This is a genomic window from Bacteroides sp. 2_2_4 (assembly GCF_000157055.1).
GTDB lineage: Bacteria > Bacteroidota > Bacteroidia > Bacteroidales > Bacteroidaceae > Bacteroides > Bacteroides ovatus.
On sequence record NZ_EQ973355.1, the window covers coordinates 204,607 to 258,799 of the forward strand.

The following is a 54,193-nucleotide window of genomic DNA, read 5'->3' on the forward strand; positions in this document are numbered from 1 at the left end:
GAATAATCTTCATTGGCAACTGGATGTTACCTTTCGAGAAGACTACAGTAAAAAGGTGAAAAATGCAGCCAGAAACTTTTCGGTGGCAACAAAAATGGCACTTACCATACTAAAGAATGAGAAAACAACAAAAGGAAGCATGAATCTGAAAAGACTAAAAGCGGGATGGGATGAAAAATATTTGTCACAACTTTTACAGGAAAATAATTTTTAATGCGTCTGCCCTGCAGCTGTCAGACGATTAATCTATCGCATACAAAGGTATAACTTTATGCGATACGACCTTTAAATCTTAGGAGGAAAAAGACAATTCCTCCCAAGAATTTAATCACCCAACAGTAATTTAGTCACAGCGGCAGTATTCAATGCCCATTCACGAGTATATATCTCGTCCGCTTCCGGAATATCAACTAACTTCAATCCCTGTGCCTGTGCTTTGACAGCTAACAGTTCACCAACAGTTGTTTTCGCTTCCAGCTTATCCAGATACTTTTCAATGGTCTGTGTATCCAAAGAAAGAATCGTCTGTCCACCAAAAGGTATTTCCAGCCAAACGATTTCCCGTTCTTTCACTTTCAGAACTCCGAAAACAAGCCCTTTCTGCAAACTTTGGGAAATACGTACCTGATGTTGTACGCAAGAAGGATCGTAAGCTACTCCTGTTCTTTCCGATATCTTCATTGGATAGGCAGAGTTCATCCAACCTACCACCAGATTAGGAGAGATAGTCCCGTTGCTATATGCATTGCAAGTGAAAGCGACATATTCCGCACCTACACGGTTCAGTTCATTCAAATCCAGCTCGATATATTCAGCAGTACCTTTCTTATTAGGAATACTTCGGATATCCCCGCTATGTTTAGCGCCAATAGCTTGCAAGTTGAAGAAGGAACAAACTTCTGTTGTGGAAGGCAAAGTGATATGACAACTCAAGTCCATGTCAAGATGCTGTGCCGGAAGCCCTTTTCCCCACTGCATAAACAATCGCACTTTATCCCCCTCTACCGGGAAACGCGTTCCCTGCAAAGCACAGGAAGTATCCTGAATTGTTTCGCTACGATCGCCGATAGCCAACGGAATATGGAACAACATAGGGTCAATATACATACTTTTGTTTTCACTTTCGACAGTTGCACTGGCGAAACGGGCAGCTACGACTTCCTTACACAAATCCTGTACATCCTTCACCATCGCTTTTAGCTGATCCTCCATATACAGACCCACCAAATAATGTGGTTCTATCAAAAGAGCATTCCCCCCTAAAGGTTTCACCATTCTCTTATGTCCCGGTTCAAAGTAGCTCTCCGCATACATACCCAAAGTAACTACCAAACGTGCCGGCAACAAATGAACCACTTCTTTAAATGCAGCCAACGTCTCTTCCGCTCCGAACCAAAGCATATTCGCAAATAAAGAACGTGCAAACATACCCGGTCGCTGCTTTAACAAAGCAAATGTCTGTTCCGCATCCGCCTTCAAACGGTTGCGCTCCACTTCTCCCTGCCAAACGGTATATGCCTCGCGGTAGAATATATCCATCAATTCCTTCAAATTTCCGAATTCCGGCTTACGGGCATATTCCGCCAGACGCAACGCACGTATCATACGTACCCACATCTCTCTTTTCGGATGCATGATTTCGCAAGCCTTCTCCGGAGCCATTGTCAGGTTGTTCAACCAAAGAGCTACCATTTTACATTCACGACGCGTATATTTCAACTTCAACTCCTCACGCTTCGCTTGAGCTGCCGAACGACTTTTATCCAAAACTCCACATATATGTGTGTTGTTTCTACCTGTTTTACGGATAATAGTCTTAGGCTCTATGATTTGCAGGAATCCGGTTTTCTTATACCACAGATAACGCAATATATCATTCGGAGTAGAGAAATAGATTTGCGCTTCCTGCGCTCTATCCTGTTCCACCAATGTATCTATCACCAACATCAATGTCTCCTTCATTTTGATTTCGACTGCCGGTAACGGAAGTTCGCCAAGCATTATTTTCAAGCTATCCGCTTGTGTGGCATCAAGAGCTGTACGCGATTCAAGCAAGTCACAGAAAAAAGCATTCAGCTCCTTGTCCTGCCAAAGTTCCAGCACTTTCAATTTACTTCCCTGTCCGAAGTATTCCGTAGTAGCCGTTTGGAACGGAGTTCCGCAGAACGGGCAACCGTTGTATCGTTCCATAGGAAATGTATTATCAGGGATCACGTGTCCGCAAGGTAGTTTAAGGCCTTTCTGGCTATTAAACAGGTTAGCGATCCATGTAACCAGATGATCCAAGCGCGTTTCTCCGGTAGGTACATCCCACCCTTTCACCAATGGAGACCAGTTTAGCGTCACGCCCAATGCTTCTTTCATCACCTGAAGAATCATCATCTGTTGAGCCGGATATAACTGATTAATGGCATGCAGCAGTTCTTCGGACAAGCTATATCCTACTTTACGGAGTTGGGCTACCAATGCAATGGTAGTCGAAGTCAACTCTTCCTGCTTTTTCTCTTCTTCTATCAAAGGCAAATAGATTGCATTCTGCCTGATAGACACTTTCAACAAATCTTTATTCATAACTTTGTTTTTTTAAGTAAGGTAATCGGAAGACTGTGAATCAATGGAGCATTCCTGCGGTTTTGAAGTAAGTCTTCCTTGACCTTAGTTGATAAAAAGAGGTAGAACAGGCCGGATTCGAACCAGCGTTATCCACCGTTAAGAAGTAAGCCCCGGTTGACCTCATTTCAGATAATCCCGAAGCTGCTGTCCTACCTCTATATTTATTTTTGTGGAGCAGGCCGGAGTCGAACCGACGACCGTCACAGGATAGAAGTAAATCTTAATTGACCTTTTTCATCAGGATAATCTCAAGATTATGTATGATGCTCTACCCACTGAGCTACTGCCCCTTTACGAAACAGGAAAACAGATAATCGTATGAGTGATTTCCATACCTTAAATGAGTTGTTGAAGTAACCCGTACTTGACCTGTTTTCTTGTTTCTTCGACAAAGATAGATGCAGTGGTACGCAGCCTTTTTGCGCAACTAGAACTTTTTTGCTCTTTTGAAGAAAAAAATAAATTCCAATACCTACACCGTTTAAATAGAAATCAGCGATTTGCCTTACGATTCTTTACTTCTTCTACAAGTTTTGTAAACGACTTCTCCTTTTTACGTTTCTCATGTTCGGAAGCAGAAAAGTGCCACGCTTCCCGGCGAAGTTTCAGATAGCTTGTATAAACTTTATAATCTAACACGCCGCTATTGACTGCTTTTAAAACAGCACAACCCGGTTCGTTAATATGCTTGCAATCTTTGAAACGGCACGATTCTGCATAGTCAGAGATTTCAAGTACTTCGGCCAGTGAATCTGGATTGTCGATAACCAAGCCAAATTCACGCACACCCGGAGTATCGATTAAAACACCCGAATCATTCATCAATACCATTTCCCGACGGGTTGATGTATGCCGGCCTTTTCCTGTGGACAGGCTTATATCGGAGGTAAGCAACACAGATTTTTCACAGAGTGCATTTACCAGAGAACTTTTCCCGACACCCGAAGAACCGACAAACACAACAGTTTCTCCCTCTGATATGGATTCCCGCAACCGGAGAATCGTTTGGGGTTGATGAATGCTCGTAAAAAATACGGGTATCTGATTGGAGATATGATTTATTTGTTCTTCAACACTCTGCCTGTCAAAATCTAAATCGGATTTATTAAGTACCAATACAGGCTTGATGTTTTCTTCTAATACCTGAACCATAAAACGTTCTACTCTGCGGACATTGAAATTATCGTCAAGACTCTGCACAATAAATGCTTTATCGACGTAAGAAGCAATGGCCTGCTTATCGGCAACTGTACCACTTTTCTTGCGATACAATGTCCGCTCACGAGGTAGCATATAGACAATAATCCCTTTATTCTCATCAAATGGTTGAAAAAGCACCCAATCACCCGTACAGGGTAATTCAGCATCAGATTTCCCATACATCATGTTTCCCGTGAGTTCACACTGAAACAATCCGTTTTCGGAAACGACCTCGTAGCAGGTACGATGTACTATGGATATACGTCCATGAGGAAGAGTGCTGTAGAGTGATTCTTGTTTTAGTTGGCTTAGTTTATCATTCCAGCCATACCAGTTTAAATTAAAGTCGAATTTGTGAATTGTTTGATTTTCGTTATTCATGATCTTAATGTATACAGCGTACACGTTACAAAGCACCACGATGCTTTTAGCACCCTTGTACGCAAGTTAAAAATTGAAATTATAAAGACATAAAGAGTACTCCCGGAAGGAATCATCCGAGAGCAAACGAAAGGACAATCTGTATCAGAAACACAGATTGTTTACTAAACCAAATCCGATTTATTATTTCTTGTCATGCGACAAAGATAGACTATTTTTATTTAATGGCAAAACGAGCCGTCATTTCATACCGTAGCTTGATAACCTGGTACTGCTCGGTAGCTGCCGCACCCATGCTTACATTGCTCTGCGCTTCGAAAGGAAGATAACGGCTTATGTTATTATCGGCAGGTTCGATGATACGAATCACTTCACCCAACTGCTGCCCCATCGCTTCCACCAGATAAGATGCTTTCTCACGGGCAGCCTTCAGTGCTTCAATCTTACCTTGTTTCCGATACATTGGCAAATCCTTATGTTTGAGTTCTCCGATGCGCATGGACTCAATTCCCCACGTATTGACTGAACGAATAATAGAGTTAATCTGCTCAAAATCCGTAAGCCGGATATCCAATTGCTTACCTATCAGAAACTCCTTTCCTCTCTGACGCCAATAATCTCCTATTTCCTGTGTGCGGATAGCATCATCCGTTATTCCTATTTTGCGCAAACTTTTACGCAAATCTTTCTCTATCATTGCCAATGGCACTTTCGTATGAAAATCTTCTTCTTTTTTTGATTTACCGGTGTATTCTTCTTGCCAATACTCCTTAATCTGAACCAGAAAATGAATCTCATCCGGAACGACTTCTATTTCAGAAGAACCGGTCACTTCAACGTATCGTCCATCACTTTCCTGTGCATTCACAACGATACTCCAAGTAAACAAAACAAAAGCTAATAAACATACCTTTTTCATATCTTCAATCTTAATAGTACAACCTCTTTTACAGAATGCGAATTATCATTTCACAAAGCTATTAAAAAAAACTGTAAAACCGATTTTATCCCAAGAAATCAATCAGGCTTTTTCGATCCATCAAAATAGTATCGCCATTCTTTACCTTACACTTGGAAGATGTTTTGCCGGAAAGTAAAGAAATATACCCTTTTTCAAACAGCAGCTTCAAGCGGGTACTGGAAAGAGGCAGACATCTTTTTATCAATGAGGATAATTTAAGGCTCAAGTCGAAATCACACTTGACTTGGATACTTATGATCTCACTACTCATATTCAGGATGTCTTCTAAAGAGACGGTATTTATCACCTCATATTCAACACTGTCATAATCTAATTGAAGATTATTCCTACTTGCCACTCCGGCAGAAAAGGCATATTGCCAGGCAACTTCCCTGTCATTCATAGAAAAGCTGTGAAAGAGCTTTTTATCAATCAAGTCGGGTTTAGTTCGTGACAACAGAGTCATATTACAAGTGTTATCACATTTCACACATCTATAAATCAGCCAGACATCAATGTTTTTCTTCTGTGCATTCATCCTGAACTTATCACTGCAATAAAAGCGGTCACTATCACAGTGACTGCATTTCTTAATTAATAAGGGGCAATTCTTCACCCTTATCTCCCATGTAAATGTTGTTTCCATAACTATACAAAAGCGATTATCTTTCTTTGTGAATCAATTATATTTCTCCGCAAAGTTGGATAATAGCCATTTGTATAATTCACAAGATGTCACAAGACGCCCTGAAATTTATCTGTCAAGCTCATCCATCATCTTTATAATCTGTTCTTTCAACTTATCCAGAAATTGGGTTCTGCTTTTCTTTCTATTCCTGATTTCCAAGAATATACGATAAAAATCACCTATCTCGATATTAAACAGTGTTTCGCAACAAAAAGCAATGTCTTTCAAACTCGTATTTCCATTATTAAAGCATTTACCTGCATACAAGGCATAGATAAACTCAACCAAAGCAACTTTACTGTCCGTCCATTGCAACAGTTTACTGTCTACAATGAAAGTGAATTTAAGATGAAGTTTCTCTGTCAGTTGCTCTATTTCTTCCGACACATATTCTATCAAACGATTATTCGCCAAAATTTCTGCAACACTCGAATCATGCAAGGTGGTAAAAGAAATATCTCTATCCAGTAGATGACAATGTATATCAGAAAGAATATCATAATTCTCCCGAATGAAATAGTGGCTATCAAGCTCTGTCCGACCGACACGATAATATTCATAAAAGTCATTATTCAAAAATGATTTTTGCAGGTTCTCCAATTCAATCTTCAGATATCTGCATTGGGATGACAGAGATTTGTCGATACGATTCTTTTCAATCTGATACAAACGGACATAAAACATCAACAGACCGGAAATCTGCGGTTTCGATACTTTAAAGAAAAGAATCTCTTCTTCAGCACTTCGAAACTGATATCCGGCAACAGCTGTTTTCAGCGAGGTCAGTGAAACCTGTACGACACCAATGATCTGCCTGATTCTATCCAAAGGATCAACCGTCTGAAGCTCAATCCTTTTTATTTCTTCTTCTATGTTCAGCTTACTATTTCTTACGAAATTTTCCATTCATTCTCAACGCACCCACCACTCCCATCTGATTAGCATAAACCGGACTAAAAGCCTGAATACCTTAATTGCATCAGTTTTGAAAAACGATGCAGTGAATAATAAAAATGATAAAATGAAAAACCTGTTCAAGTATAGAACTACTCAAACGAAAGAAATTAGCCTGTGGTTTATGAGGCTAATATTAAGCTATAACAAATTTAAGAATTGTGCCCAAAATCATTGCTTTTAGAATTCAGATGCAAATATAATTGTTTTTTTAGGATGACATGAAGTTTATATGAATTTTTGAAATAAACTCACCAGAAGTATAGAAAAATAGTATCTTTGCCTCCGACTTTTCACAGATACTGTGAGAAAGCAATTCTTTTAATTATATAAATAAAAAAGACTATGATCAGATTAAATGTTTTTGTTCGTGTAAACGAATCCAACCGCGAAGAAGCAATAAAAGCGGCAAAAGAACTGACTGCCTGTTCTTTAAAACAAGAAGGATGCATTGCTTATGATACTTTCGAAAGCAGCACGCGTCCTGACGTTTTCATGATTTGCGAAACTTGGCAGAATGCCGAAGTATTGGCAGCACACGAAAAATCTCCTCATTTCGCTCAATATGTAGGTATCATTCAGAAATTGGCTGAAATGAAATTGGAAAAATTTGAATTCTAAATGAATTACGAGGCTGTTCGAGAACAGCCTCATTAAATCCGCTATTCCTCTATCTTTCCGAGTAGAATTAGTCGAGTTTCTTATGGATAAATATTCCTTCAATCCAATAAGTTGCATGATTCGATTCAAATTTCAACAAGACATAACCGGGATCAGTGGGGCCACCGGGAAAATGATTGATAAACCAGTCCTGCCAAAGTTCCTGCTTCATCTTTTCGTCAGTTACAACTTCCACTTTCCCCGTTAACGCCACGCTGTCTCCTTTATCCTGAAAGCATAATCCTGCTTTCGGATTCGATAAGAAATCAATTGTTTTTAGTGAATCTGCTCCGGTAGACATCCAGATAGTGGAAATTCCTTCTGTCAGGATTTTGCTCATCGGTACAGGGCGGGGATAACCTTCTTTATTCACAGAAGCAAGGGTAACTACTTCACATCTCTGCAACAATTCTGTTGCTTTCTCTTTCATTGTTTTTGTGGTCATAAGCTGATTGGTTTTTATTAATCTTGCAAAGGTAACGGCATATCTTCCCATTCTATTGTAAAAAAGCGACTTTTACCTAATCTATCTTTGTGGTTCGATATAAGTAAGTGTGGTTTCTTCCGGAACGGTTAGGGAAAGAAAAGACGCAGGAGTATTGCCGGACATCGACTTAATCTCTTTTGAAAAATGCGCTAAATCATAGTATCCTGCATCAACTGCCGTAGTCAACAGATTGGCTGATGTTGTGGTTCTCAACAATTCCACAGCATTCTTAAATTTAACAATACGGCTGTATTCTTTAGGAGTAAATCCGGTATAATGCTTGAACTTTCTCTCAAAATGACGCTGACACAAACAGACATCATCCATCAAGCTGCGAACTGAACGTTTTCCTTTGGAATGATTAATCATGTTCACTGCCATAGCGACATGAGAATCGGCAGGCTGATAATGACGCGCCAAATATGCCAGCAAATATTCTTCCACTACTCGTATTCGATCTGTGACATGCTTCTGCTCACCTAATTTTTCAATAAAAGTGTCATCAAAAACAGCCTTCATCTCATTAGTACTGACTCTGCTATTCACAAACTCGTGTAGAGGCAGGTTTGTAAAGCAAGACAAACCACAAGGTAAAAAACGAACGCCAAACATGTGAATCGATTCTGTATAAGTGACGAGTTCCGAATATTTTGTCATAGGTCCTACAAAATAGGAACGATAGGGTTGCATAATCAGACTCCCTTCTTCAACAGCATTAGCCACCTCTCCCAGCGTAAATATAAAATCGGTACAACCATCCGGCAGAATATGGATGCGCATACCATAATCCGGATTGCCCTTAAACTCCCAATAGCTATCAATGTAGGGAACAAGTAAATGAGAAGGCTGATATTCTGTATACATGGATCTATTTTGTACGCAAATATAGCGAAAATAAATTCTAATCAATGATGCGTCCGTTTGCCTTTGCCTTTTGAAGCCATTCAGGGACAATCTCTTCGAGAAATTTATCTTTGCCTACCTTTTCGGCAGCCATATCCAAACCGATATATTGCTGCGCCTTTTCTTTCGTTGTGATATCCGGAAGCGGAACATCACCAGTATATCCGTACGTTCAATTTGAAGGGGTCACTTTCAGCTGGACAAAAGGAATCAATTTAGATTGGATTCAGGGGATCAATTTGATTTGGACAGGAGGGGGCAAATGGTCCCGGATTTTCCATTTTGTCCATGCCTTTGGTTTATGTCGAACAAAAATAGTGTAAATTCTTTAAAAGAAGAGTTTTTTATTGGAAATGTTTCCCCAAAGTCCATTTTAATTCAATTTTTAGTAAAAGGTTTCTATTTGCCAATCCTGTTACTATATTTTCTCCAACCTCATTTTTTATGCTATATTTGTATCCGAAAAAATAATAGAAACGATGATAAACTTTGCAGCTATCGACTTTGAAACAGCCAACGGCAAACGTACCAGCGTATGCAGTGTTGGGGTTGTCATCGTAAGGGAAGGAAAAATAACGAATAAAATCTATCGTCTGATCCGTCCCCGCCCCAATTATTATACGCAATGGACCACAGCTGTTCATGGCTTAACTTACGACGACACGATGGAAGTCGACGAATTTCCGGAAGTATGGGCGGAAATCAAACCATTGATAGACGGTCTGCCACTTGTAGCGCACAACAGTCCTTTTGATGAAGGTTGTCTCCGGGCGGTTCACGAATTATATGACATGACTTATCCTGATTATAAGTTTTATTGTACTTGCCGTACTTCGAGGAAAGTCTTTGGAAAAGATTTGCCCAATCATCAGTTGCATACGGTAGCAGAACGATGCGGATATCATTTAGAGAATCACCACCACGCACTGGCAGATGCAGAGGCTTGCGCACAAATAGCTTTACTTATTATTCCCGAACCGAAAAAAGCAAGAAAAACAAAGAAAGCTGATAAAGATATACATGTTGGAGATTTATTCGCTTCACTTATTCCTCAACCAGTGAAAAAGAGCAAATGAAAAACACTACAACTATTATTTCAATCAATAATAGCCGTAGTGTTTGATAATAAAGTGCTAACTATGTACTTCGATTAGAGGATAGATTTTGCAATACCCATTTCCAAGCCGCGAAGTTCAGCCAAGCCGCGAAGACGGCCCAGGCAAGAATATCCCGGATTCGTTTTCTTTTTCAAGTCATCAATCATTTGATGTCCGTGGTCGGGACGCATAGCGATAGAGCATTTACGACGCTGTTGTAGAAGAATAAGGCTCTTCATTACGTTGTACATGTCTACATTTCCTTCCAAGTGATTAGCTTCGTAGAAGTTTCCTTCCTCGTCACGTTGTGTACTGCGCAAGTGTACGAAGTTCACACGGTCGCCAAAACGTTCCATCATACCTGCAAGATCATTGTCGGCACGCACACCAAAAGAGCCTGTACACAAGCAGAGGCCATTAGATTCGTTAGGTACGGCTTCAATCAATTTCTTGAAATCCTCTTCCGTACTCAAAATACGAGGCAAACCTAAGATGGTATAAGGAGGATCATCCGGATGAATCACCAGTTTCACTCCTACTTCATCGGCAACAGGAGCAATTTCTTTTAAGAAAAAAATCAGGTTGGAACGAAGCTTCTCTGCATCAATATCGTCATAACGATCTAATGCTTGCTGAAATTGTTCTACCGTGAAACTTTCTTCCGAACCCGGAAGTCCGGCAATCATATTACGAACCAACAATTTCTTGTCGTCTTCGCTCATCTGCTCAAAACGAGCTTTCGCTTTAGCTATTTCTTCCGGAGTATAGTCTTTTTCAGCATTCGGACGTTTCAAGATGAAAAGATCGAAAGCTACAAAAGCTGCTTTTTCAAAGCGGAGTGCTTTAGAGCCGTCCGGCATTGTATAGGCAAGATCTGTGCGGGTCCAGTCCAATACAGGCATGAAGTTATAAGTAACTACCATCACGCCACACTTCGCCAGATTACGGATACTTTCCTTATAGTTTTCGATGTATTTCATAAAGTCGCCCGTCTGTGTTTTGATATGCTCGTGTACAGGTACACTTTCTACCACAGACCATGTCAGACCCACTTCTTCAATCATTTGCTTACGCTTCATGATCTCTTCTACTGTCCACACTTCACCATTTGGAATGTGATGAAGAGCATTTACTATACCAGTAGCGCCTGCCTGCTTAATATCCCACAAGCTAACCGGGTCATTAGGACCATACCAGCGCCAAGTTTGTTCACATAAATACATATTATTCTTTCCTGATTACAAGTTACTAATTATGATTAAAAACAGAATGATATCATCCCAATATTAGATAGAGAATGCATCAAATCCACCGTCGATAACAGCTACTGTACCTGTTACGAAGTTAGAAGCATCGCTAATCAAATAATGGATTGTTCCATAAAGGTCTTCCGGTTCACCGAAACGGTTGAATGGAGTATGAGCAAGAATGGTCTTTGAACGGTCAGTCAGAGAACCATCCGGATTAGTCAATAACGCACGGTTCTGATCGGTCAGGAAAAATCCCGGAGCGATGGCATTTACACGCAGACCGTTACCGAATTTCAAAGCCAGTTCACCAGCCATATATTTAGTAAAGTTAGCAATAGCTGCTTTAGCTGCACCATAACCCACGACACGAGTCAATGGACGAAGAGCTGATTCAGAGCAAAAGTTTACAATAGAACCTTTCTTCTGTTCCACCATAATTTCAGCAAATACCATCGTAGGCAATACTGTACCGAAAAGGTTCAAATCCACTACTTTCTTGAATGCGTCAATCTGTAAATCGAAAAAAGTTTTATCAGGAGCAATAGTTGCACCTGCCATGTTACCTCCGGCAGCGTTCAACAATACATCAATACGGCCATAAGCCTTCATGATTTCCACTTTGTTGCCTTCCAACACTTCTTTATCCATCACATCCGTGTAAAGGAACATGGCTTCATTTCCTTCGGCTTTGATACTGTCTACCAATGCTTTTCCTGCTTCTTCACTTCTGTCGAGCACAACTACTTTTGCACCTTCCTTTGCGAGATACGCAGCAATACCTTTACCTAAAATACCAGCTCCACCGGTGATAACAACTACTTTGCCTTTTACGTTAAATAATTCATTCATGGTTCTTACAAATTTATATGTTTATAATTTATTGTTCAGATAATATTTCAGATTCTCTTTGAGAAGAATATCGATAGGCATCAAATTAACCTTTTCACTGCCCTGTTTGAACAACAGATGATTACACAATGATTTAATACCATCATATCCCTGACGCTCCGGACGCTGCGCAATCAATGCGGTTATCACACCTTCGGAAAGCAACTGTGTATTTCTCCCGATAAGGTCATAACCAACCAGTTTGACAGACTGCATTCCTCTCGCTTTCAGGTAATTCCCTAAAATATAGCAAGTTGAATTAAAAATAACAGCCCCATTTATATTCGGATTAGCTTCAAATATTTCATCCAGCTTCATGAAGTTATACACTGAATCATTTATTTTCAGCTCTACTTCATGCAGATTTCCGTTGAACCCTGTTTCCGTGAGATAATGGCAGAAACCTTCGCGCCTGTTCTTTCCCTGATTAGAGTCATTCTTCCCACTATGAATAATTCGCGCCATCAATATATCGGAAGACGAAGAAAGCCGGTCCATCAACAATCTGGCAGCAATCACTCCGGCATCATAAGACTCCGTTCCGAAATAAGCCAGTTGATGTTGCCCTCCAATGTTGGAGTCAACATACACATAAGGTATTTCATTCCTGTCAAGTTCCTGCGAAAGCCGGATAACAGAATCCGTAAACAAAGTCGCAATCAATACACCATCTACTTTCTCATTCAGCAGATTACGGATGATATCATCAAAAGTCTTGTTATTATATTGATCGAAAAAGAGTTTGGTAATGGTGATGTTATACGATTCCATTTCCGACGCTGCTTTATCTATACCTTCCGAAATAGCTTCCCAATACTCTCCCTGAACAAAAGAAGGAGTAATCGCTAGAAGATGATATTGCTTTTTGGAGGCCGCCAATGAACGTGCCATCAGATTGGGCTGGTAATGTACCATCTCCAGAATCGCCTGTACCTTTTTCCTATTTTCTTCAGATACCCTACCACGATTATGGATTACACGATCTACCGTGCCAACAGAGACACCTGCCATCTTAGCAATGTCTACAATCCGAATATTTGAAAACTCTTTATCCATTTATTGATAAGTATCTTGTTTTTCATCGACAAAAGTAAAATGAATTATTGAATTAAGCAATAGTGTGTGCGCACACACATAACATACAATAAAGAACATATTATTAATAATCAGCTAGTTAACCAGAACAACCAGGAAGTATACATGTTGTTAAACATAAGAAAAAGTAAAGATAGTATAGAGAAAAAAGCATTTATCAGATGAGAAATCAGAGGGAAAATAGCTTTTGATTCTTGAAGGAAGTGAAAATAATGGAGAAGACACACCAATATGTGTTCGTGCACACATCATTCAAATAGTGACTGATAAGGCTAGAAATAAAAGATTAAACGTATATAAAATAAAACAGGTAACCGATTCTATTTAAATCGATTACCCGTTTTGGAGTTCTTATTTCCCCCACTTATCTTTTGCTTTTCCAGCCACTTTATCGGCTTCATCTGCTACTTTATCAGCAATTTCCGCACCGGCTTCTACTGCTTTAAGTCCAAGATCCACTGCTTTTCTTTCAGCATGAGCAGCAGCTATTTCAGCATCACGACCTATGCGATGGATAGCATTATAAATTTCACTTTCTAATTGTTTTGCTTTTGCTGTACGTGAAAGACGATAAGCTACTGCGCCAAGGATTGACCCAATTCCGAGTCCAATCCAGAAATTTCCATGTCTACATTCCATAATCAAGTTCTGTTTTTAGGATTAAAAATAAATTATATAAATATCTATTTAGATTTCGAGAATAAAGAAGCAATCCACAATACAAGGATAGCTCCTACGGTGGAAGTTATCAAACTTCCGATCAGTCCTGAAGCTGCCAGTCCGAAAAGGGCAAACACCCAACCGCCCAGTACACCTCCAAGAATACCAAGTAATAAATTTATAACAAGACCAAAACCTCCGCCGCGCATTATTTTACCTGCGAGGAATCCAGCCACAATACCAATAACGATATACCATATAAAGCCCATATAATCCTCCTTTTTTATTTAACAACAGTAGGTATGAAGAATAGTTCAGTCACTCAAAACTGAATTAACGACAATTTACAATCCTTAGTCTTAGAGCTTTATTCCTATCATATTGAATTAATCACAGCAAATATATATTGAGAAACGGGAAGTTTCCGTACCTTTGCAGCCGATTTTTCAGGAACACTTCAATAGTAAATAGGTATTATGGTACAGAATCAGGAACAACCCGTAGGAAAAATTACATTTTCCATTTTGATTGCATTGAGTCTTTCGCATTGCCTCAACGATCTTTTACAGTCGGTGCTATCAGCATCTTATCCTTTATTTAAAGATGATTTAGGACTTAGTTTCGCGCAAATCGGACTTATCACACTAGTTTATCAACTTTCCGCTTCAGTTTTTCAACCGATTACCGGAATTTTCTTTGATAAGCATCCCGTCGCATGGTCATTGCCTATCGGAATGAGCTTTACACTGATTGGTTTGATAAACTTAGCATTCTCTGATAATCTATACTGGATATTAGCCTCCGTATTCTTAATCGGAATTGGCTCTTCCGTACTGCATCCGGAAGCCTCCCGTATCACGTTCCTTGCCTCCGGCGGAAAACGTGGACTGGCACAATCACTCTTTCAGGTAGGTGGCAACTTCGGAGGTTCATTAGGTCCTTTACTGGTTGCTCTATTGGTGGCTCCTTATGGCAGACAACATCTCATCGTATTTGCATTTGTGGCTTTAGCTGCTATCGGAGTGATGTACCCAATTTGCAAATGGTATAAATCATATCTAAACCGGATGAAAGCACAGACTGTCAGTGTTAGAAAACCTGTTCATCTTCCTTTGCCTATGGATAAGACAGCCCTTTCAATCGCGATATTGCTGATTCTGATTTTCTCCAAATATATCTATATGGCAAGTCTCACGAGTTATTATACTTTCTATTTGATTCATAAATTCAATGTAAGTGTACAAGATTCGCAGCTATATTTATTTATCTTTCTGGTAGCTACTGCTATCGGAACATTAATCGGCGGACCTGTCGGTGACCGTATCGGTCGGAAGTATGTGATTTGGGCTTCTATTTTAGGAGCTGCCCCGTTCAGTTTACTAATGCCACATGCTAATTTGATGTGGACTATTATCCTTAGCTTCTGTGTGGGATTGATGCTTTCTTCCGCTTTTCCCGCCATATTGCTTTATGCACAGGAATTGCTTCCTACCAAGCTCGGATTAATATCAGGGTTATTCTTTGGATTTGCATTCGGGGTGGCTGGTGTAGCATCTGCTGTACTCGGTAATTTAGCGGATAAAACGAGTATTGAATATGTATATAATATCTGTGCTTATATGCCGCTACTAGGATTGGTCACATTCTTTTTACCTAATTTGAAGAAGAAAAAAATAGAATAAGATTAGATTAAATAAAATAGGGTGTGTCACATTTTGCGCTCCCTCTTTTCCAAAGAAAACGACCGGTATGCGTCGTCACGACGTATACCGGTCTACAAGTTAAGGTCAAAGTCAAAAAATTAAGAGAGCTATTTATATGTTAGGGTTAGCGTTAATTTCTTTCTGTGGAATAGCATATAAATAATAGGTGCTATTTACTGTAAACGGTTTACCGTTCGGGAAGTTAAGGAACCAATGTCCCAGAGGATTTCGTTTTTCAAAGCTACCACCCTCCTGCCAGCAATCGACTTCAGTCTTCTGCATCTCATCCGATAAAGCAGCACGTTCTACTGCCTTTTGTGTACGAAGTATATCGGTAATACCAAATCCTTCTCCCCAAAGTTCACGGCGACGTTCCATCAGAATCTCATTGATTACATCTTCCTGTGATTTTCCTGTCACCTCATAATCCCCTACTCCACGGGCATTACGCAATGTATTCAATGGAGCTACAGCCTGTGCCAACGCTACGCCATCACGAACTTTCGCCTCCGCTTCTATCAAATACATTTCAGCAGCACGCATCAAGACCAGATCAGCCGTATCATCTGCACGCATGTGAAATTTCTTATATCCCAAATATCCTTCACGCATCCACTGAAACAAAGGTAAACGAATATCACCTTCGGTAAATGTATCTTTCAGATGGGGATCAGCCATAAAGCTGCTATATGCTCCTACGTATGTTGCATCCAAATAATAGAAATTATAGCTGGCATCCGATTGGGAAGGAATTTGAGGAAATCCCCATATCCATTCTTTATTGGAAATATTATTAAAACCTTCGTACTCGGCTGTAGTTGTCATCAACGTATATCCTGCACGTGCTGCTTCAGCAGCTTTCGCAGCTTCTTCCCACTGTCCTGTCAGCAAGTAAGCACGAGCCAAAAGACCGTTGACTACTGCTACATTTGGTTTGAACTTTTGATTATCACCGCTGCGGACATAGTTTTTCAAATAGTCCTTCGCCAAAGTGAGGTCGTCGAAAATAAGCTGATAAACCTGTGCCACTGTTGATTTTCCTTTCGGTACAGTGGAACTATTGCTAGGTTCGGTATATATAGGAACACACGGAGCATCTTTATCTTTCAAGTAGGTGAATTGATAATGCTGTACCAGGTGCAAATAACAAAAGGCGCGTAATGCCAATGCTTGTCCCTGTGCCTGACGGAGTTCTTCCGAATCCCCCTTGATAGAAATGGCAGTGTTACAATTATCTATCGTTTTATATATCAGATACCAGGCAAACTCTGTTCTACCATTTGAGGATTGCGCTATATCTTTAAACTGATACGAAGAATTGAAACCGTATTTCGGACGGGAAACAACATCACTTGCCATCATGTCGTCCAGACACTGAAGCGCCCGATAACCGATATTGGCATAGGTACTTGAATAATCAAACAGATTATACCAGGCACCATTCACAAGTGCCTCCGCATTTTCGGGTACAGGTACTTTTTCTGAACTTACCGCATCCGTTGGGTCCGTATCCAGAAAACTGCTGCTACAACTCGTTGCCAGGAAAAGTCCGGCAACTGCCGCAAGAATGGATTGAATTTTTATTTTTCTCATAATTTAGTCTGAATTTAGAAAGAAACGTTAATACCTCCGGAGATCGTTCGCATAGCCGGATAACGATAATAAGTAATACCGGTAATTCCCTGTTCTGGGTCTAGTCCCTGATTCCGGTGAATGGTAAACAGATTATCTCCTTGTACATATACCTGCACACTGCTCAATGATAACTTACTAATCCATTGTTTGGGTAAGTTATAGGAAAGAGTCAGATTTTTCAATCGCATATACGAGTTATTCTGCAAGAAACGGGTAGAAGCCGAATTCCAGTCATTAGAGGTAGTACTCAAGGCCGGGACATCTGTATAGCGATTGTCGGGAGTCCATCTTTTTAGAATCTCTGTCGACCAGTCACGTCCTTCCAGACTTCCGTTGTGCAGAATCATTGTTATATCACGATTGTAGATATATCCACCGATACTGTAAGCAAAGATGGCAGAAAGATCAAATCCTTTCCAGGAAAGAGAGGTATTAAATCCACCATACACCTTCGGGAGAGACGATTTATTGATGTAATAATAGTCAGCCGAATCGTAATCGTTTGTTGTCACACGTTTTCCGGTCGGATTCTTATTTGCATCCACCTCATCCTTATACCACAGCGGATCTCCATTTTCCGGATCTACTCCCGCCCACTCTATCATATAGAAATCATACACCGAACGACCTACCTGCAACTTGTTCACACCACTTCGCGGCATATCTTTCAATGGGAGGTCTGTCACCTTATTTTTATAGTGTGTCAAGTTCATACCCAGTTTCCATACCCAACCATTCTGATTGATAATCGTTCCGTTAAGCACCATTTCTATACCTGTATTCTTCAAGGCTCCTACATTCTCGTCAATAGAACCGTATCCCAGGGAAGGAGCTAGCGGACGTGAATAAAGCAGGTCTTTCGAACGACGTGTAAAGAAATCAAACGAACCGGAAAAACGGTTATTGAACAGGGAGAAGTCGATACCTACATTAAAGTTGAGGTTTGTTTCCCATTTCAGATTCGGAGTTGCCATACGGTCGGACACTAACGCATTTTCTCCCAAATTGGAAACAATGGTATAAAGTCCTTTACTTGCATAATAAGTACCCAGGTTGTCATTTCCCTGCGCACCATAGCTCATTTTCAGAGTCAAGGCAGACAACCAGTCGGAAGTACTTGCCATAAACTCTTCCCGGTCGATACGCCAAGAAGTACCCAACGACCAGAAATTTCCCCAGCGGGTCTCCGGCGCAAAACGTGAAGAACCGTCGCGACGATAGGATGCCGAGAAGAAATATTTATTTTGATAGTCGTATAATGCTTGAGTCAGATAACCCACCAACGCATAGTCGATGCGATACCCCGAACCTCCGGTCAACTGTGAACCGACTACCAGCTCCGGCATATCAGGCTGCGCCATTTTGGAACGTGATGCCGTCAGTTCATCGTAGCGGTAAGAATAGGCCTCCACACCGGCAAGAACATTAAAATGATGTTCACCAATTGTCTTGTCATACGTAACAATATTATTCCATGTCCAAGAGAAAGTACGGGTATTCATTCGGCTGACGCCGCCGCCGTTTTCTTTAGCCGGGCCTAACTTCGGATTCGTATAATCCAATGTATTATAATTAATCAAGTCAAAGTTAAAACTTGTCTTGAATTTCAATCCTTCAATAATCGTAGCTTCCAGAAAAGTACGACCGGAGACTTCATCTTTCATTCGTTCCGATTTATCCAAAGGCAAAGTAGCCGGAAGGTTCCAGTTTGCCATCGAACCGGAAGGACGATAGGAACCGAAGTCATAAATACGGTCTCCACTCTCATCCAATTTGTAGCTACCATCCGTATTCATTTCATAAATGGGATAGAATCCCGGCATGGTACGTCCTGCGGTAATCACATTACTGGTTTTGGAGTCGGATGAAACTGGATAGTTCTGCATGGAATGTGCGAAACTCAAATTGACGCCTCCTTTCAACCAGGAAGTCATCTCGCTGGTGATATTGGAACGGAGATTGAAACGCTGGTAACCGGATTCGAGTGCAATACCTTTATCATTCAGGTATCCGGCAGAAAAGAAATACTGATTCGCTTTTCCACCTCCGGAAACACTTAGATTTAACTCTGTGCGAAGTGCCTGTTGCTCCATGGCGTCACTCCAGTCAGAATTCCATAACGGACGGGCACCTGCCACCAGCTTTCCATCTGTACCGACCGGTTGCGCATATTGAGGACCATAGGGGTTCGGGCCACCTCCCATTAATTTCGTTACCAAGTCTTTGGATGCTTGCGTGGCGGCAGTTGCCGGAGTATAATCCGCACTCTTGGCATACTGATTGCGAAGTGCTTCCCAATATAATTCAAAATATTGGTCGGTACTGACACGATCATAATCACGCACGGCACGGTTGGAACCTCCTAAGGAAGCTTTCACCTTTACCGTTGCTTTGGTATTTTGATCTCCCTGCTTGGTGGTGATAATAATCACTCCATTCGCACCACGGGAACCGTACAAAGCAGCAGAGGCCGCATCTTTCAATACTGTCATCGAAGATATGTCATCCGGATTGATAGAGTTCACACTACCATCAAACGGTACACCGTCCACTACATAAAGCGGAGCGCTGGAAGCGTTGATAGACCCGATACCACGAATACGGATTTCCGCATCCGTACCCGGCTGCCCACTTGCCGCACTTGCCTGTACTCCGGATACCGTACCCTCTAATACACGTGATATGCTGGAAGTCTGTAACTTTTCAATCTCACCTGCTTTCATCGTCGAAGCTGCTCCGGTAAAACTATACTTTTTAGCGGTAGCATAAGCTACTACCATTACTTCTTCCAGTTCCTTACTTTCCGATTCCAACGTGACATTAATCACACTCCGGTTATTCACCGGTTGTTCTACTGTTCTCATTCCTACAAAACGGAACACTAAAGTACCGGTAGCAGGAACCTCAATCGAATACTTTCCATCAATATCGGTAATGGTGCCGGAAGATGCTCCTTTCAATTGTACGGAGACACCAGGCAAAGGTTCTCCTTCAGAAGTCACCGTGCCTGTCACGCGTTTCTCCTGCTGTGCTTCCGCATATACTATATTTCCTACAAAAAGCAGAAGAGACACGACTAATAAACGTAAATAGATTCTCATAATTTTGTGGCTTAAGATTTATTTGCTTGTTGTAACTAACAGTACATTGAACTTTTTTGTTTAGGAAACGAAACATTTTTTAGAAGATTGCTAGTATAAATCAACGAAAGATAGTACATTCGTGAAACTAAAAATATCTATACCAACAAAGAACCACATGGGGAAACGGGTTATTCTATATCTTTTTCTGTTATTTTCACTGTCCTTACAGGCGCAGACTGAAGAGAAAGTCTCTTTAGGCAACGATAGTACAGAAGTAGATTCCACAACAACCACCAAGCCAAGTGCTTTTAAAAGAGCGATCAAGAAGTTTATGAACTTCAGTGATTTCGATACGCTCTATATCAGTCCCAACCGTTATAACTATGCGCTGATGGTTACTCATTTCAGCAACTTTGAGTATTATTCTATCACCAGTGAATTGCCGCAGCCACAGAAACTTAGTTTTTCTCCCAACCCGCACAACAAGATAGGATTGTATTTCGGCTGGCGATGGATTTTCCTGGGATGGTCTGTAGATGTGAACGATATTTTCAAAAAAGGTACCCGAAAGAACAGAGGAACAGAATTCGATCTTAGCCTATACAGTTCCAAACTGGGTGTGGATATCTTCTATCGCCGCACTGGTAATGATTACAAAATACATAAAATCAGAGGATTTTCAGACGATATCCCCTCTAACTATTCCGAAGATTTCAGCGGAATAAAGGTAGATATCAAAGGACTGAATCTATATTATATCTTCAATAACCGTAAATTCTCCTATCCTGCCGCATTCAGTCAGTCCACTAATCAACGACGCAATGCAGGTACATTTATTGCAGGTTTTTCCATTTCAAAGCATCATCTCGACTTCGACTATACAGCACTTCCGGGATTTATCCAGGAGGCGATGAATCCTGCCATGAAAGTCAAGAATATTAAATACACCAATGCCAATATCAGTTTCGGCTACGCCTACAACTGGGTCTTTACCCGCAACTGTCTGGCATGCCTGTCTCTCACCCCTGCCATTGCCTACAAAGCTTCCGATGTGGACGCAGAAACAAATGAAGCAAAAGCATGGTACGGTAAATTCAATCTGGATTTTCTGGTTCGGGCAGGGATTGTCTACAACACAGGCAAGTATTACGTAGGTACTTCTTTTGTTGGAAAAAACTACAATTATCATCGCAACAATTTCTCTGTCGACAATGGATTCGGTACTCTCCAAATATATGCCGGATTCAACTTCAACACCCGCAAAGAATACAGGAAAAAGAAATAATTCCACAGAAACTAGAAATCATCAACTTGCTTGCTTATCCAAAGAATCTTTGTACATTTGCCACGTTCTAACGAACAAAAGTAAAAAAATCAATGAAGCAACAACGCCACATACAGACCACACGCACTCTTCTTTCCCGCTTTCGCTACTGGGGAAGAAAGAACTATGCTGCCTTTGCAAGTATGGGACGCGAATTCCAAATCGGTCATCTGCATACCAATGTAGTAGACGTTGCTCTTCGTAAGCAGAATGCTGCACAAACTATCCCTTATCATACATTTATGACACTTCAGGAAATCAAAGACCAAGTGTTGGCGGGTATCGACATATCACCCGACCAAGCAGCTTGGCTAGCCAACATGGCTGACAGCGAGGCGCTTTATGCCGCCGCGCATGAGATTACCGTCGCACGTGCTTCGCACGAATTCGACATGTGTTCCATCATCAACGCCAAGTCCGGCCGATGCCCGGAAAACTGCAAATGGTGTGCACAATCCTCCCACTACCAGACCAAAGCCGAGATTTACGATCTCCTCCCCGCTGAAGAATGTCTCCGACAGGCCCAATACAACGAAGCCCAGGACGTCAACCGATTCTCCCTCGTTACCAGCGGACGAAAACCATCTCCCAAACAGATTACCCAACTTTGCGATACAGTCCGTTATATGCGTCGACATTCGTCGATTCAACTTTGTGCTTCTCTTGGACTGCTCAATGAAGAGGAATTGCGTTCCCTGCATGAAGCAGGAATCACCCGTTATCACTGTAATCTGGAAACTGCCCCGTCTTATTTTTCCAAACTCTGCTCTACGCATACGCAAGAACAGAAACTGGCTACTCTCGATGCAGCCCGTCGTGTAGGCATGGATATCTGTTGCGGAGGTATCATCGGCATGGGAGAAACGATGGAACAACGGATTGAATTTGCTTTCACATTGGCAGAACTGAATGTTCAATCCATACCTATCAACCTGCTTAGTCCGATTCCGGGAACTCCACTGGAAAACGAGCAGCCTCTAAGCGAAGAAGAAATACTTAAAACCATCGCACTCTTTCGTTTTATCAATCCGACCGCTTTTCTGCGTTTTGCCGGAGGACGTTCACAACTTTCTTCCGAAGCGATGCACAAGGCATTATATATCGGAATTAACTCGGCTATCGTAGGCGACCTATTGACAACACTCGGCTCCAAAGTATCGGAAGACAAAAAGATGATTCAGGAAGAAGGCTATCATTTCGCCGATTCCCAATTTGATCGCGAGCACATCTGGCATCCGTATACTTCGACTACCGATCCGCTTCCTGTCTACAAAGTAAAACGGGCAGACGGCGCTACCATTACCCTCGAAGACGGACGAACGCTCATTGACGGAATGTCTTCCTGGTGGTGTACAGTGCATGGATATAATCATCCGGTATTAAATCAGGCGGCAAAAGAACAATTAGATAAAATGTCTCATGTCATGTTCGGAGGACTGACGCATGATCCGGCCATTGAACTGGGGAAACTGTTATTGCCTTTGGTTCCTTCCTCCATGCAGAAAATATTCTATGCAGACTCCGGTTCGGTAGCCGTAGAAGTGGCACTGAAAATGGCTGTACAATATTGGTATGCAGCAGGAAAACCGGAAAAGAACAATTTCGTGACTATCCGTTCCGGCTATCACGGTGATACGTGGAATGCCATGTCTGTATGTGATCCGGTGACGGGTATGCACAGTCTTTTCGGTTCGGCATTGCCTGTACGTTATTTTGTCCCGTCCCCCACTTCCCGGTTCGACGGAGAATGGAATCCGAAAGATATACTACCTCTACAAGAGATGATTGAAAAACATTCAAAAGAGTTAGCGGCGCTTATTCTGGAACCGGTGGTACAGGGAGCAGGCGGGATGTGGTTTTATCATCCGCAGTACCTGCGCGAAGCAGAAAAGCTTTGCCGGAAGCACGATATTCTTCTTATTTTCGATGAGATAGCAACGGGATTCGGACGAACCGGTAAACTTTTTGCTTGGGAACATGCCGGAGTAGAACCGGATATAATGTGTATCGGTAAAGCACTGACCGGAGGATATATGACACTTTCTGCTGTATTGACCAGCAACCGGATAGCAGATACAATCTCTAACCACACACCGGGAGCTTTTATGCACGGACCTACATTTATGGGGAATCCACTTGCGTGTGCAGTGGCTTGCGCTTCCGTTCGCCTGCTGCTCGAATCCGGTTGGCAAGAGAATGTGAAGCGAATCGAAACTCAACTGAAAGAAGAACTGGCTCCTGCACGGGAATTTCCGGAAGTGGCTGATGTACGAATACTCGGAGCCATCGGAGTCATTGAGATGAAACGTCCGGTAAATATGGCCTATATGCAACGAAGATTTGTGGAAGAAAGAATCTGGGTACGTCCCTTTGGCAAGCTGGTATATCTGATGCCGCCTTTCATCATCACTTCGGAACAATTAAGCAAACTGACTTCCGGCTTACTTAAAGTTATTCAAAAAAGATGACAGATAAGAAGAATATTACCAGATTTTCACCCAAGAATCTGTTCCTCGGTGAGCAAAAGGGTGTTCCTCGGTGAGGAACGGGCCTTTCCTCACCGAGGAAGGATGCCTTGGTCGGTGAGAAACTTTCGGGATACTTCTTTAGACAATAAACATCTTATAGACAACTGATTACGCTTTCAACCATCCATATATCGAATACTTATTACTTAAAACAATAATTCATGACATTAGAACATATAAACCAGGAACTCCAGACCTTGAAAGAGAAAAAGAACTACCGTTCTCTCCCACCGCTAATTCACGAAGGACGAGATGTTCTGCTGAACGGACAACGAATGTTGAACCTATCTTCTAATGATTATCTCGGGCTGTCCAATGACATTTCATTGAGGAAGGAATTCTTAAAAACACTCACCCCTGAAACATTCCTGCCTACTTCCTCCTCTTCCCGGTTACTGACCGGCAATTTTAGTGACTATCAGAAGTTGGAGCAACAGCTAGCCACGATGTTCGGAACGGAAAGTGCACTTATATTCAATAGTGGTTATCATGCCAATACAGGAATACTTCCTGCCATTTGCAATACTCACACACTGATTCTTGCCGACAAGCTAGTGCATGCAAGCCTGATAGACGGAATTAAATTATCATCAGCTAAATGTATTCGGTATCGTCACAATGATATTTCCCAGTTGCAACGACTGATTGCTGAAAATCATAACGCTTATGAGCAGCTTATTATTGTTACCGAAAGTATCTTCAGCATGGATGGCGATGAAGCTGATCTTCCCGCTCTCATTCAACTCAAAAAGAGTTATTCCAATGTTCTTCTTTATGTAGATGAGGCTCATGCTTTTGGTGTACGAGGAAAAAAAGGATTAGGATGTGCCGAAGAACAGGACTGTATCAACGATATAGACTTTTTAGTAGGAACATTCGGAAAAGCCATTGCTTCGGCAGGTGCCTATATTGTCTGTCGGCAACTCATTCGGGAATATCTTATTAATAAAATGCGCACGTTTATATTCACCACCGCACTTCCTCCTATCAATATCCAGTGGACTTCGTGGATGTTAGAACGCCTTTCAGCTTTACAACATAAGAGGGCTCACCTGCTACAAATCAGTGAAAAGCTAAAGGTAGCCCTTACAGCCAAAGGATATAATTGCCCATCGGTGAGCCATATTGTACCTATGATTATAGGAGCCAGTGAAGATACCATATTGAAAGCAGAAGAACTCCAGCGCAAAGGATTCTATGCATTGCCCGTCCGTCCGCCTACCGTACCCGACGGAACTTCACGTATCCGTTTTTCACTGACAGCGGACATCACTGAACATGAAATTGACCAACTCATCAAATTGATAAACGAATGAAGCAGCATTTTATCATAAAGAATAATCAGAAGCATCTATTGCTTTTCTTCGCCGGTTGGGGGATGGACGAAACTCCTTTCCTGACCATTCATCCTACAGATAAGGACTGGATGATTTGCTATGATTACCGTTCATTAGCATTTGATACCGACTTATTAGAAACCTATTCCCAGATTACACTTATCGCCTGGTCGATGGGAGTCTGGGCAGCTTCGCAAATCATGAAGCAGTACCCACATCTGCCTGTCTCCCAAAGTATCGCCATCAACGGCACCCTCTACCCCATACACGAAACCAAAGGTATCGCTCACTCTATTTTCGATGGCACACTTCAAGGGCTGAATGAACAAACCTTGCAAAAATTTCAAAGAAGAATGTGTGGTTCAATAGCTGACTATAAAACTTTTCAAACCATATCCCCCCAGCGTCCGATGGAAGAACTCAAAGAAGAACTTGCCGCTATACAACAACAATATTTATCATTGCCGCCCTCTGATTTTAAATGGCAAAAAGCTATCATAGGAAAAGGCGACCGCATTTTCCTCCCGGATAACCAATATTTGGCATGGGAAAACCAAGTGGACTCTCTTGAACAAGTGGAAGCGGCACATTACCAACAAGAGCTTTTTAACACGATACTCATGCAGCCGGAGAACTGATGCATCCATCATTTTAAAATAAAGTGATTATCAAGTATATCAGCCTATTAAATAAATATTGATTATGAATAAACGACTAATCGCAGAACGTTTTTCAAAAGCTATCACTACCTATCCAAAGGAAGCAAACGTGCAACGGCAAATAGCAGGTAAAATGATTCGTTTGCTTACAGAACACATACCTTCTCCCTGTTCGAAAGTAATTGAATTTGGCTGCGGAACCGGTATTTACTCCCGTATGCTGCTCCAAGCCCTCCGTCCGGAAGAGTTATTACTTAATGACCTTTGCCCCGATATGAAATATTGCTGTGAGGACTTATTAATGAAGAAGCAGGTTTCTTTTCTTCCGGGAGATGCCGAAACAGTCTCTTTCCCCACCGAAAGTACATTGATAACTTCCTGCTCCGCCTTGCAATGGTTCGAATCACCAGAAAACTTTTTCGAAAGGTGTAATACCCTACTCAATAATCAGGGTTATTTTGCTTTTAGCACTTTTGGAAAAGAAAACATGAAAGAAATACGCGAACTTACCGGCAACGGACTTCCTTATCGTTCACGGGAAGAGCTCGAAGTAGCTTTGTCACCCCATTTTGACATACTGTATTCAGAAGAAGAGCTTATCCCGCTTTCGTTCGAAGACCCGATAAAAGTACTATATCACTTGAAGCAAACCGGAGTCAATGGCTTATCAACGCAATCCTCTCCTACCGGAAAACAAGAGAACGATTTGTGTTCATCAGACAACAATTCAAAGAATAATTCAAGAACTAATTCTAAGAACAATCTCCCCCAACAACAGTGGACTCGTCGTGACTTGCAACTCTTCTGTGAACGTTACACGCAGGAATTTACTCAGGGCACTTCTGTGTCCTTAACATATCACCCTATTTATATCATCGCAAAAAAGAAAAAAGTATGAAACAGAATGTATATTTCGTAAGCGGTATCGACACTGATGCCGGAAAAAGCTATGCCACCGGCTTTCTAGCTCGTGAATGGAACAAGAACGGGCATCGCACCATCACCCAGAAATTTATTCAAACGGGAAATGTAGGTCATTCCGAAGATATTGACCTACATCGGCAAATCATGGGAATCCCTTTCACCAAAGAAGACCAAGAGGGACTAACCATGCCGGAGATTTTCTCTTATCCCGCCTCTCCGCATCTTGCTTCCCAGCTGGATAACCGCCCCATCGACTTTGATAAAATAAAACGTGCGACCGAAGAATTGAGTGAACGGTATGACTCTGTTTTACTTGAAGGAGCAGGCGGCCTTATGGTTCCCCTGACAACTGAACTTTTAACCATTGACTACATCGTCCAAGAAAAATATCCGCTTATCTTTGTTACTTCGGGCAAACTGGGGAGTATCAATCATACCCTGCTTAGTCTCGAAGCAATACAAAAACGCGGCATTGTACTAGATACCGTATTATATAATTTATATCCTACCGTAGAAGACAAGACGATTCAGAATGATACAATGGAATTTATCCGGACCTGGCTGAAAAAGTATTTTCCGGAAACGAAGTTTATACTGGTTCCGGAAATAAAAAAGAATCTATAGAAAAGTAATCACCGACTACTTTCACTCAACAACAATCGTACTCTTTTGTGGATTATGGCTATCATAAGTAACTTTCACCGGATACATATAGCCATAATCCTTTTTTTAAACAGTAGTCGAATATTTATCTAAAGCCTTTCTCAATGTTCTTTCCGAAATCGGTTTGGTCACAAAGTCATTACAACCCATCTCCAATGCCAATTCTTTATCCGCCTCAAAAGCATAAGCCGTCAAAGCAATGATTGGAATTTCTTTAGAATAAGAGCGGATAATATGGGTTGCTTCCAGTCCATCCATACGCGGCATTTTTACATCCATCAGGATTAAGTCCGGTTGGTACTGCTTATACATTTCGATAGCTTCCACTCCGTCTTTAGCCCAAAGCAATGTATATTCCCTGCCAATCAGATTCTTCAGCAAGATAAAATTGCTCTCCACATCTTCTGCTACCAGAATCTTCTTAATCTGTTGTACACGATTGACTGTATTTCCTTTAGATACCACTTTCGACTCTTTAAAGAATTTACCATGCTCTCCGGTTTCTTCATAAGGGATCGTGAAATAGAATGTGGAGCCTTTACCCAGTTCGGAAGTCACCCCTATTTCTCCACCGATTTTTTCGATAATCATCCGACAGATAGACAGACCTAATCCTGTCCCTTGGGCAAAAGAGTTCAGTTTGACAAAACGCTCGAAGATATGATCTACCTTTTCCGGTTCTATCCCTATTCCTGTATCCTTTACATACACACGAATATCTTTATCCATTCGTCCAAAACCAAAACGGATCTCTCCTTCATAGGTAAACTTACTTGCATTAGTCAGGAAATTCGTTATCACCTGCATGATACGGTTCTGATCTCCCTCCATGAGCAAATCCTCCTCCTCATTATCAAAGACAAGAGTTACCCCTTCTTTCACACGTTCTTTATGAACAGTATAAATTGTTCGGCAGACCTCTCCCAGATTCATTGGACGTTTGATATATTCCAGTGTCCCGGCTTCTATCTTCGATAAATCCAGAATATCATTAATCAATTGCAACAAAATATCCGAATTCTGATTGATTATATCCGAATAGAGTTTTTTCTCTTCAGCAGTTTCGGCAGAAGGCAATAACTGGGAGAATCCTACAATAGCATTCAGCGGAGTCCGGATCTCATGGCTCATGTTAGCAAGGAAAGCGCTTTTCAATCTGTCGGATTGCTCCGCTTTAATCCTTGCCCTAATCAGTTCCTGCTCAATATTCTGAAGATTAGTAATATCCCATGAAATGCCAATCAGCAACGGTTTACGTCCCTCCATCGGTACAAGTGCTTTCAAAGTCTGCACGATACGCGCTTCTCCATTAGCGGACAAATAAGTTTCCTGCATATCAATGCGCTTATGAGTCTGAAGTAATTCTAAATCATCTTTACGGAATTTCTCCGCATCTCCATGCACCGGAAATATTTCATAATCCGTATGCCCGATAGCTTTAGACGCCGGAATACCTGAATGATCGGCAAATGCCTTATTCCAATACAAATATCTAAAATCATCTTCCGGGTCCTTCACACACAAATAGACCGGAATATTATTTAAAATACCATCCAACAATAAATTCAGTTCGCGGAGTTCATCCCGTTTCTTGATAACATCAGTAATATCCTGCGTAAAGAACCAAATGAGTTCCTGATTATTTTCACGAATCAGAAAAGCAGATACCTGATGTACTCTCTCCTTCGTATGCCCGTAAGGTATATAAGCCGCCCGATAAGCAAAGCTACCATCGTTATCACGAATTTCCTGCAATCTTTTTTCCCACGCCCCCCTGTCGGTCATAGAGACACGCAAATCATATACTTTTTGTGTACCCAACTCTTGCGTTACACCGTATTCTTCTATAAATTGCTTATTCGCATAAACCAGCGTTCCATCTCCCGCCACAGCAAGAATGCTGTCACTCACCTTATCGAGCACACTTTTAAAAACTTCCAACTGCCTTTGGGTAGCTACTCGTTCCGTTATATCACGACACATAATCAGCACGTATTCCTCATCCAACGGAAAAATACGGTTCTCGTAATAATGGCGTTCACCATTAAAATCCAGTTCGTGATGTGCAGTTGAAACAGTTCCGGTGGTGATAGCATGACGCATATTGGAGTGAATATTCTGATATGCTTCCGGTGGAACCATATCCTGCATACGCATCCCTCTAAAATCCTTGTTTGATATTCCTACATGGTTGGTTTCCTCATTGGAAACAACTTCAATACCTACCTCACTCTGATTGAAGACAGTCAGCATATCGGGAAGAGAGTCTAGTATTCTAACAGCATATTTTTCTTTAAAACTAACAGGACGATCGTTATATTTCTCATCCCTAAGGGTAGAAAGTTCTTTTCTAAGCTGCTCGTTTTCTTTTTTAAGTGCTTCTAACTGTTCTAATAATGCTTCTTTGCTTTGTTCGATACTCATAATGTAACGGTGTAAATACGTACTTATCTGCCAAAAGTAAATATTTTTTTGAATAAAAGCACGTATTTACCCCGTTTTTTTCAAAGAATTACTCAATTACCATAATCCGGTCGTTCAATCCCACCTTCATGCCATCTTCCACGAATACTTCTTTCACAACTCCATCCGTCACCGAACGTATCTCATTCTCCATTTTCATCGCCACCAATACACAAAGCGGATCACCCCGCTTCACGAGATCTCCTTTCTTTACATACGTCTTCAGGATAACTCCCGGCATCGGTGCCTGTACCACCTGACGCCCTACGGATTCAGCAGCAGTGCGGGCATTATGTATCTTCTCCATTTCTCCCTGCAATTCAATCTGATAAAGCTCCCCTTTATTCATAATCGTATATGAATTATTGGAAGAAGGAGAAATCTGCACTCCATGCGAGTGGTGATCAATGATGATCGAATGGATAGAGTCGCCACCCATGTTATAATCGACCTCATATATCTTACCATTGACTGCAATCTTCTTGATTGGTCCGTCCTCCAGAATCTCCACCTTATATTCACTGTCCGGCATATCCTGGAGCTTGGCGTAATATGTAGCTAATGTTGTACCCATAATCTGTTCCGTTATTTATTAGTCTCAAATCAATAATTATTAGCAGTCATCTGCAATTTACCATAATACTTCCAGAGTGATTCTCCTACTACCGGGAGTGTTGTTGCACGGGAAGCCGCTTCTTTCTCACGCTCGTAATGTCGCACTGCGGCAGCAATGACAGCCACTGTCGGATCTGTATTCTGACGACGTTTCAGGTCTTCCTTATCGAAGCGTGTATCAATAAACGTCGTGTCATATTCACCTTTCAGGAAAGCTGCGTTCTTCAATACACGTTGATGGAAAGGAATCGTTGTCTTAATTCCCAGAATCTTATACTCGCGCAAAGCACGTGCCATATTGGAAATGGCCGATGCACGGGTACGCCCCCAACAACATAGCTTGGCAATCATCGGGTCATAATGCAAAGAGACTTCAAATCCGGCATAAGCGGCACTGTCAAGACGCAGGTTACGTCCCTCGGGAGCTTCACGGACAGTAATCACACCGGGAGAGGGCATGAAGTTATTCTCCGGATCTTCGGCGTAAATACGACATTCGATCGCTGCTCCGCTAAACTCAATATCATCCTGTTTGTAAGGTAATGGATTTCCGGCAGCAACAGTTATCATATCCCGTACCAAGTCAACGCCTGTGCACTCCTCCGTCACAGGATGCTCTACCTGCAAACGGGTATTCATCTCGAGAAAATAGAAGTTCTGGTCCTTATCCATCATAAACTCCAATGTCCCGGCACTGTAATAACCTATTTTTTTACAGGCTTCCACGGCTACCTTCAACATCTTCTTTCTCGTCTCCTCTTTCACAAAAGGAGAAGGACTTTCTTCTATCACCTTTTGGTTACGACGCTGAATGGAACATTCACGTTCATACAGATGAACGACATTTCCATACTTATCTCCCATGATCTGAACTTCGATATGATGCGGATTCTCAATATATTTTTCAATATAAACCGCATCATTGCCAAAGGATGTCCCTGCTTCGGATTGCGACAAACGGAGAGCAGTTTCCACCTCTTCTTCCGTACGTACCAGACGCATACCTTTTCCTCCACCTCCCGCAAGTGCTTTCAGCATAATGGGATAGCCAACTTCATTAGCTACCTTCTTCACTTCATCAATGCCCTGTACGGGTGTTTCGGTTCCGGGCACAATAGGCAATCCTGCTTCCCGCATAATCTTACGGGCCTCCGTCTTGATTCCCATTTTGGAAATAATATCCGCACTCGGTCCGATAAAAATCACTCCCTCTTCTTCGCAACGGCGGGCAAAATCCGCATTCTCCGACAGGAAACCATATCCCGGATGAATAGCGGCTCCGGTCTTTTTGGCAATGGACAATATCAATTCCGGCTTTAGGTAGGAGGTATCTTCGGGCGATTCGGAGATGCAATAGGCTTCTTCCGCATAACGCACGTGCAAAGCTCCGCGGTCTACATGGGTATAAACAGCCACTGTCGAGATATTCATCACCCGACAAGTCCGAAAGATGCGCATCGCTATCTCACCCCGGTTGGCTACTAATATTTTTTTTATCATAATCTTTTTCTTTTTAGAAGTCAAAACTTAAAAGAGCAATTTAATAATTTTAGGCACGGATTTAATCCATAAACAGGCTTACAGCGGTAGATTAGAATGTTTCTTAGGAGGATTCGACTGCCGTTTGTTGGCAAGCATCTCGAAACTTCGAATCAACCGCAAACGGGTTACTGCCGGATCGATTACTTCATCCACATATCCCAGTTCCGCCGCCCGGTAAGGATTGGCAAACTTTCCGCGATAATCATCCTGAAGTTCTTTCCGTTTCTCTTCGGGTTTCTCGGCTTTATCTATTTCCTTACGGAAAAGGATATTCACAGCTCCATCCGGTCCCATCACCGCGATTTCGGCGGTAGGGAAAGCAAGATTTACATCTCCACGGATATGCTTGGAACTCATCACATCGTAAGCACCACCGTATGCTTTGCGGGTAATAACCGTCACTTTCGGCACCGTAGCCTCACAATAAGCATAAAGTAATTTTGCCCCGTTACGGATAATTCCGCCATATTCCTGATCGATTCCCGGAAGGAATCCCGGAACATCTACCAGTGTCAGTAAAGGGATATTGAAAGCATCACAGAAGCGGACAAAACGGGCGGCTTTGATAGACGCATTGATATCCAGTGTACCAGCAAGCACCAATGGCTGATTAGCCACCACTCCCACCGTTTTTCCATTCAGGCGGATATATCCCGTCACAATATTCGCAGCATATTCTGCCTGAAGCTCGAAGAAACTATTATCATCAGCCACCGCTTCTATCATCTCTTTTATATTATACGGCTGATTCGGATTGGACGGAATCAAATCTGCCAGTTCCGGAGTCAGGCGAGTCGGCGAATCGCTGGTCGCTACAAACGGAGGCTCTTCCATATTATTCCCCGGCAGATAGGAGATCAATTCACGAATATAATTGATGCACTCAATATCGTTTTCCGCAGAAAGATGGGCTACACCGGACTTTGTCATGTGCACGCCTACTCCACCGAGTTCTTCTTTTGTCACTTCTTCCTGTGTCACGCTTCTCACCACATCCGGTCCTGTAATAAACATATAACCGGAGTTTTTCACCATCAAAATAAAATCGGTCAATGCAGGAGAATAAACAGCACCACCGGCACAAGGTCCCATGATTGCGCTAATCTGCGGAATCACTCCGGATGCCATAGAATTGCGCAGGAATATCTCGGCATATCCGGCCAAAGAACGTACTCCTTCCTGAATTCGTGCACCTCCCGAGTCATTCAATCCGATGATGGGTGCTCCCATCTGCATGGCCATGTCCATCACTTTACAAATTTTCTTAGCATGCGTTTCCGAAAGAGCTCCTCCAAATACGGTGAAATCCTGTGCGAATACATAAACCAGGCGCTTGCCAATCATACCATATCCCGTCACCACCCCGTCTCCGGCGAATTTCTGCTTTTCCATACCGAAATCGGTACACCGATGGGTTACCAACTTATCCAGTTCGATAAACGAACCTTTCTCCAATAATAAATCGATGCGTTCACGGGCGGTCAGCTTGCCCACAGAATGTTGTTTTTCAATGCGAGCGTCTCCGCCGCCTTTTTCTGCTTTCCTGTTCAGTACTTCCAGGTTGCTAATAAGCTCTTTCATAGGCTGTAATTATTAAAGTTGTATGTGTGTGTAAAAATAAACAGTAATAAATGAAATCATTGTCATATTGATTACACAAAGGTACTTTTATATAATGAACGCATCATGCGTGGAAATTGTTAGCATTTATGCCTTAAAACATCTTTATCCATTTATTTAGGGAGCTTTTTTTGCAGGTTGCGACAACAAACTTCCCCGCTTTTCTGTTTATCGCTTATCATTTTTAATAAAACCTATACCCTAACAAAATGAGAACAATTAAAATCTTATTAGCAGCCGGTTTCCTGCTCGTGTTCGGTACAAGTATTCATGCACAGGTACAACGGAATGAAACCTATCTACCCAAATTTGCCATCAAGACCAATGCTCTCTATTGGGCCACTTCTACGCCCAATTTAGGAATCGAAGTGGGATTGGCAAAGAAACTGACTCTCGACATATCCGGTAACTACAATCCGTGGAAGTTTGGTGACGACCGTCAAATCAAACATTGGCTCGTTCAGCCGGAATTACGCTATTGGCTCTGCGAACGTTTCAACGGAAGTTTCTTCGGTTTGCACGGACATTACGGAGAAATGAATGTCAGCAATCTGAATATATTCGGAATGGGACATGACCGTTACGACGGCAATCTGTACGGAGCCGGTATTTCCTACGGATATCAATGGATCATAAGCAAACGATGGAGTATGGAAGCTACCATCGGAGTGGGATACGCCCGTCTGGAATATGATAAGTATGCTCGTGGTGACGGAGGTGAAAAGTTGGGACATAACACCCGCAATTATTTCGGTCCGACCAAAATCGGTCTTAGTTTCATTTATGTCATCAAATAATCGAACTCTCTAAAACTTACAATGATGAAAAGAAAACTTATTTATCTATTTATAGCTTTTGCAGCCGCCATCCTACCGGCTCATGCACAAAAATTCCTGAACGATGCGCTCACTCTCTCGAACGTATCTTTATGGCAACAAGGTAACTCTCTTTATGTCGGCATGACCTTCGACATGAAGAATCTGACAATAGGTTCCGCCCGAAGTTTAAGCCTTATTCCCCTGCTGACGGACGGACAGCATAATATACCCTTGCAAGAAATCATCGTCAATGGTAAAAGACGCGAAAAAGCATATATCCGCGGTCTGGCAATCACTAAGCAAGAACCTACCGCCATTATCGTTCCTTATAATAAAAGGGAAACTTTTAATTATACGCAGGTGATTCCTTACAAACCCTGGATGGCTAATGCCAGTTTACAACTTGTAGAGAATCTATGCGGATGCGGCAATTATCAGGAAATGAATGCACAGGAACTGATTACCAATGATGTATCTACCGAAGCCAAACGTTTAAGTGCCATGTCTCCTATCATTGCCTATATTCAGCCAACCGTAGAAGTGGTCAAAAACCGTAGCGAACAATATGAAGCTCATCTGGATTTTCCGGTCAACAAATCGGTGATCCTTACCGACTTCATGAACAATCATGCTGAATTGGTGAATATCCATGCCACGTTTGACAAAATACAGAATGACCGGAACCTGACTGTAAAAGGTATCAGTATCGAAGGTTTCGCCTCGCCGGAAGGACCTCTTGCCTTCAATGAACAGCTTTCCAAAAAACGTGCGGAAGCTTTGAAGGATTACCTGGTTAAGAACGAAAAAGTGTCTTCCAAACTATATAAAGTGACTTTTGGTGGTGAGAACTGGGATGGATTGGTAAAAGCACTCCAATCTTCTTCGATGAAGGAGAAGGAAACATTCCTGAACATCATCAAAAATACGACTGACGATGCCAAACGTAAACAGGAAATCATGCGCGTAGGTGGAGGAGCTCCTTACCGTACCATGTTGAAAGAGATTTATCCGGGACTGCGTAAAGTGAATTGCAAAATTGACTACACCGTTGTCAATTTCGATGTTGAACAAGGCCGCATCATTATCCGGGAAAATCCGAAATATCTTAGTCTGAACGAAATGTATCAGGTAGCTAACAGTTATCCGAAAGGTAGCAAGGATTTTGTTAATATATTTGATATCGCTGTACGCATGTATCCTACTGACGCCGTAGCCAACCTGAACGCAGGAGCTGTCGCATTATCACAAAAAGATTTGAATGCAGCAGTGAAGTTTATGGAGAAAGCCGACCACAATACCGCCGAATTCATAAACAATACCGGAGTCTACAATTTCCTTAACGGAGACATTAACCGTGCCATGGCCGCATTCGAGCAGGCAGCAAAGCTAGGTAACGAAGCTGCCCTTGCCAACTTAAAACAATTACAACAAATTTTAAGTGTGAAGATGAAATAAACAGAAATATCTATTTATTCAACCGACCAAAGTGGGGCGTTCGTTTGTTATATCAATAATAAACGACGTTCCACTTTTTAAATCTGATAATTATGACCTTGATCCTTGCTGTTATTCCGGTGTTACTGTTGATTATACTGATGGCATTTTTTAAAATGTCAGGTGATAAAAGTAGTATCATTTCTCTGATTGTGACGATGCTGATTGCTCTTTTCGGCTTCGCTTTCTCGGTAGACAATCTGTTTTACTCCTTTTTATATGGAGCATTAAAAGCTGTCTCTCCTATCTTAATCATTATTTTGATGGCTATTTTCAGTTATAATGTATTGCTGAAAACTGAAAAGATGGAGATTATTAAACAGCAATTCGCTTCTATTTCTACCGACAAAAGTATTCAGGTGTTATTACTGACTTGGGGATTCGGAGGTCTATTGGAAGCTATGGCCGGCTTCGGAACAGCAGTAGCTATTCCGGCGGCAATTCTTATCAGTCTGGGATTCAAGCCTATCTTTTCGGCAACGGTGAGTCTGATTGCCAATAGTGTAGCCACTGCTTTCGGAGCAATCGGAACTCCGGTATTAGTATTGGCCAAAGAAACGAATTTGGACGTATTGCATCTTAGTACGAATGTCGTATTGCAATTATCCGTTTTAATGTTCCTGATTCCGCTGGTTCTACTTTTCCTTACTGACTCCAAACTTAAATCGCTCCCGAAAAATATATTCCTGGCTTTATTGGTAGGCGGAGTCTCTTTAGCCAGCCAATATGTGGCAGCAAAATATATGGGTGCTGAATCTCCGGCCATAATCGGCAGTATTCTTTCTATTATCGTAATCGTTATTTATGGAAAACTTACTGCATCCAAAGAAGAGAAAGCACGAAAAAGTCATCTGAAAACGAAAGATATATTAAATGCATGGAGCATTTATTTACTGATTCTGTTTCTGATTATTCTGACCAGTCCGCTCTTTCCGGGATTGCGTCATACTTTAGAGAACAATTGGATTACGAGAATCAGTCTGCCTATCAATGCGTCCACCGTCAATTATACTATTTCCTGGCTGACTCATGCCGGAGTATTGCTTTTCATCGGTACTTTTATCGGTGGATTGATTCAGGGGGCTAAAGTAAAAGATCTGTTCATCGTTCTTTGGAATACCGTGAAGCAGTTGAAGAAAACATTCATTACGGTTATCTGCCTCGTGGGGTTATCTACTATTATGGATAGTTCCGGAATGATCGCTGTGATTGCCACAGCACTGGCTACGGCTACCGGAAGTTTGTATCCGTTATTTGCTCCGGTTATCGGTTGTCTGGGAACATTTATCACCGGAAGCGACACCTCTTCCAATATCCTTTTCGGAAAGTTGCAAGCAAACGTTGCAGGGCAAATTCATGTTAGTCCGGATTGGTTGTCCGCTGCAAATACGGTAGGCGCCACAGGTGGTAAGATTATCTCTCCACAAAGTATTGCCATTGCTACTTCTGCGGGAAACCAACAGGGAAAAGAAGGGGAAATACTGAAAGCGGCCATTCCTTATGCTTTAATATATGTGGCGATTACAGGAATTATTGTTTATATTTTCAGTTAATTACCCTAAAATTGAAGAAGATAATAATACTGTTAACAAAGCGTGATAATACTTCCGCTTAACCATTAGATATTAAAACATTTAGCTCGTTTTTGCACGGAAATGAATGAAACAGTGCGAAAATGAGTGAAACTGTATGGATTCGGTCATACATAGTGGAAAAAACATCTATCATACTATCATTCATTTTAGTAATGTTTAGTTCAAACTCCTATACTATGAATTAGTTCAAATCCATACAGTATTGTGAATACTACTAAAAAACACATGGCAGTTTAAGCAGATGTACTTAGTTAACTATATACATCTTGAGAATGTAAAATATTTGCAGAAACGACTTAATGCAGGATCCGATGAAGAAAATAGCAGTAAAGCACTGATATAAACCGGTTCTTCTTGGTAGAAAACGTACGAAAAGTGCCAGAAATAAGCAATCACCTTTACTACAGCATTAGCGTAGTGAGGGTGATTTCAACTTATTCTCTCTCACATCTTTCCTTGAAACTGTTAAATATAACTACAAATAATTTTTAAATATCTTATCTATTATACTTTTCTAAAGCATCACTTCCATAATAGGTGTTTCTCTATCATATTTATAATATCTCTTATCTTTACGCACATAAATATATCTAATATACTCATAACCTGTAGCACACCATTCCTCAATATCAAATCTAATATCATCATATTCGAAAGGAAGCACTAATCTATTATTTATATCAACAGCTCCATATTTACTATCCTTAGTTACTATTACAACATCTTTAGTTACATAATCCAAACTATCATATTCTGTAGGAAGTAATACTTTACCGATATAATCAATCAATTCCCACTTTTTTATCTTTCACAACATAATGCGCGGAAGGCCCATATTCCCACCATGAAGAAATCGAATCATACTCGCAGGGAATTAGCTGCTCACCATCCTTCATCACCACTCCCACCTTATCCTGCCTCTTCACTACAAGGCTTTTTCAGCCAAGACCAAATTAAAGTCATCATCAGCTGAAATTTCCTGTAATTTTCCAAAGCCGAAAATAGTATCTCCTTTATTATCCAGCCAAGCATAACCACGTTCACCACACAAAATAACGCCCCATTTCCCTTCCTGAATATATATGATATCGTTCTCTTCTTGTGCATATCCTATAGAAGATACTAATAAAGAGAATAAAAGTAAAATATAAGTTTTAACTATGTGTTCCATGATATCAGAATTACAACCATCATAATATTCTCAAATATAACGGATATAATTCTGATACACAATAATTCTTCTAACAAATAACAATTCTATTTCTCATCATCAAATGAGTGGCTCTAGAATCAACTTTTCACGTTGCTTATACCACATGATATACGACTTCATGCGCTTCCGCCAGTTGAGGAACCTCCAGTTTATCCAACATTTTATCTAAAACAGATTCAGGAAGTGCATATTCCCTGCTTTTATTTTGTTGACGCCAAATGTGGTATGGTTGTTCCAGATAGACTATCTTTACTTTTGCACCATAATCAACAAACAAATCAATCAATTGAGCACGCATCTGACGAGTTATGTTAGTAGCATTCCAAACAAACTCCTGACCTTTGCGGAGATACGTTCTGGCTTCCTCTTTCGCTGTTTGCACTACCCATCCATTCGCAGACTTATCCGTAGGACTCAATTTGTGTTTTCGACGAATGACGTCCAAACTCACCACCGGAACATCTATGCCAGCAGATTGAATATAATAATCCTTCCCCATTCCCGGAAGTCCTGACAACATCGTCACTTCACATTTAAACTGTTCGTGAGGGACATAATCAATATAACTGTCTTCAGTATGGAAGTAATGAAAACGTGCATAATCAGTGGCAAATTCTCTTGGTTTCTTCCAACAATCCTGTTCACGGCAGAAAATCTCAAACAGTTCCAGTGCTTCCAGCAGTTCATTCTTATCTTCACAAATGCGTCCTCTGATATCAGCGTCGGCCAACATCTTTAGTAATAAAGTATCTACCCGTAAAGAAGCTTCACAGAGTTTCTTCACAGAGTCAGGCTTCTCCATCAGCCAAACAGGTAATCCATGGTACCGGACTAAAGATGCAATCTGTTCCCGGATATGGAATGGAGCAGGACAATCCCGGTATAAAATAGTGCGGACAGTGTACTCTCCTTTTCTGGCATGTCCTTTAGCAGATACCCGCCCCTCTCCTTCATCCACGGAAGTTGAACGTTTTTCAACATCATGCAACAAGGCAGATGTCCAAATGATTTCTTTCTCCAAAGTAGAAAGAGAATGATAAGCGGAAGACTGCTGCAATGCCTCCAACACCATACGGGTATGTTCGGCTACACTTCCCTCGGCATGATAACGAATATCCTGCTGAACAGTATTCATTTCGCGCACCCACTCGAACAGTTGTTCGAGTGAGCACCACGATTTATCTTCTATCAATTTCCAATTCATCTTTATTCCTCCTTTTCATTATTAAATTCCCAAACAAGCGGGGCACGCTTCCAGTTACGTGTCCAATGCTCGTCTGTTTTAACATGTCCTTTCCGCACATACTTAAATACATTATGTGCAAATTCGCTTACCAGATATTCTCCGACATTGCGGCTGACTACTCCCTCACGGGTACAAACCTCTTTCGTCCACGGTTCACAAGAGCCGAAGATAGCCGGTTCTTGTGACATACGGATGATTTCCTGTTTTAATAGTTCCGGTGTCAAACCGGAAACAGACTCTATCTTCAACTCCGGAACAGTAGGAAAGTCGAATAAAGCTGCATAAAACTTTACTTCTTCCCACGACAGCCACTGATCCATACAGCGGACTGCAAAAACATAAAAATGCGTTTCTAATCGCTGATATTCTATGGAATGTACGGCATATAGATTCTCTCCAAAGATTTCTATATCACCCAAATCATTCTTTATCAATTCCCAACGCTCACGCAGTTGCCTCGTCCAAGGTGAAGTAGTAGGAGCAGCATGCGAACGGGCAAAAACACCCCACTGACTTAAACAATTATTCTCTCCATCCAGCTTCTCGGTATGCACCAATGTCCGAATCCGTTGGATGTCCTCCCAATACGTATGGTTAATCCGGTCGTCACTAGTCGTTCCGGGAGAGAACGGATAGTGATAAGTGCGACCATATTTCTCTGATATCATTTCTTTCTTTTTTTTAATTAAATACTAATTTCTTTCATCACATCACTCCTTATTCATTCGAACGATGCGAGGCATAAATTTACCCTGCACTTCCACCAGCGTTTCCTGTGTATACATCACTCTGTCAATATCTTTATATGCCAGTGGCATTTCTTCCACGCTCCCACCAATCAAAGTCACTCCCGCCTGCGACAGTAGTTTCTTCAAAGCCGATTGCGTAAAACTATCTTTTGCCTTCTGGCGGGACATCGCCCTGCCGGCTCCATGAGAAGCCGAATTTAAAGCAGCTTCCATCCCTTTGCCACAAACCAGATAACCTGCAGTAGCCATGCTACCGGGAATCAATCCCGCTTGTCCTTTCTGTGCCGGAGTAGCTCCTTTGCGATGCACGATTGCCATACGCCCCGGTGCTATTTCCTCTCTCCAAGCGAAGTTATGATGGTTGTTGACATTAGCGAGCGGCTTCAACCCTAATGCTTTCGCCAAATTCAAATGAATTCGCTCATGACAGGCACGGGCATAATCACCTGCCAGATTCATACTCATCCAATACTCCTGCCCCGCTTCAGTGTTTAAATCCAGCCAGGCAAAATGCTGTGCTTCACGGGGAAGCCTGCACACTTCACGTGCCAACAGGCTGTAATGTTTGGCAATGGCAGCTCCCAATCCTCGTGAACCGGAATGTGACAACAATGCCAGATAATTTCCTTCTGGAAGATTCAACACGTTATTTTCTTGCAGAGCGATCTCGCCGAACTCCACAAAATGATTGCCACCACCGGAACTCCCCAGTTGACGTACTGCCTTTCCATGCAAATCTCTCAACAAAGGCGTCAAACGGAATTCTTCCCTATCCAACACCTCATGTTCTTGCTCAAAACCCAATCCGCCATCCATACCGAAATGAGTGAAATCTTTCAAGGCTTCTTTCATCTGATAGGTATATCGTTTCAGGAAGTCGGCGCTGGCATCAAATACCGTCAGGCTCATCCAACAACCGATATCAACGCCTACGGCATACGGAATCACTACATTATCCGTAGCAAGCACTCCACCGATAGGTAACCCGTATCCGGCATGAGCGTCAGGCATCAATGCTCCGGCCACCGTTACAGGTAAGCGCATAGCCAGGTTCATCTGTTGTTTGGCAAGCGTTTCGATAAATTTACCTCCATAGGTTTTATACATCAACGGCTCATCCAATAAATCATAAGCTATAAACTCTTTCGCTATGATAGTAGGCGAAAGGCGTTCGGCCAGCTTATTCCAAATTTCATTATTTTTGTAAAATTCGGGATGCTCGAGTATATCGCTCAATGTCATTTCAATCTGTTCTTTAGTGTCGTATTTGCAATGTTTGCTCACAATGTCCACTACCAGACTACGGGCAACATTATCCCGGTATCCCAGTTTGCTTAAATCTTTTAATCGTATTCCCATACTCTTTTTTCGTTCGCATACAGCATTCCCTGTTGGCCTCACCGGCAGACAACAATGTAATACACGTAATACCAATGCTTTGGATATGGATATGAAATACCCCACCACCGCATTAAAGTGATTAATTTAAAATATAAAAAGTGATTGCAGGACTAATCAACGATTACCGCTTGTTAGTAGAATTGCGGTCAATATAAGAACCATAGGTTCAGTGTAAAAACAATAAGTTGCAAAGCCTCATCCTCCCGACGAGACAACTTAGTCCTAATTTGAAAATATTATAGCTCCAACATAATTAATACCCTTTCCATCTGTTTTTAAAGGGTGAATACTCATTTTATCGCGGCAAAAGTAGTGCTTATTTTTATTTCCTCCAAAGAATAATAGACAAATTTTAGCGTTCAGTAACTATCCGAGGGAAGTTTTGCCAAGAGTTTCTGTCAAATTGCTATTTTTTACTCCCTTTATATCCCCTATCTTTGCAACAGAGAAAACAAAAAGAAAGATAGTATATGAAACTAATGAAAGGTTTATTGAGTGCTTTTGCCGTTGTATTGGCAACCACAGCTTGTGCAGGCAACAGCGGAGAAAATAAAAAGAGTAATGAATCAACAAAGGAGGACAATAAAATGGAAGTAGTAGCATTAAATAAAGCAGATTTTTTAAAGAAAGTATATAATTATGAAGCCAATCCGAACGATTGGAAATTTGAGGGCAGCCGTCCTGCTATCGTAGATTTCTATGCTACCTGGTGTGGTCCATGTAAGGTGATGCACCCGATTCTGGAAGAACTGAGCAAAGAATATAGCGGTAAAGTAGATATCTATCAGATTGATGTGGACAAAGAACAAGATCTAGCAGCGGCATTCGGTATCCGCAGCATCCCTACCTTATTGATGATTCCTATGAAAGAGGAACCTAGAATCATGCAGGGAGCTATGCCCAAAGACCAGCTTAAAAAAGCAATTGATGAATTTCTTCTGAAACAAAATAACGAAGCAAAGCAATAGACTTCGACTTTTTTCTCGTCATGGTGACTACCCTCTATTCGTCTTTTGAAGATGGATAGGGGGCTAGTTCTAGTTAAACTCATTATAGTTTTCTCTGAACCCCGTCGTCACCAACGACGTAATAAACTCCATTGTCTATCAATACAGCCCGTCCACGCTTTTTCTTCCGATTCTCCTTATTGTCAACATTGACAGCGATGACTTTACCATTATAAAAGGTTGAAATATCCTTGAAGATAGTGTGCCCCACAAGGATATGTTTTACCATATAACGATCCAACATCATTTGTAAAGAGTCCTGTACCAACGGTTTATACTTGGGATCTTCTCTCACCAGGCCGCGATACCAGATCGGACCGTCATTACCATACAGAAAATCAGTCAGTGGAGAAAGCGCCTTACGCTCTTTTTTGCTCATGAAAAGTGCCCGGCTCATTTCCTCGTTCACAGTGGGGATATTCAAGTCCTTATCATAGAATAATTTTCCTAATCCGGCATGTACATATAAATCGGTTCCAATGATTTGCATTGTATTACGTGTTGCAAGCCAACGGCCTAATTCGGTATTTGTGCCGAATAATGAAGGATATTCCACTCCCAGTTTTTCTGCCAGCAATTTATATTTATCTTTTGTATAGCGAAGATCGTTGGACAACACCAGAGCCTCATGGTTTCCCAAAAGGAAAGAGACATGACCTCCCGCTTTAGCCGCTTCGTCTTCTAATTTATAGAACAGCCAGAAGATCTGCAGTACATCCTTGCCACGGTCGAAAACATCTCCGATAATCACCAAATGATTGCTACCGAAATTCCATTGATAGTTATCATTAATCACTCCATTTCCTTGTAACAGACTAATCACACAATCCAGCCGCCCATGAGGATCGGATATCACAAAAACTTTTTCCGGACGGGTATATTGCCACTCCGGTCTTTTCAATGGATGGAGTTTTACATCAAACGGATATCGTCCCTCATGGTCCGTCACACGGAAACTGAAATCTTTAGGTAATGTCGCATAAGTCTTGTCTGTAATCCGTCCTTTCTTATTGACATTAATAACCCGCGTACTACCGTCTGCCTGATAGAGTATATAGGGTCCGTCACCAGATAATTTTTCTTTTTTCTTATCTCCTGAATGATAAGTTCTGGCCTGAATGCCGGAACTTATTAAAACGAGAACAAGAGTAGAAAGAAATAATCTCAAAAAACGAGTGCTCATATTCTTTTCTTGCTTGAAGTTTATTTTTTAATCGTTACTAATTCTCCTTCGTCATTGATGGCTTTAATATCATCTCCTTCAATAACCACAGCACGAGTCTCTTTTTCAAAAGCCTTGGGATGATTAACACAAATATCATATACCTTTTTATTATAGGTATACTTCACACGACTATTTTCCGTATGACCGATAATAATACGTTTGACATCATATTGAGCCAGAAGTTTATCTACATCCGCTTCCTTTATCGGACTGTACTCACTGCCAGTCTTAACCATTCCACGATACCACAACGGACCGTTATAACTATCACTATAAAGGAAATCGGCAATATCCGGATATTGTTTTTTCCGTTCCTCTTTTGAAAGGTAAATGCTCTTGCTCACCAGTTCATTGATTTCGGGAATCGTCTCTTCGCGTTCCATAAACACCTTACTCAATCCTGCATGAACATAAAGGTTTTCACCTACAATCTGAATGGTGTTTTTAGAACGCAGCCAGTTACCCATCACATTCGTCAGTCCCCACATCTTTCCATAGGTCATGTTCATCGCTCTTTGCGAAAGAGTGTTGTACTTGGCATACGTATATTTCAAGTTATCACGCATTATCATTTCTTCGTGATCCCCCAAGATGGTTGTCACTCTGCCACCAACAGCTTTCGCCTCAAATTCCAATTTGTATATGAGCCATAAAATAGGAAGTACGTCTGCTCCACGATCGAAAATATCACCATCAATCACCAAATGGTTACTGCCATATATCCATTCATATTTATCATTAATCACTTCCCCTGTTTTCAGAATAGCAGCAAACAAGTCGAAACGCCCGTGAAGGTCGGATACGGCAAATGTTTTAGCATACTCGGTACGGTCTTCCCATGCCGGACGTTCAAAATTCTCAATCTTATTAATGGGTACCTGAAAAAGGAGTTGATTATCATCCGAATACACATCCAGTTTCAATCCGGCCGGTAATCCGGATTCTTCACGAATGTTCAATGCATTATCTTTAGTCACTTCCAGAATTTTAAGTCTACCGTTTTCATAGAAAAGGTAAGGACCATCATTACGGAAATGAGTGATTTCAGCTATATCCGGTCCCACGGGAGTCAGATCTTCCCCGCACGAATAAAAGGCCGTGATGAACAAACCCAAAAGGAAATAGATGCTATATATCTTTTTCATAATTTCTATACGTTAATGCGTTAATTAATGCAATTCATATTCCGGATTCTGAACCATATTCTCATTGTACTCCATTTCGTGGTTAGGAACAGGAAGAACGATTTTATAATAACTCCAATCAAACTCTACCGCTTCATTGGGAACTTCGCTCAAATAATCTTCACGTATCACTTTCTTGTTATTTCTAAGTAAATCAAAGAAACGTTGTCCCTCTCCCCAGAATTCAATGCGACGCTGTTCAAGCACCAGATCCAGATTTATATCTTCATCTGCCACGGCATCCAGATCCTTACCCGTACGTGCATAAATAGGTTTCAGATACTTGCGCGTATTAGGTATATCATTCCTCTTAATCGCAGCTTCAGCCGCATTCAGATAGAGTTCCGACAGACGGAAAACCGGGATATTGGCATCTTCATACGATTTAGAACCTTGGGCCGGATATTTCAAGCAATAAGGTTTACTGCTACTTGCCGTAGACACCATCTGACTACGAACATCATCGGAATTGTCTTTCATGTAGTCTTTCCAATACTTTTCGGTAGCTATCAGATTATATTTGGTGCTAAGATAACCGATGGATGATTTTCCCGGACTATCAGTTGTCAGATTCACAATTTCGAACAACAGTTCACTATTGAACGGAGTAGCCCATATCTTGGCATATTCATCATTGGTCCACAACTTATAGCCTTGTTTTTCCGCACCTTTGATAGCTTCGGCAGCCACATCGTATGCCTCTTTGTCATTCCCCATATAGAGATAAACCCGGCTTAATAATGTCATTGCCCCCCATTTATTGATCTTACCCTCTTTCTTTACCGGACGAAGCAGCTTCACCGCATCTGTCAGGTCGTCTGTGATGGCCTTATAACATTGGGCGGTCGTATTGCGGGAAGGTTTGATATTCTTATCTTCTACCACTTTATCAATAATGGGCACAGCCAGTGATGCCCCGTTATCTTTCAGATAAGGATACCCGTAAATACGTGTCATATCGAACAGCAACAAGGCACGTATTGCCAAAGCCTCTCCTTTCAAGTCATTATAATACTCCTGCTCTGTCAGCTTCTCCAGTTTCGGAGTTGTAATTTCCCGATCGGGAACAAGCTTTATCTTTTCAATATCCCGGAATAAAATGTTCAGGTTCTTACCAATACCGTAGTACATCCCCCAGAAACCACTAGGTCCATTCGTCTTATTGTACTTGAATGTATAGAAACTGACATTGGTGCTGGAAGACTTATAAGATTTCATGTCATCTCCCCTCAAATCACCATAACAGAACATATCTGCTCCATAATAACTGGATGACTGCATACTGCTGTATGCACCGTTCAGCACAAATTCAAAATCTCTTAATTCGATCAATGAACCATCAGTTTCTATAGCTGTGGAAGATTGCAAATCCAACCAATCATTTCCGCAACTACTCAATAAGGTTGCAAAGGCACCTAAAGCTATATATTTTATCTTTTTCATACTTATTCATTTATAGATTAATGCACTTAGAATTTCACTTCCAAACCGAATATATAAGTTCTCATCGGAGGAGTATCCCAACTAGGTGATGAACCCGATTCGGGGTCAATATAATCGTATGCCGCCCAAGTTAACAGGTTATTGCCCGATGCATACAGACGTATATTGTCTATACCCACTTTCCGGGTCCATGTCTTCGGCAGTGTAAAGCCGAAAGTCAGATTCTTCAGACGAACATAATCTCCACTGTATAAACGACGTGTGGTAGCATAATCGGTCATGGAAATTGATCTACCGACTACAAAACGTTCAATACTCGTTTCATCACCCTCTTTCTGCCAGCGTTTCCGGTAATAAATAGGAATATTCAGCGTTCCATCGCCACCGTGTTCCAGTTTGCCTGCCGCGCCGTCATAGTTCCATGCCCCAAAAGAGAAATTCACGTTAAAATTCAGATCAAACCACTTATAAGAGATGCTGTTACCCAGTCCACCGGTGATAGTAGGATCGGCACATTGCAGTATCACTTTTTCCGCACTACGCGGATCTTTAGTAGTTTCTTTGTTCAGATTTCCATTTTCATCCGTCGTATTCTTATAGAACATCGGTTCACCGTCTACCGGGTCGATGCCTGCAAATTCAATCATATAATAGGTAGAATAGGGCAAACCTACCTTATGAATAGATGTTCCGCTGGTTACTTGTTTCAAATCTCCGTCCAACTTCAGGATTTTATTGGCATTATGTCCCAGATTCAAACTAGTGCTCCAACGAAAATCTTTTGTCTCGATATTAGTTGAACGAATTTCCAATTCATATCCCTTGTTTTGTAATTTACCTATGTTGGCAAGATAACTTGAGAAACCTGTTGCAAGAGATAATGGCCGGCTGTAAAGCAGATTTTTCGTTGTACGAACGTAATATTCAAATGTAACATTCAGTCTGTTGTCGAAGAATCCCAAGTCAATACCGGAGTTGAAGTTATAGTTGGTTTCCCAAGTCAGTTCCTTGTTTTCCAGTTGCGACTGCGTGATACCCGGATTATCGTTATAATTACTAGTCAGACTGCTCAATCCCATATATCCATAATAAGAAGACGGCAGAGTTCCGTTCACACCGTAAGAAACTCTAAGTTTCAAGTCACTTAACCAGTTCTGAAGAGGTTTCATAAAACTCTCGCTACTCACTCTCCATGCACCGGACAATGACCAGAAATTTCCCCAACGATTCTCTCTTGCCAATCGCGAACTTCCGTCTGTTCTCCAACTCGCTCCCAGATAGTATTTGTTGTCATAATCATAGTTGGCACGTGTAATATAAGAGACAATACGCGTCGTACTGTTAGAACCTCCCATACTCTGATACACTACACCATTGTTGACTTCCGGTTTATCCCAGCGTGCAAAATTAGAGATAGTAGTTCCCAGTCCATCCGACTCCTTACTGTTGATTTCATAACCAGCCAAAAGGTCCAGATTATGTTTTTTCTTGATCTTTGTCTGATAAGTCAGAATATTAGACCATGTCATATTGGTAATATCATTATAATCTTTGCTGAAACGTCCGTTATCATCGTCACCGTCACTGGTACGCGGGTCTTTCCATGCACGAGACTTGTTCATCACAAAATCATAACTGAATGTAGACGCAAACTTGATTCCTTTCCAAATATCGAATGATGCATATACGGTATTGAAAGAACGGGTCGCATATTCTCTCTTAAAATTATAAGAATTTGATAACATCGGATTACGGTCATCCAATTTGATTAATGCACGGTTCCAGGTACCGTCTTCATTCCATATAGGGTCAGACGGTGTGGCTCCATTACGCGTACCGTAAATTGGAGAAGTATACGATGTCCCTTCCGAATAAGTATCCTGATTCACTTTGGAGAACTGTATCTTTGCACCGATATTCATCCATTTAGCCATCTGATAGTCTACATTCAAACGTGCAGAAATACGTTCCAGACCGGAGTTTATCGTAACACCATCCTGCTTCATATAGCCGATGGACGTATAGTATTTAATCTTTTCCTGTCCGCCGGAAGCTGAAAACTCGTAATTCTGGTGGCTACCGTTACGGAACAGATAATCATCCCAATTCACAAAACCACACCAAGGGATCGGTGCATACTGGTCAATATTCGAATCGGCATAAGCCCATGCTTCATTCTCGGTCATCCCCTGATGAAGTCCTACCTCATCATCGGTCTTACCACTATAAGTTAAAGCATAATTTCGAAGCCCCTCGTGGATCAGGTTACGACGTTCCTGTCCGCCCATCAATTCGCGGAAAGGCATGGCAAAATTAGAGAATCCCCAATCCGATTTCAATTTAAAGACCGGTTTACCTGCTTTTCCTTGTTTCGTAGTAATAATGACAACGCCATTTGCTGCACGTGAACCATAAAGTGAAGCAGCAGCGGCATCCTTGATAACAGTGATGCTTTCAATATCCGATGTATTCAAGGTAGACATTACATCCAAACCGGAATCACTACCAGATGCACCAATATTACCCGACAATACGGGAACACCATCCACTACATACAGCGGAGAATTGGAGGCATTGAACGAACCCATACCACGGATACGGATGGACGTTGACGAACCCGGTATACCCGAACCGGTATTTACGCTGACACCGGGAGCCGCCCCCTCCAACATCTGTTGGAAAGATACATTAGGCACATCTTTCACAGCATCTGTCTTTACGATACTGGCAGAACCTGCATAAGCCGATTTCTTGAAAGTACCATATCCCGTTACAATTACTTCGTCCAACAGGTTATTATCCACTTTCAGGATTATGCTCATCGGCTTGCCGGGAGTTGCAACTACCTCCTGTGACGCATAACCGATATAAGAAACCATCAGAGTCACTTTCTTGTCTGTAACTTCCAGATGGAAATTACCATCCATATCAGTCATCATACCGTTAGTTGTACCTTTCACGATGACATTAGCTCCGATTATCGGCTCTCCACTATCTTCAATTACTTTCCCTGTAATCGTATATTTCTCACGTGCAACAGTTTCCGTCCTAACGGGTTCAGCCTTACGGATGGCAATTACTCCATCATGAACCGTATAAGTCAGTCCGCTATTTCGCAGGCATTTGTTAAGCACTTCAGAAATCAGTTCATTCTTCACATCCAGATTTTCCACTCTGACTTTCTTTGCATCATTTGTGCTGTAGATAAAGGTAAAGTCCGTTTGTTTCTGAATTTCCCAAAGAACTTCATTCAGTGTTACATTTCTGAATTTGGCTGTAACCGTGGTCTGTGCGAATACAGATGCGCGCATCAGCCCTGAAGTCGTAATACAGAGAAAAAGGAACATCATACAAAGACGTTTTCCATATTTCCCAAATCTGGCAACATTACGTAGTTTTTCCATAAAACAGGGATTAATGATTAGTGAATATTTTGATAGTTTTTCCTTCTACTGTGACAGTTACTCTACCCGTTTGCTCCAACAATTTCACCAATGGGGTAATCTCATTATAGCGGTTAACATAGCAACCGAAGCGTAACTCTTTCGTCGCCTCATTCTCATAGACTACATCCATATCATACCATCTGGCAAGAGTTTTCATGATGTCGTCCAATCGCTGGTCCTTGAAATTGATCTTTCCATGTATCCATGAAGTATAAAATGCAGTATCTACATTGCGTACATTGATCTGGTTGCTGCCTGGAGTAATACAAGCCTGTTCCGATGGTTTCAGAATCCGGTTGCTTCCATTTTCAGTCTGTACTTTTACCGAACCGCTGACAAGTGTAGTTTGATATTCTTCGTTTGCGTAAGCTGATATATTAAAAGTAGTTCCTAATACTTCTATTTTCATCCCTTTGGTTTGTACAATAAAAGGCTGTCCGGTTTTGCTTACTTCGAAATAGGCCTCTCCCTCCAATTCTACCAGACGGCAATCCTGTGCAAACTGAACAGGGAAACGGATGGAACTCATAGAATTCAACTGTACTTTACTTCCATCGCTCAACGTCAGCTGATATTCACCACCACGAGGAACGTTTACCTTATTATATGCAAGTTTTTCGGATGTCCGGGCGGGAGCCTGCTGATAATTCAATGCTGTAGAATCCACCTGAATGACTGTACCATCTTTTTCTTTCAATTCCACGCCGGAGGTAGACTTCAAATCAATTGCTTCTCCATTATCCAGAATAAGAACGGCTTTCTTACCACCCGGAACAATTTGTTTCGCTACTTGAGATAACGGCTGGGGTTCATTACCGCTCTTATATATTGCCACAGTAGCAATAACCACCGGAAAAATGAAAATAGCAGCATATTTACATATATTCAGTATCCGATGTCTGAACCGATGGCGTTGGATTTTTCTTTGCACTCCCTCCCATCCGTCCTCTGTATGGAAAGTTTGCCGCTTCTGCATATTCTGCTTTATGTTCTCTTCCTTGCAGATTTCCCGAAAAAGGCGTTCGTTTTCGGGCGATTCATTTCTCCACCGGGTCAGTTCTGCCTGTTCTTCTTCCTCGATTTCATCAGATAAGTATCTGGCAATGAGTCTTGCAATATAGAAATGTTGGTTTATCATAATTCACATGTTTTAATCGTTGTTTATACTAAAACAGGTGAATTGAAAATCAGGGTGTATTAAAAATGATTTTTTTTAAAAGAAACTATAAAAAGTAAAAAACCAGGTAGTAATAGTCTTTCAAATATACGCGTAATTTACGGTAGGCAATCTTTTTCTGGGAGTGTACCGTTTCGCCGGAAATATTCAGTGTTTCAGCAATTTCCGGATTGCTTTTTCCCTCAAGTGCCAGTTGCATAATGCTTTTCATCTGCGGTGGCAGTTTTTCAATGGCATCCACTAATATCCGGTAACTTTCTTCTGCTATGACCTTGTCTTGGAAAAAAGAGTCTTTACTCATTTCCTGAACTTTCTGTGCATACTCGTTCATGACCTTGGTATGTTCCAGTTCATTTAAAGATTTATTGCGTACCGACGTATAGAGGAATGATTTAATCTGATGCACATACATGAAATCATCGCGCAACTGCCACAACTTCACAAAACACTCCTGAACAATATCAGCCGCTAATGCATCATTTTCGACATACTGATTAGCAAACATACATAAAGATATGTAATATTTGTCGAATATAGAACGAAACTGCGTCTCATCAGTTAACTTAATACTAATATAGTCTGTTGTGCCAATCACGTATTCTTTATTTTGGTTACAAATATACCATTTGAAAATTATGTAACCAAACAAAAATGAAAAATCACAATCTTTGTTTCATTACAAAACCCTCAAAGAAGTCGTCCCGATAACTATTACCGATAGCAATTTCATACGATTTTATAAATATATCATTATTGTCAAATGACTCGATGTGATCGGTATTGACGATATAGGATTTATTCACCCGCAAAAAAATAGATTTTGGTAATAAATCGAATATGGCTTTCAGGCTCATGCGAGTAATGATACGCTGGTCGTTCAGTTGAAGAATGACGTAATCTTTCAATCCCTCAATAAAGAGAATATCGGAGAAATTCACCTTGAAATACCGGCGCTCTGCCTTTACAAAGAAATATTCAGCGGCAACAATCGTTTCGATAGCTTCTTTTTCTTCTTTCAATAATAGAGAATGATAGGATAACGCTTTATCCACCGCCTTTTGAAAACGTTCCGCTTCGACAGGCTTAATCAGATAGTCGATTGCATCTACTTCATAGCTATCCAACGCATATTCTGTATAGGCTGTGGTGAAAATAACCAGTGTCTTTTTGGAAATTGTACGGGCAAACTCTATTCCTGTAATCCCAGGCATCTGAATATCCAGAAAAACCAGATCGACTCCCTGTTGCTCCATAAAGTCGGAAGCAGTTGCAGCACTGTTAAAACTGCCTATCAACTGGAGGTTATCGGATTCTTCTATCAATAACTTCATGGCCTCACGTGCCAAGGGTTCATCATCTACAATGATACAATTCATAATGTTATACTTAAAATTACAAAATAGAGATTTTCATCTTCTCTTTGTTCCAACTTATAATGTTCAGGATACAGTAATCCTAACCTACGCTGGATATTGGCAAGTCCGATTCCACCGACTTTACCCTGCTGGACTGCAACAGCCGGTTTAGAATTCTCACACCGGAAATCCAGTCGGTGAGCATCCACCTTAAAAAAGACATGGACATACGAAGAATGCTCACTATCAAAACTATGTTTCACCGCATTTTCCACAAAAGGAATGAATAACAAAGGCTGAATCCAAATGGAATCCACTTCTCCCTCCTGCCTCAACGTAAACTGGAAATTGTCACGGCGTATCTTTTCCAAATTCAGATAGTCATTCAGGAAACGGATATCCGAAGCCAATGAAACTCTTTCACGCGAACTGTCGTTAATCTGATACCGTAGCAAATCTTCCAGTTTAAAAAGTACTTTGGAAGCTTCTTCCGGATTTCTCTTTATCAGGACATTGGCATTATTCAGCATATTGAAAAGAAAATGCGGGTTAATCTGATTCTTCAGAAATGTCAGTTCGGATTGCAAAGTAGTGGACTCGAGTTCGTCAATACGCAGATTATAACGCAACCAATGGGTAAACAAGGATATGGCTGCCGAACCTGCGGTAACAAAACCGATGGTCAGTATCCCCGAAAAAGTATTAATGAAAGTAGCGAATCTGCCAGGATCTTTTCCGGGCAGAATTACTTCAAAGAGTAATCCCTGGGTGACTGAAAGGAAGACGATGACTACCAAATTCGTCAGGACAGCCGCCAGGACATAGTGCCCCAAACGGTTCTTCAACAGAAAACAGGGTACTAATATATACAGGTTCATATAGATTACCGTATTAATGGAAACAAAAT

The 54,193-nt window shown here is 41.4% G+C and carries 45 protein-coding genes, 1 tRNA gene and 2 pseudogenes; 14 read left to right on the forward strand and 34 right to left on the reverse strand.

Annotated features, from left to right (window positions below; genetic code table 11):
- Positions 1-214 (forward strand): annotated as a pseudogene (locus tag BSCG_RS26250) (ISAs1 family transposase); the annotation flags it as partial.
- A 110-nt stretch (positions 215-324) separates the two neighbouring features.
- On the opposite strand, the gene BSCG_RS26245 reads toward BSCG_RS26250, so the two are convergent.
- The 6 genes from BSCG_RS26245 to BSCG_RS26225 all read right to left on the reverse strand — a co-directional run bounded on the left by BSCG_RS26245 (position 325) and on the right by BSCG_RS26225 (position 6,749).
- The gene (locus BSCG_RS26245; RefSeq protein WP_022199088.1) at positions 325-2,571 is read right to left on the reverse strand and encodes a hypothetical protein; all 2,247 of its coding nucleotides are present in this window, start codon (positions 2,569-2,571) and stop codon (positions 325-327) included.
- Between the two features lie 212 nt (positions 2,572-2,783).
- Positions 2,784-2,903, reverse strand: a tRNA-OTHER gene (locus tag BSCG_RS29840).
- A 202-nt stretch (positions 2,904-3,105) separates the two neighbouring features.
- A complete protein-coding gene (gene rsgA, locus BSCG_RS26240; protein ID WP_008774615.1) occupies positions 3,106-4,194 on the reverse strand; it encodes a ribosome small subunit-dependent GTPase A in 1,089 nt (362 codons plus the stop codon).
- Between the two features lie 217 nt (positions 4,195-4,411).
- A complete protein-coding gene (locus tag BSCG_RS26235; RefSeq protein WP_008774616.1) occupies positions 4,412-5,113 on the reverse strand; it encodes an SIMPL domain-containing protein in 702 nt (233 codons plus the stop codon).
- Positions 5,114-5,198: 85 nt separating this feature from the next.
- The gene (locus BSCG_RS26230) at positions 5,199-5,801 is read right to left on the reverse strand and encodes a DUF1062 domain-containing protein (RefSeq protein WP_004304101.1); all 603 of its coding nucleotides are present in this window, start codon (positions 5,799-5,801) and stop codon (positions 5,199-5,201) included.
- A gap of 108 nt (positions 5,802-5,909) precedes the next feature.
- Entirely contained in the window at positions 5,910-6,749 is an 840-nt protein-coding gene (locus BSCG_RS26225) for an RteC domain-containing protein (protein WP_008774617.1), read from the reverse strand.
- A 393-nt stretch (positions 6,750-7,142) separates the two neighbouring features.
- On the opposite strand from BSCG_RS26225, the gene BSCG_RS26220 reads away from it, so the two are divergent.
- Entirely contained in the window at positions 7,143-7,418 is a 276-nt protein-coding gene (locus BSCG_RS26220; RefSeq protein ID WP_008774618.1) for a putative quinol monooxygenase, read from the forward strand.
- Positions 7,419-7,485: 67 nt separating this feature from the next.
- Here BSCG_RS26220 and BSCG_RS26215 read toward each other — a convergent pair whose 3' ends face one another.
- From BSCG_RS26215 to BSCG_RS29540, 3 genes and pseudogenes are all read right to left on the reverse strand, one after another.
- Positions 7,486-7,902 (reverse strand): pyridoxamine 5'-phosphate oxidase family protein, encoded by a 417-nt coding sequence (locus BSCG_RS26215; protein WP_008774619.1) that lies wholly within the window; start codon positions 7,900-7,902, stop codon positions 7,486-7,488.
- 81 nt (positions 7,903-7,983) lie between these two features.
- Positions 7,984-8,808 carry a helix-turn-helix domain-containing protein gene (locus BSCG_RS26210; protein ID WP_004297116.1) on the reverse strand — a complete coding sequence of 275 codons (825 nt, stop codon included), beginning with the start codon at positions 8,806-8,808 and terminating at the stop codon, positions 7,984-7,986.
- Positions 8,809-8,845: 37 nt separating this feature from the next.
- Positions 8,846-9,016 (reverse strand): annotated as a pseudogene (locus BSCG_RS29540) (ammonia-forming cytochrome c nitrite reductase subunit c552); the annotation flags it as partial.
- Positions 9,017-9,326: 310 nt separating this feature from the next.
- Between BSCG_RS29540 and BSCG_RS26205 the strand changes: the two are divergent.
- Positions 9,327-9,923, forward strand: a complete 597-nt coding sequence (locus BSCG_RS26205) for a 3'-5' exonuclease (protein ID WP_008774622.1) — start codon at positions 9,327-9,329, stop codon at positions 9,921-9,923.
- Positions 9,924-9,997: 74 nt separating this feature from the next.
- On the opposite strand, the gene uxuA is transcribed toward BSCG_RS26205, so the two are convergent.
- The 5 genes from uxuA to BSCG_RS26180 all read right to left on the reverse strand — a co-directional run bounded on the left by uxuA (position 9,998) and on the right by BSCG_RS26180 (position 14,106).
- Positions 9,998-11,167: a mannonate dehydratase gene (gene uxuA, locus BSCG_RS26200; protein WP_004304108.1), complete on the reverse strand. Its 1,170-nt coding sequence runs from the start codon at positions 11,165-11,167 to the stop codon at positions 9,998-10,000.
- 63 nt (positions 11,168-11,230) lie between these two features.
- Positions 11,231-12,043: an SDR family oxidoreductase gene (locus tag BSCG_RS26195; protein WP_004304110.1), complete on the reverse strand. Its 813-nt coding sequence runs from the start codon at positions 12,041-12,043 to the stop codon at positions 11,231-11,233.
- 21 nt (positions 12,044-12,064) lie between these two features.
- The gene (locus tag BSCG_RS26190; RefSeq protein WP_004297122.1) at positions 12,065-13,138 is read right to left on the reverse strand and encodes a substrate-binding domain-containing protein; all 1,074 of its coding nucleotides are present in this window, start codon (positions 13,136-13,138) and stop codon (positions 12,065-12,067) included.
- Between the two features lie 390 nt (positions 13,139-13,528).
- A complete protein-coding gene (locus BSCG_RS26185) occupies positions 13,529-13,816 on the reverse strand; it encodes a YtxH domain-containing protein (protein WP_004297124.1) in 288 nt (95 codons plus the stop codon).
- 44 nt (positions 13,817-13,860) lie between these two features.
- A complete protein-coding gene (locus tag BSCG_RS26180) occupies positions 13,861-14,106 on the reverse strand; it encodes a GlsB/YeaQ/YmgE family stress response membrane protein (RefSeq protein WP_004297125.1) in 246 nt (81 codons plus the stop codon).
- Positions 14,107-14,313: 207 nt separating this feature from the next.
- Between BSCG_RS26180 and BSCG_RS26175 the strand changes: the two genes are divergently transcribed.
- On the forward strand, positions 14,314-15,519 hold the full coding sequence (locus tag BSCG_RS26175) for an MFS transporter (RefSeq protein ID WP_004297126.1): 1,206 nt from the start codon (positions 14,314-14,316) through the stop codon (positions 15,517-15,519).
- A 132-nt stretch (positions 15,520-15,651) separates the two neighbouring features.
- On the opposite strand, the gene BSCG_RS26170 is transcribed toward BSCG_RS26175, so the two are convergent.
- Entirely contained in the window at positions 15,652-17,133 is a 1,482-nt protein-coding gene (locus BSCG_RS26170) for a RagB/SusD family nutrient uptake outer membrane protein (protein ID WP_004311214.1), read from the reverse strand.
- A 14-nt stretch (positions 17,134-17,147) separates the two neighbouring features.
- On the reverse strand, positions 17,148-20,276 hold the full coding sequence (locus BSCG_RS26165; protein WP_008774623.1) for a SusC/RagA family TonB-linked outer membrane protein: 3,129 nt from the start codon (positions 20,274-20,276) through the stop codon (positions 17,148-17,150).
- 157 nt (positions 20,277-20,433) lie between these two features.
- Between BSCG_RS26165 and BSCG_RS26160 the strand changes: the two genes are divergently transcribed.
- From BSCG_RS26160 to bioD, 6 genes are all read left to right on the forward strand, one after another.
- Positions 20,434-21,543, forward strand: a complete 1,110-nt coding sequence (locus tag BSCG_RS26160) for a DUF4421 domain-containing protein (RefSeq protein WP_004311216.1) — start codon at positions 20,434-20,436, stop codon at positions 21,541-21,543.
- 92 nt (positions 21,544-21,635) lie between these two features.
- Positions 21,636-24,050, forward strand: a complete 2,415-nt coding sequence (gene bioA, locus BSCG_RS26155) for an adenosylmethionine--8-amino-7-oxononanoate transaminase (RefSeq protein ID WP_008774624.1) — start codon at positions 21,636-21,638, stop codon at positions 24,048-24,050.
- A gap of 221 nt (positions 24,051-24,271) precedes the next feature.
- On the forward strand, positions 24,272-25,426 hold the full coding sequence (locus BSCG_RS26150) for an 8-amino-7-oxononanoate synthase (RefSeq protein WP_004297133.1): 1,155 nt from the start codon (positions 24,272-24,274) through the stop codon (positions 25,424-25,426).
- Entirely contained in the window at positions 25,423-26,085 is a 663-nt protein-coding gene (locus BSCG_RS0127080; RefSeq protein WP_004297134.1) for a DUF452 family protein, read from the forward strand. The genes BSCG_RS26150 and BSCG_RS0127080 overlap by 4 nt, the downstream gene beginning before the upstream one ends.
- Before the next feature lie 64 nt (positions 26,086-26,149).
- Complete coding sequence (gene bioC / locus BSCG_RS0127085) at positions 26,150-27,004, forward strand: malonyl-ACP O-methyltransferase BioC (protein ID WP_004311218.1); 855 nt, start codon at positions 26,150-26,152, stop codon at positions 27,002-27,004.
- Positions 27,001-27,654 carry a dethiobiotin synthase gene (gene bioD / locus BSCG_RS26145; RefSeq protein WP_004297136.1) on the forward strand — a complete coding sequence of 218 codons (654 nt, stop codon included), beginning with the start codon at positions 27,001-27,003 and terminating at the stop codon, positions 27,652-27,654. The genes bioC and bioD overlap by 4 nt, the downstream gene beginning before the upstream one ends.
- A gap of 105 nt (positions 27,655-27,759) precedes the next feature.
- On the opposite strand, the gene BSCG_RS26140 is transcribed toward bioD, so the two are convergent.
- The 4 genes from BSCG_RS26140 to BSCG_RS26125 form a co-directional block, all read right to left on the reverse strand.
- Positions 27,760-30,117, reverse strand: a complete 2,358-nt coding sequence (locus BSCG_RS26140) for a PAS domain-containing protein (protein WP_004297137.1) — start codon at positions 30,115-30,117, stop codon at positions 27,760-27,762.
- Positions 30,118-30,205: 88 nt separating this feature from the next.
- The gene (locus BSCG_RS26135) at positions 30,206-30,730 is read right to left on the reverse strand and encodes a biotin/lipoyl-containing protein (RefSeq protein WP_004297139.1); all 525 of its coding nucleotides are present in this window, start codon (positions 30,728-30,730) and stop codon (positions 30,206-30,208) included.
- A gap of 29 nt (positions 30,731-30,759) precedes the next feature.
- Complete coding sequence (gene accC / locus BSCG_RS26130; RefSeq protein ID WP_004304129.1) at positions 30,760-32,271, reverse strand: acetyl-CoA carboxylase biotin carboxylase subunit; 1,512 nt, start codon at positions 32,269-32,271, stop codon at positions 30,760-30,762.
- Between the two features lie 78 nt (positions 32,272-32,349).
- A complete protein-coding gene (locus BSCG_RS26125; RefSeq protein ID WP_004300524.1) occupies positions 32,350-33,894 on the reverse strand; it encodes an acyl-CoA carboxylase subunit beta in 1,545 nt (514 codons plus the stop codon).
- Positions 33,895-34,142: 248 nt separating this feature from the next.
- On the opposite strand from BSCG_RS26125, the gene BSCG_RS26120 reads away from it, so the two are divergent.
- From BSCG_RS26120 to BSCG_RS26110, 3 genes are all read left to right on the forward strand, one after another.
- The gene (locus BSCG_RS26120) at positions 34,143-34,730 is read left to right on the forward strand and encodes a DUF3575 domain-containing protein (protein WP_004300526.1); all 588 of its coding nucleotides are present in this window, start codon (positions 34,143-34,145) and stop codon (positions 34,728-34,730) included.
- A 24-nt stretch (positions 34,731-34,754) separates the two neighbouring features.
- Positions 34,755-36,206 (forward strand): DUF3868 domain-containing protein, encoded by a 1,452-nt coding sequence (locus BSCG_RS26115; protein WP_008774626.1) that lies wholly within the window; start codon positions 34,755-34,757, stop codon positions 36,204-36,206.
- A 92-nt stretch (positions 36,207-36,298) separates the two neighbouring features.
- Positions 36,299-37,798 (forward strand): L-lactate permease, encoded by a 1,500-nt coding sequence (locus tag BSCG_RS26110; RefSeq protein ID WP_004311222.1) that lies wholly within the window; start codon positions 36,299-36,301, stop codon positions 37,796-37,798.
- A gap of 556 nt (positions 37,799-38,354) precedes the next feature.
- Here the strand turns inward: BSCG_RS26110 and BSCG_RS0127090 are convergent.
- The 6 genes from BSCG_RS0127090 to BSCG_RS26090 all read right to left on the reverse strand — a co-directional run bounded on the left by BSCG_RS0127090 (position 38,355) and on the right by BSCG_RS26090 (position 42,407).
- Positions 38,355-38,630, reverse strand: a complete 276-nt coding sequence (locus BSCG_RS0127090; RefSeq protein WP_004311223.1) for a WG repeat-containing protein — start codon at positions 38,628-38,630, stop codon at positions 38,355-38,357.
- A complete protein-coding gene (locus BSCG_RS30295) occupies positions 38,623-38,766 on the reverse strand; it encodes a hypothetical protein (protein ID WP_008774627.1) in 144 nt (47 codons plus the stop codon). The genes BSCG_RS0127090 and BSCG_RS30295 overlap by 8 nt, the downstream gene beginning before the upstream one ends.
- Positions 38,766-39,011, reverse strand: coding sequence for a hypothetical protein (locus BSCG_RS26105; protein ID WP_004300538.1), 246 nt, complete (start codon positions 39,009-39,011; stop codon positions 38,766-38,768). The genes BSCG_RS30295 and BSCG_RS26105 overlap by 1 nt, the downstream gene beginning before the upstream one ends.
- A 136-nt stretch (positions 39,012-39,147) precedes the next feature.
- Positions 39,148-40,257: an AAA family ATPase gene (locus BSCG_RS26100; protein WP_008774628.1), complete on the reverse strand. Its 1,110-nt coding sequence runs from the start codon at positions 40,255-40,257 to the stop codon at positions 39,148-39,150.
- Between the two features lie 2 nt (positions 40,258-40,259).
- Positions 40,260-40,967 carry an RNA ligase family protein gene (locus BSCG_RS26095; protein WP_004300543.1) on the reverse strand — a complete coding sequence of 236 codons (708 nt, stop codon included), beginning with the start codon at positions 40,965-40,967 and terminating at the stop codon, positions 40,260-40,262.
- 42 nt (positions 40,968-41,009) lie between these two features.
- Entirely contained in the window at positions 41,010-42,407 is a 1,398-nt protein-coding gene (locus tag BSCG_RS26090) for an RtcB family protein (protein WP_008774629.1), read from the reverse strand.
- Between the two features lie 512 nt (positions 42,408-42,919).
- On the opposite strand from BSCG_RS26090, the gene trxA reads away from it, so the two are divergent.
- Positions 42,920-43,417 (forward strand): thioredoxin, encoded by a 498-nt coding sequence (trxA, locus tag BSCG_RS26085; protein ID WP_004304142.1) that lies wholly within the window; start codon positions 42,920-42,922, stop codon positions 43,415-43,417.
- A gap of 82 nt (positions 43,418-43,499) precedes the next feature.
- Here the strand turns inward: trxA and BSCG_RS26080 are convergent, their stop codons facing one another.
- The 8 genes from BSCG_RS26080 to BSCG_RS26045 all read right to left on the reverse strand — a co-directional run.
- Positions 43,500-44,639: a metallophosphoesterase gene (locus BSCG_RS26080; RefSeq protein ID WP_008774631.1), complete on the reverse strand. Its 1,140-nt coding sequence runs from the start codon at positions 44,637-44,639 to the stop codon at positions 43,500-43,502.
- Positions 44,640-44,659: 20 nt separating this feature from the next.
- Complete coding sequence (locus BSCG_RS26075) at positions 44,660-45,826, reverse strand: metallophosphoesterase (RefSeq protein WP_008774632.1); 1,167 nt, start codon at positions 45,824-45,826, stop codon at positions 44,660-44,662.
- A 24-nt stretch (positions 45,827-45,850) separates the two neighbouring features.
- Positions 45,851-47,308, reverse strand: coding sequence for a RagB/SusD family nutrient uptake outer membrane protein (locus BSCG_RS26070; RefSeq protein WP_008774633.1), 1,458 nt, complete (start codon positions 47,306-47,308; stop codon positions 45,851-45,853).
- Between the two features lie 26 nt (positions 47,309-47,334).
- Positions 47,335-50,712: a TonB-dependent receptor gene (locus BSCG_RS26065; protein ID WP_008774634.1), complete on the reverse strand. Its 3,378-nt coding sequence runs from the start codon at positions 50,710-50,712 to the stop codon at positions 47,335-47,337.
- A gap of 10 nt (positions 50,713-50,722) precedes the next feature.
- The gene (locus BSCG_RS26060) at positions 50,723-51,892 is read right to left on the reverse strand and encodes a FecR family protein (protein WP_008774635.1); all 1,170 of its coding nucleotides are present in this window, start codon (positions 51,890-51,892) and stop codon (positions 50,723-50,725) included.
- Positions 51,893-51,977: 85 nt separating this feature from the next.
- Positions 51,978-52,526: an RNA polymerase sigma-70 factor gene (locus tag BSCG_RS26055; RefSeq protein ID WP_004304159.1), complete on the reverse strand. Its 549-nt coding sequence runs from the start codon at positions 52,524-52,526 to the stop codon at positions 51,978-51,980.
- A 64-nt stretch (positions 52,527-52,590) separates the two neighbouring features.
- Positions 52,591-53,307 carry a LytR/AlgR family response regulator transcription factor gene (locus BSCG_RS26050; RefSeq protein ID WP_004300562.1) on the reverse strand — a complete coding sequence of 239 codons (717 nt, stop codon included), beginning with the start codon at positions 53,305-53,307 and terminating at the stop codon, positions 52,591-52,593.
- Positions 53,304-54,193: sensor histidine kinase (locus tag BSCG_RS26045; RefSeq protein ID WP_032849260.1), on the reverse strand; the 890-nt coding region annotated here is incomplete at its 5' end. The genes BSCG_RS26050 and BSCG_RS26045, both read right to left, overlap by 4 nt.

Excerpts from the sequence above, each read along its gene's own strand:
- BSCG_RS26245 (WP_022199088.1), bottom strand. The coding sequence starts at position 2,571 with ATGAATAAAGATTTGTTGAAAGTGTCTATCAGGCAGAATGCAATCTAT.
- rsgA (WP_008774615.1), bottom strand. The coding sequence starts at position 4,194 with ATGAATAACGAAAATCAAACAATTCACAAATTCGACTTTAATTTAAAC.
- BSCG_RS26235 (WP_008774616.1), bottom strand. The coding sequence starts at position 5,113 with ATGAAAAAGGTATGTTTATTAGCTTTTGTTTTGTTTACTTGGAGTATC.
- BSCG_RS26230 (WP_004304101.1), bottom strand. The coding sequence starts at position 5,801 with ATGGAAACAACATTTACATGGGAGATAAGGGTGAAGAATTGCCCCTTA.
- BSCG_RS26225 (WP_008774617.1), bottom strand. The coding sequence starts at position 6,749 with ATGGAAAATTTCGTAAGAAATAGTAAGCTGAACATAGAAGAAGAAATA.
- BSCG_RS26220 (WP_008774618.1), top strand. The coding sequence starts at position 7,143 with ATGATCAGATTAAATGTTTTTGTTCGTGTAAACGAATCCAACCGCGAA.
- BSCG_RS26215 (WP_008774619.1), bottom strand. The coding sequence starts at position 7,902 with ATGACCACAAAAACAATGAAAGAGAAAGCAACAGAATTGTTGCAGAGA.
- BSCG_RS26210 (WP_004297116.1), bottom strand. The coding sequence starts at position 8,808 with ATGTATACAGAATATCAGCCTTCTCATTTACTTGTTCCCTACATTGAT.
- BSCG_RS26205 (WP_008774622.1), top strand. The coding sequence starts at position 9,327 with ATGATAAACTTTGCAGCTATCGACTTTGAAACAGCCAACGGCAAACGT.
- uxuA (WP_004304108.1), bottom strand. The coding sequence starts at position 11,167 with ATGTATTTATGTGAACAAACTTGGCGCTGGTATGGTCCTAATGACCCG.
- BSCG_RS26195 (WP_004304110.1), bottom strand. The coding sequence starts at position 12,043 with ATGAATGAATTATTTAACGTAAAAGGCAAAGTAGTTGTTATCACCGGT.
- BSCG_RS26190 (WP_004297122.1), bottom strand. The coding sequence starts at position 13,138 with ATGGATAAAGAGTTTTCAAATATTCGGATTGTAGACATTGCTAAGATG.
- BSCG_RS26185 (WP_004297124.1), bottom strand. The coding sequence starts at position 13,816 with ATGGAATGTAGACATGGAAATTTCTGGATTGGACTCGGAATTGGGTCA.
- BSCG_RS26180 (WP_004297125.1), bottom strand. The coding sequence starts at position 14,106 with ATGGGCTTTATATGGTATATCGTTATTGGTATTGTGGCTGGATTCCTC.
- BSCG_RS26175 (WP_004297126.1), top strand. The coding sequence starts at position 14,314 with ATGGTACAGAATCAGGAACAACCCGTAGGAAAAATTACATTTTCCATT.
- BSCG_RS26170 (WP_004311214.1), bottom strand. The coding sequence starts at position 17,133 with ATGAGAAAAATAAAAATTCAATCCATTCTTGCGGCAGTTGCCGGACTT.
- BSCG_RS26165 (WP_008774623.1), bottom strand. The coding sequence starts at position 20,276 with ATGAGAATCTATTTACGTTTATTAGTCGTGTCTCTTCTGCTTTTTGTA.
- BSCG_RS26160 (WP_004311216.1), top strand. The coding sequence starts at position 20,434 with ATGGGGAAACGGGTTATTCTATATCTTTTTCTGTTATTTTCACTGTCC.
- bioA (WP_008774624.1), top strand. The coding sequence starts at position 21,636 with ATGAAGCAACAACGCCACATACAGACCACACGCACTCTTCTTTCCCGC.
- BSCG_RS26150 (WP_004297133.1), top strand. The coding sequence starts at position 24,272 with ATGACATTAGAACATATAAACCAGGAACTCCAGACCTTGAAAGAGAAA.
- BSCG_RS0127080 (WP_004297134.1), top strand. The coding sequence starts at position 25,423 with ATGAAGCAGCATTTTATCATAAAGAATAATCAGAAGCATCTATTGCTT.
- bioC (WP_004311218.1), top strand. The coding sequence starts at position 26,150 with ATGAATAAACGACTAATCGCAGAACGTTTTTCAAAAGCTATCACTACC.
- bioD (WP_004297136.1), top strand. The coding sequence starts at position 27,001 with ATGAAACAGAATGTATATTTCGTAAGCGGTATCGACACTGATGCCGGA.
- BSCG_RS26140 (WP_004297137.1), bottom strand. The coding sequence starts at position 30,117 with ATGAGTATCGAACAAAGCAAAGAAGCATTATTAGAACAGTTAGAAGCA.
- BSCG_RS26135 (WP_004297139.1), bottom strand. The coding sequence starts at position 30,730 with ATGGGTACAACATTAGCTACATATTACGCCAAGCTCCAGGATATGCCG.
- accC (WP_004304129.1), bottom strand. The coding sequence starts at position 32,271 with ATGATAAAAAAAATATTAGTAGCCAACCGGGGTGAGATAGCGATGCGC.
- BSCG_RS26125 (WP_004300524.1), bottom strand. The coding sequence starts at position 33,894 with ATGAAAGAGCTTATTAGCAACCTGGAAGTACTGAACAGGAAAGCAGAA.
- BSCG_RS26120 (WP_004300526.1), top strand. The coding sequence starts at position 34,143 with ATGAGAACAATTAAAATCTTATTAGCAGCCGGTTTCCTGCTCGTGTTC.
- BSCG_RS26115 (WP_008774626.1), top strand. The coding sequence starts at position 34,755 with ATGAAAAGAAAACTTATTTATCTATTTATAGCTTTTGCAGCCGCCATC.
- BSCG_RS26110 (WP_004311222.1), top strand. The coding sequence starts at position 36,299 with ATGACCTTGATCCTTGCTGTTATTCCGGTGTTACTGTTGATTATACTG.
- BSCG_RS26105 (WP_004300538.1), bottom strand. The coding sequence starts at position 39,011 with ATGGAACACATAGTTAAAACTTATATTTTACTTTTATTCTCTTTATTA.
- BSCG_RS26100 (WP_008774628.1), bottom strand. The coding sequence starts at position 40,257 with ATGAATTGGAAATTGATAGAAGATAAATCGTGGTGCTCACTCGAACAA.
- BSCG_RS26095 (WP_004300543.1), bottom strand. The coding sequence starts at position 40,967 with ATGATATCAGAGAAATATGGTCGCACTTATCACTATCCGTTCTCTCCC.
- BSCG_RS26090 (WP_008774629.1), bottom strand. The coding sequence starts at position 42,407 with ATGGGAATACGATTAAAAGATTTAAGCAAACTGGGATACCGGGATAAT.
- trxA (WP_004304142.1), top strand. The coding sequence starts at position 42,920 with ATGAAACTAATGAAAGGTTTATTGAGTGCTTTTGCCGTTGTATTGGCA.
- BSCG_RS26080 (WP_008774631.1), bottom strand. The coding sequence starts at position 44,639 with ATGAGCACTCGTTTTTTGAGATTATTTCTTTCTACTCTTGTTCTCGTT.
- BSCG_RS26075 (WP_008774632.1), bottom strand. The coding sequence starts at position 45,826 with ATGAAAAAGATATATAGCATCTATTTCCTTTTGGGTTTGTTCATCACG.
- BSCG_RS26070 (WP_008774633.1), bottom strand. The coding sequence starts at position 47,308 with ATGAAAAAGATAAAATATATAGCTTTAGGTGCCTTTGCAACCTTATTG.
- BSCG_RS26065 (WP_008774634.1), bottom strand. The coding sequence starts at position 50,712 with ATGGAAAAACTACGTAATGTTGCCAGATTTGGGAAATATGGAAAACGT.
- BSCG_RS26060 (WP_008774635.1), bottom strand. The coding sequence starts at position 51,892 with ATGATAAACCAACATTTCTATATTGCAAGACTCATTGCCAGATACTTA.
- BSCG_RS26050 (WP_004300562.1), bottom strand. The coding sequence starts at position 53,307 with ATGAATTGTATCATTGTAGATGATGAACCCTTGGCACGTGAGGCCATG.